This is a genomic window from Erythrobacter crassostreae (assembly GCF_019204045.1).
GTDB classification, from domain to species: Bacteria; Pseudomonadota; Alphaproteobacteria; order Sphingomonadales; family Sphingomonadaceae; genus Erythrobacter; species Erythrobacter crassostreae.
Genome location: NZ_JAGSPC010000001.1, coordinates 957635 through 1011929 on the forward strand (window position 1 = coordinate 957635; position 54295 = coordinate 1011929).

61 protein-coding genes and 1 tRNA gene (1 of these 62 only partly in view) are annotated in these 54295 nt (G+C 58.5%); 43 read left to right on the forward strand and 19 right to left on the reverse strand.

The window, feature by feature from the left end:
* The 3 genes from KCG46_RS04790 to KCG46_RS04800 all read left to right on the forward strand — a co-directional run.
* A protein-coding gene (locus KCG46_RS04790; RefSeq protein ID WP_218404160.1) for an acyl-CoA dehydrogenase family protein crosses the window boundary here: on the forward strand, positions 1-812 show its 3' portion. It extends 475 nt beyond the left edge of the window; 812 of the gene's 1287 nt are visible here — the last part of the coding sequence; its start codon lies off the left edge, out of view; it ends in the stop codon at positions 810-812.
* Between the two features lie 8 nt (positions 813-820).
* Complete coding sequence (locus KCG46_RS04795) at positions 821-1156, forward strand: hypothetical protein (protein ID WP_218404161.1); 336 nt, start codon at positions 821-823, stop codon at positions 1154-1156.
* Positions 1157-1255: 99 nt separating this feature from the next.
* On the forward strand, positions 1256-4570 hold the full coding sequence (locus tag KCG46_RS04800; protein ID WP_218404162.1) for an amidohydrolase family protein: 3315 nt from the start codon (positions 1256-1258) through the stop codon (positions 4568-4570).
* Here KCG46_RS04800 and KCG46_RS04805 read toward each other — a convergent pair.
* From KCG46_RS04805 to KCG46_RS04830, 6 genes are all read right to left on the reverse strand, one after another.
* Positions 4567-5307, reverse strand: a complete 741-nt coding sequence (locus KCG46_RS04805) for a sigma-70 family RNA polymerase sigma factor (protein WP_218404163.1) — start codon at positions 5305-5307, stop codon at positions 4567-4569. The two genes, KCG46_RS04800 and KCG46_RS04805, sit on opposite strands and share 4 nt — an antisense overlap.
* A complete protein-coding gene (locus tag KCG46_RS04810; protein ID WP_218404164.1) occupies positions 5307-7424 on the reverse strand; it encodes a flagellar biosynthesis protein FlhA in 2118 nt (705 codons plus the stop codon). Before KCG46_RS04810 ends, KCG46_RS04805 begins: the two co-directional genes overlap by 1 nt.
* A gap of 32 nt (positions 7425-7456) precedes the next feature.
* A complete protein-coding gene (locus KCG46_RS04815) occupies positions 7457-8470 on the reverse strand; it encodes a transglycosylase SLT domain-containing protein (RefSeq protein WP_218404165.1) in 1014 nt (337 codons plus the stop codon).
* 91 nt (positions 8471-8561) lie between these two features.
* Positions 8562-8879, reverse strand: coding sequence for a flagellar protein FlgN (locus KCG46_RS04820; protein WP_255551765.1), 318 nt, complete (start codon positions 8877-8879; stop codon positions 8562-8564).
* A complete protein-coding gene (locus KCG46_RS04825) occupies positions 8876-9175 on the reverse strand; it encodes a flagellar biosynthesis anti-sigma factor FlgM (RefSeq protein WP_218404166.1) in 300 nt (99 codons plus the stop codon). The genes KCG46_RS04820 and KCG46_RS04825 overlap by 4 nt, the downstream gene beginning before the upstream one ends.
* Before the next feature lie 68 nt (positions 9176-9243).
* The gene (locus KCG46_RS04830) at positions 9244-9825 is read right to left on the reverse strand and encodes a flagella basal body P-ring formation protein FlgA (RefSeq protein WP_255551766.1); all 582 of its coding nucleotides are present in this window, start codon (positions 9823-9825) and stop codon (positions 9244-9246) included.
* Positions 9826-9973: 148 nt separating this feature from the next.
* On the opposite strand from KCG46_RS04830, the gene KCG46_RS04835 reads away from it, so the two are divergent.
* Complete coding sequence (locus tag KCG46_RS04835) at positions 9974-11047, forward strand: GGDEF domain-containing protein (protein WP_218404167.1); 1074 nt, start codon at positions 9974-9976, stop codon at positions 11045-11047.
* Here the strand turns inward: KCG46_RS04835 and KCG46_RS04840 are convergent.
* From KCG46_RS04840 to KCG46_RS04850, 3 genes are read right to left on the reverse strand one after another with little or no spacing between them, the layout of a single operon-like run.
* A complete protein-coding gene (locus KCG46_RS04840; RefSeq protein ID WP_218404168.1) occupies positions 11044-11466 on the reverse strand; it encodes a hypothetical protein in 423 nt (140 codons plus the stop codon). The two genes, KCG46_RS04835 and KCG46_RS04840, sit on opposite strands and share 4 nt — an antisense overlap.
* Positions 11463-12125, reverse strand: coding sequence for a MotA/TolQ/ExbB proton channel family protein (locus KCG46_RS04845; protein ID WP_218404169.1), 663 nt, complete (start codon positions 12123-12125; stop codon positions 11463-11465). The genes KCG46_RS04840 and KCG46_RS04845 overlap by 4 nt, the downstream gene beginning before the upstream one ends.
* A gap of 33 nt (positions 12126-12158) precedes the next feature.
* A complete protein-coding gene (locus KCG46_RS04850) occupies positions 12159-12401 on the reverse strand; it encodes a hypothetical protein (RefSeq protein ID WP_218404170.1) in 243 nt (80 codons plus the stop codon).
* On the opposite strand from KCG46_RS04850, the gene flgB reads away from it, so the two are divergent.
* Genes flgB through KCG46_RS04925 form a run of 15 tightly spaced genes read left to right on the forward strand, consistent with a single transcriptional unit; the run spans position 12400 to position 25574 of the window.
* Entirely contained in the window at positions 12400-12756 is a 357-nt protein-coding gene (gene flgB / locus KCG46_RS04855) for a flagellar basal body rod protein FlgB (protein WP_218404171.1), read from the forward strand. The two genes, KCG46_RS04850 and flgB, sit on opposite strands and share 2 nt — an antisense overlap.
* Positions 12753-13169, forward strand: coding sequence for a flagellar basal body rod protein FlgC (flgC, locus tag KCG46_RS04860; protein WP_439648810.1), 417 nt, complete (start codon positions 12753-12755; stop codon positions 13167-13169). Before flgB ends, flgC begins: the two co-directional genes overlap by 4 nt.
* A 2-nt stretch (positions 13170-13171) precedes the next feature.
* The gene (locus KCG46_RS04865) at positions 13172-13567 is read left to right on the forward strand and encodes a flagellar hook capping FlgD N-terminal domain-containing protein (RefSeq protein ID WP_218404173.1); all 396 of its coding nucleotides are present in this window, start codon (positions 13172-13174) and stop codon (positions 13565-13567) included.
* Between the two features lie 33 nt (positions 13568-13600).
* Positions 13601-14413, forward strand: coding sequence for a flagellar hook-basal body protein (locus tag KCG46_RS04870; protein ID WP_218404174.1), 813 nt, complete (start codon positions 13601-13603; stop codon positions 14411-14413).
* A 10-nt stretch (positions 14414-14423) separates the two neighbouring features.
* Entirely contained in the window at positions 14424-15164 is a 741-nt protein-coding gene (locus tag KCG46_RS04875) for a flagellar basal body rod protein FlgF (protein ID WP_218404175.1), read from the forward strand.
* Between the two features lie 45 nt (positions 15165-15209).
* Positions 15210-16001: a flagellar basal-body rod protein FlgG gene (gene flgG, locus KCG46_RS04880; protein ID WP_218404176.1), complete on the forward strand. Its 792-nt coding sequence runs from the start codon at positions 15210-15212 to the stop codon at positions 15999-16001.
* 14 nt (positions 16002-16015) lie between these two features.
* Entirely contained in the window at positions 16016-16720 is a 705-nt protein-coding gene (locus tag KCG46_RS04885) for a flagellar basal body L-ring protein FlgH (protein ID WP_218404177.1), read from the forward strand.
* A 28-nt stretch (positions 16721-16748) separates the two neighbouring features.
* Complete coding sequence (locus KCG46_RS04890; protein WP_218404178.1) at positions 16749-17855, forward strand: flagellar basal body P-ring protein FlgI; 1107 nt, start codon at positions 16749-16751, stop codon at positions 17853-17855.
* On the forward strand, positions 17852-18154 hold the full coding sequence (locus KCG46_RS12725) for a rod-binding protein (protein ID WP_218404179.1): 303 nt from the start codon (positions 17852-17854) through the stop codon (positions 18152-18154). Before KCG46_RS04890 ends, KCG46_RS12725 begins: the two co-directional genes overlap by 4 nt.
* Positions 18154-19494 (forward strand): flagellar hook-associated protein FlgK, encoded by a 1341-nt coding sequence (flgK, locus tag KCG46_RS04900; protein WP_218404180.1) that lies wholly within the window; start codon positions 18154-18156, stop codon positions 19492-19494. Before KCG46_RS12725 ends, flgK begins: the two co-directional genes overlap by 1 nt.
* Positions 19495-19512: 18 nt before the next feature.
* Positions 19513-20430 carry a flagellin N-terminal helical domain-containing protein gene (locus KCG46_RS04905; RefSeq protein WP_218404181.1) on the forward strand — a complete coding sequence of 306 codons (918 nt, stop codon included), beginning with the start codon at positions 19513-19515 and terminating at the stop codon, positions 20428-20430.
* Between the two features lie 37 nt (positions 20431-20467).
* Positions 20468-21331 carry a flagellar motor stator protein MotA gene (gene motA / locus KCG46_RS04910; protein WP_218404182.1) on the forward strand — a complete coding sequence of 288 codons (864 nt, stop codon included), beginning with the start codon at positions 20468-20470 and terminating at the stop codon, positions 21329-21331.
* A gap of 1 nt (position 21332) precedes the next feature.
* Positions 21333-22268, forward strand: coding sequence for a flagellar motor protein MotB (locus tag KCG46_RS04915; protein WP_218405310.1), 936 nt, complete (start codon positions 21333-21335; stop codon positions 22266-22268).
* A gap of 52 nt (positions 22269-22320) precedes the next feature.
* Positions 22321-24756 (forward strand): HAD family hydrolase, encoded by a 2436-nt coding sequence (locus tag KCG46_RS04920; protein ID WP_218404183.1) that lies wholly within the window; start codon positions 22321-22323, stop codon positions 24754-24756.
* On the forward strand, positions 24753-25574 hold the full coding sequence (locus KCG46_RS04925) for a class I SAM-dependent methyltransferase (protein ID WP_218404184.1): 822 nt from the start codon (positions 24753-24755) through the stop codon (positions 25572-25574). The genes KCG46_RS04920 and KCG46_RS04925 overlap by 4 nt, the downstream gene beginning before the upstream one ends.
* A 101-nt stretch (positions 25575-25675) precedes the next feature.
* Here the strand turns inward: KCG46_RS04925 and KCG46_RS04930 are convergent, their stop codons facing one another.
* Positions 25676-26494 carry a flagellin N-terminal helical domain-containing protein gene (locus KCG46_RS04930; RefSeq protein ID WP_218404185.1) on the reverse strand — a complete coding sequence of 273 codons (819 nt, stop codon included), beginning with the start codon at positions 26492-26494 and terminating at the stop codon, positions 25676-25678.
* Between the two features lie 321 nt (positions 26495-26815).
* Between KCG46_RS04930 and KCG46_RS04935 the strand changes: the two genes are divergently transcribed.
* Genes KCG46_RS04935 through KCG46_RS05020 form a run of 18 tightly spaced genes read left to right on the forward strand, consistent with a single transcriptional unit; the run spans position 26816 to position 42129 of the window.
* Entirely contained in the window at positions 26816-28102 is a 1287-nt protein-coding gene (locus tag KCG46_RS04935) for a sigma-54 interaction domain-containing protein (RefSeq protein ID WP_218404186.1), read from the forward strand.
* On the forward strand, positions 28099-28464 hold the full coding sequence (fliE, locus tag KCG46_RS04940) for a flagellar hook-basal body complex protein FliE (protein ID WP_218404187.1): 366 nt from the start codon (positions 28099-28101) through the stop codon (positions 28462-28464). Before KCG46_RS04935 ends, fliE begins: the two co-directional genes overlap by 4 nt.
* A 3-nt stretch (positions 28465-28467) precedes the next feature.
* Positions 28468-30108: a flagellar basal-body MS-ring/collar protein FliF gene (gene fliF / locus KCG46_RS04945; protein ID WP_255551767.1), complete on the forward strand. Its 1641-nt coding sequence runs from the start codon at positions 28468-28470 to the stop codon at positions 30106-30108.
* Positions 30108-31154, forward strand: a complete 1047-nt coding sequence (locus KCG46_RS04950) for a flagellar motor switch protein FliG (protein ID WP_255551768.1) — start codon at positions 30108-30110, stop codon at positions 31152-31154. Before fliF ends, KCG46_RS04950 begins: the two co-directional genes overlap by 1 nt.
* Positions 31135-31791, forward strand: coding sequence for a FliH/SctL family protein (locus KCG46_RS04955; RefSeq protein ID WP_218404188.1), 657 nt, complete (start codon positions 31135-31137; stop codon positions 31789-31791). Before KCG46_RS04950 ends, KCG46_RS04955 begins: the two co-directional genes overlap by 20 nt.
* A complete protein-coding gene (locus KCG46_RS04960; RefSeq protein ID WP_439648811.1) occupies positions 31755-33128 on the forward strand; it encodes a FliI/YscN family ATPase in 1374 nt (457 codons plus the stop codon). The genes KCG46_RS04955 and KCG46_RS04960 overlap by 37 nt, the downstream gene beginning before the upstream one ends.
* Entirely contained in the window at positions 33121-33576 is a 456-nt protein-coding gene (locus KCG46_RS04965; protein ID WP_218404189.1) for a hypothetical protein, read from the forward strand. Before KCG46_RS04960 ends, KCG46_RS04965 begins: the two co-directional genes overlap by 8 nt.
* Positions 33573-35084 (forward strand): hypothetical protein, encoded by a 1512-nt coding sequence (locus KCG46_RS04970; RefSeq protein ID WP_218404190.1) that lies wholly within the window; start codon positions 33573-33575, stop codon positions 35082-35084. The genes KCG46_RS04965 and KCG46_RS04970 overlap by 4 nt, the downstream gene beginning before the upstream one ends.
* A gap of 33 nt (positions 35085-35117) precedes the next feature.
* Positions 35118-35699 carry a flagellar basal body-associated FliL family protein gene (locus KCG46_RS04975; RefSeq protein ID WP_218404191.1) on the forward strand — a complete coding sequence of 194 codons (582 nt, stop codon included), beginning with the start codon at positions 35118-35120 and terminating at the stop codon, positions 35697-35699.
* Complete coding sequence (locus KCG46_RS04980; RefSeq protein ID WP_218404192.1) at positions 35696-36643, forward strand: flagellar motor switch protein FliM; 948 nt, start codon at positions 35696-35698, stop codon at positions 36641-36643. Before KCG46_RS04975 ends, KCG46_RS04980 begins: the two co-directional genes overlap by 4 nt.
* Positions 36640-36960 carry a flagellar motor switch protein FliN gene (gene fliN / locus KCG46_RS04985; protein WP_218404193.1) on the forward strand — a complete coding sequence of 107 codons (321 nt, stop codon included), beginning with the start codon at positions 36640-36642 and terminating at the stop codon, positions 36958-36960. The genes KCG46_RS04980 and fliN overlap by 4 nt, the downstream gene beginning before the upstream one ends.
* Positions 36957-37235 (forward strand): flagellar biogenesis protein, encoded by a 279-nt coding sequence (locus tag KCG46_RS04990; protein ID WP_369410167.1) that lies wholly within the window; start codon positions 36957-36959, stop codon positions 37233-37235. Before fliN ends, KCG46_RS04990 begins: the two co-directional genes overlap by 4 nt.
* Complete coding sequence (gene fliP, locus KCG46_RS04995) at positions 37235-38023, forward strand: flagellar type III secretion system pore protein FliP (protein WP_218404194.1); 789 nt, start codon at positions 37235-37237, stop codon at positions 38021-38023. The genes KCG46_RS04990 and fliP overlap by 1 nt, the downstream gene beginning before the upstream one ends.
* A gap of 13 nt (positions 38024-38036) precedes the next feature.
* Positions 38037-38309 carry a flagellar biosynthetic protein FliQ gene (locus tag KCG46_RS05000; RefSeq protein WP_218404195.1) on the forward strand — a complete coding sequence of 91 codons (273 nt, stop codon included), beginning with the start codon at positions 38037-38039 and terminating at the stop codon, positions 38307-38309.
* 16 nt (positions 38310-38325) lie between these two features.
* Positions 38326-39123: a flagellar biosynthetic protein FliR gene (locus tag KCG46_RS05005; RefSeq protein WP_218404196.1), complete on the forward strand. Its 798-nt coding sequence runs from the start codon at positions 38326-38328 to the stop codon at positions 39121-39123.
* Positions 39120-40250: an EscU/YscU/HrcU family type III secretion system export apparatus switch protein gene (locus tag KCG46_RS05010; protein ID WP_218404197.1), complete on the forward strand. Its 1131-nt coding sequence runs from the start codon at positions 39120-39122 to the stop codon at positions 40248-40250. The genes KCG46_RS05005 and KCG46_RS05010 overlap by 4 nt, the downstream gene beginning before the upstream one ends.
* A 41-nt stretch (positions 40251-40291) precedes the next feature.
* Complete coding sequence (gene fliD / locus KCG46_RS05015) at positions 40292-41743, forward strand: flagellar filament capping protein FliD (protein WP_218404198.1); 1452 nt, start codon at positions 40292-40294, stop codon at positions 41741-41743.
* 17 nt (positions 41744-41760) lie between these two features.
* Positions 41761-42129, forward strand: a complete 369-nt coding sequence (locus tag KCG46_RS05020) for a hypothetical protein (protein WP_218404199.1) — start codon at positions 41761-41763, stop codon at positions 42127-42129.
* Between the two features lie 13 nt (positions 42130-42142).
* Here the strand turns inward: KCG46_RS05020 and KCG46_RS05025 are convergent, their stop codons facing one another.
* Positions 42143-43009, reverse strand: coding sequence for an alpha/beta fold hydrolase (locus KCG46_RS05025; RefSeq protein WP_218404200.1), 867 nt, complete (start codon positions 43007-43009; stop codon positions 42143-42145).
* Positions 43006-44199 carry a Na+/H+ antiporter NhaA gene (gene nhaA / locus KCG46_RS05030; RefSeq protein ID WP_218404201.1) on the reverse strand — a complete coding sequence of 398 codons (1194 nt, stop codon included), beginning with the start codon at positions 44197-44199 and terminating at the stop codon, positions 43006-43008. The genes KCG46_RS05025 and nhaA overlap by 4 nt, the downstream gene beginning before the upstream one ends.
* Before the next feature lie 257 nt (positions 44200-44456).
* Here nhaA and KCG46_RS05035 point away from each other — a divergent pair, with 257 nt between their 5' ends.
* On the forward strand, positions 44457-44957 hold the full coding sequence (locus KCG46_RS05035; RefSeq protein ID WP_218404202.1) for a flavin reductase family protein: 501 nt from the start codon (positions 44457-44459) through the stop codon (positions 44955-44957).
* Positions 44954-45556, forward strand: a complete 603-nt coding sequence (locus tag KCG46_RS05040) for a TetR/AcrR family transcriptional regulator (protein WP_218404203.1) — start codon at positions 44954-44956, stop codon at positions 45554-45556. The genes KCG46_RS05035 and KCG46_RS05040 overlap by 4 nt, the downstream gene beginning before the upstream one ends.
* A gap of 19 nt (positions 45557-45575) precedes the next feature.
* Here the strand turns inward: KCG46_RS05040 and fghA are convergent, their stop codons facing one another.
* The 5 genes from fghA to KCG46_RS05065 form a co-directional block, all read right to left on the reverse strand.
* Entirely contained in the window at positions 45576-46424 is an 849-nt protein-coding gene (gene fghA, locus KCG46_RS05045) for an S-formylglutathione hydrolase (RefSeq protein WP_218404204.1), read from the reverse strand.
* 1 nt (position 46425) lies between these two features.
* Entirely contained in the window at positions 46426-46797 is a 372-nt protein-coding gene (locus tag KCG46_RS05050; RefSeq protein WP_218404205.1) for a cupin domain-containing protein, read from the reverse strand.
* Positions 46797-47903: an S-(hydroxymethyl)glutathione dehydrogenase/class III alcohol dehydrogenase gene (locus KCG46_RS05055; protein ID WP_218404206.1), complete on the reverse strand. Its 1107-nt coding sequence runs from the start codon at positions 47901-47903 to the stop codon at positions 46797-46799. Before KCG46_RS05055 ends, KCG46_RS05050 begins: the two co-directional genes overlap by 1 nt.
* Positions 47904-48001: 98 nt before the next feature.
* Positions 48002-48088 (reverse strand) — tRNA-Leu (locus KCG46_RS05060).
* 109 nt (positions 48089-48197) lie between these two features.
* The gene (locus KCG46_RS05065) at positions 48198-49127 is read right to left on the reverse strand and encodes a zinc-ribbon domain-containing protein (protein ID WP_218404207.1); all 930 of its coding nucleotides are present in this window, start codon (positions 49125-49127) and stop codon (positions 48198-48200) included.
* Between the two features lie 166 nt (positions 49128-49293).
* Between KCG46_RS05065 and ftsE the strand changes: the two genes are divergently transcribed.
* Genes ftsE through KCG46_RS05085 form a run of 4 tightly spaced genes read left to right on the forward strand, consistent with a single transcriptional unit; the run spans position 49294 to position 52215 of the window.
* A complete protein-coding gene (gene ftsE / locus KCG46_RS05070; protein WP_218404208.1) occupies positions 49294-50031 on the forward strand; it encodes a cell division ATP-binding protein FtsE in 738 nt (245 codons plus the stop codon).
* On the forward strand, positions 50028-50984 hold the full coding sequence (locus KCG46_RS05075) for a cell division protein FtsX (protein ID WP_255551769.1): 957 nt from the start codon (positions 50028-50030) through the stop codon (positions 50982-50984). Before ftsE ends, KCG46_RS05075 begins: the two co-directional genes overlap by 4 nt.
* 11 nt (positions 50985-50995) lie before the next feature.
* On the forward strand, positions 50996-51526 hold the full coding sequence (locus tag KCG46_RS05080; RefSeq protein WP_218404209.1) for a YdcF family protein: 531 nt from the start codon (positions 50996-50998) through the stop codon (positions 51524-51526).
* Positions 51526-52215: a lysophospholipid acyltransferase family protein gene (locus KCG46_RS05085; RefSeq protein ID WP_218404210.1), complete on the forward strand. Its 690-nt coding sequence runs from the start codon at positions 51526-51528 to the stop codon at positions 52213-52215. Before KCG46_RS05080 ends, KCG46_RS05085 begins: the two co-directional genes overlap by 1 nt.
* Here KCG46_RS05085 and KCG46_RS05090 read toward each other — a convergent pair.
* Positions 52212-53114 (reverse strand): prephenate/arogenate dehydrogenase family protein, encoded by a 903-nt coding sequence (locus tag KCG46_RS05090; RefSeq protein WP_218404211.1) that lies wholly within the window; start codon positions 53112-53114, stop codon positions 52212-52214. The genes KCG46_RS05085 and KCG46_RS05090 overlap by 4 nt on opposite strands.
* On the reverse strand, positions 53111-54214 hold the full coding sequence (gene hisC / locus KCG46_RS05095; RefSeq protein WP_218404212.1) for a histidinol-phosphate transaminase: 1104 nt from the start codon (positions 54212-54214) through the stop codon (positions 53111-53113). Before hisC ends, KCG46_RS05090 begins: the two co-directional genes overlap by 4 nt.
* Positions 54215-54295: the final 81 nt, after the last annotated feature.

Consider the following 54295-nt stretch of genomic DNA (forward strand, 5'->3'; position numbering starts at 1 on the left):
ATGGTTCCGACGCGACCCATATGGAAACGACCGCGGTGCGCGAGACCCGCGACGGCGTGGACGGCTGGCGGATCGACGGAGAGAAAATGTGGATCACCGGCATGCATGTCGCCACCCACTGCGCGATGTTTGCCCGCACATCGGGCGAGGCAGGGCAGGCAAGCGGCATCACCTGCTTCCTTGTGCCGAACCCCACAGAAGGCCTCAAAATCGAGGAATGGATGTGGACGTTCAACATGCCCACCGACCATCCGCGTCTGTCTGTCACCGACGTCTGGGTGCCGGATGACGCGATCCTCGGTGTGGAAGGGCGCGGCCTCGCGCTTGCGCAAAGCTTCGTCCATCAGAACCGTATTCGGCAGGCAGCCTCAAGCTGCGGCGCAGCGATGTTCTGCATTGATGAAAGCGTGAAATACGCGCGGGAACGCAAACCGTTTGGTGAGCCGCTTTCCAAAAATCAGGGCATCCAGTTTCCGCTGGTGGAGCTGGCGACGCAGGCCGAGATGCTGCGGCTGCTAATTTTCAAAACGGCGTGGGAAATGGATAATATGCCGCATGAGGAGATTGAACGGACGATCTCTGACAAGGTATCCATGTGCAATTATTGGGCGAACAGGCTCGTCTGCGAAGCCGCCGACCGCGCGATGCAGGTGCATGGCGGCATTGGCTATTCGCGGCATAAACCGTTCGAACATATCTACCGCCACCACCGCCGATACCGCATTACCGAAGGCAGCGAAGAGATCCAGATGCGCAAAGTGGGCGCTTATCTGTTTGGCTATCTGGGTCCGAAGAAGGGGACTATGGGGTGAAGAGCATCATGACACTCGCGATCCTCAGTGGGCTGCTTTCTTCGTGTGTCGATGGCCGCACTGAGATCGCGCCGGATGTAAACGTGGTCGAGTTGTCTGGATCGAACGACGCGGTTGTTGATGGTGTTGGCGACTTCCTCGTTTATCCGAATGTCGTTGAATATGAGGTGGTTGATCATTGGTTGGTCGGTAAGCGCGAACAGGCAAATGACAATTCTGACGGCTCAGAACCGTTCACCTCAGGCCTCGGATACTTTAAGCTGAACTTGTCGGACGGCTCGCTTACGCAAGGTCTATCAATCGAGGAGTGTGAGGCCGATCCCGTCTGCGCAGAAATGCTGTGATCTGTCTAATGCAGAGCCAATTCGACTAACGACTTGTGTCTGCCCCTAGCAATATCCTTTCGTCTCGCTAGGCTCCTCCTCAACACGGGGAGATTTCAAATGCGCCAGTTTACCGCCACCCTTCTTGCAGGTTCTATGCTTGCAATGCCTTCAATCGCATCCGCGCAGGACGACGAGGACAAAGGCTGGGACATCACCGCGCCTAAAGGTGCCACCATCGAGCAGGTGCCGATTGAGACGGATGAAGGCACATGGATGGATGTCGATGTTGCGCCAGATGGCCGCAGCCTCGCTTTCACAATGCTCGGCGATATCTACACCATGCCGATTGGCGGCGGCACGCCGACGCGCATTGCGGACGGGCTTGCTTGGGAAGTGCAGCCGCGTTTTTCTCCTGATGGATCGCGTATTGCCTTCACCTCGGATCGCGGCGGCGGCGACAATATCTGGGTGATGAACCGCGACGGCTCTGACAAGAAGCAGGTGACGAAGGAAGATTTTCGTCTGCTCAATCAGCCGACATGGTCTCCCGATGGCGAATTTATCGCGGCGAAGAAGCATTTTACGACGCAGCGCTCGGCCGGTACCGGCGAGATTTGGATGTACCATGTCTCCGGCGGCGGCGGCGTGCAAGTGGTCAAACGCGCCAATGAATCGCTACAAAAAGAGCTGGGCGAGCCGATCTTCGCGCCCGATGGCAAAGCGATTTATTACACCCGCAACACAACTCCGGGTAACACGTTCATCTATGCGCAGGATTCCCAAACCGGCATCTTCGCGATTGAGAAACACGATCTGGACACGGGCGAAGTTTCGACTGCTGTCGATGGCTATGGCGGCGCGGTCCGTCCCGCCCCTTCACCCGATGGCAAAGAGATCGCTTTCGTCCGCCGGGACAAGGACCAGAGCAAGCTTTGGGTGAAAGAGATTGCGACCGGCAAAGAGCGCATGATTTACGACGCGCTCGATCTGGATTTGCAAGAGACCTGGGCGGTTTACGGCGTCTATCCCAATATGGATTGGCTGCCGGATAGCAGCGCAATCGTGTTCTGGGCGGGCGGTAAGCTGAACCGGATCAACCGCGATGGCTCAGGCTTCGCGACGATCCCGTTTAGCATTTCCGACACGCGCGGTATCGCCGATGCACCGCATCCCGAAATTGACGTCGCACCAGACCGGTTCACGACCAACATGGCGAAGTTCGGCACGCTTGCACCGGATAGCAGCCGTGTTGTGTTCGAAAGCCTCGGGAAACTCTACACCAAATCCGCTCGCGGTAGGGACGCGCCGCGTCCGCTCACGGGTGATAGCAGCGATGCAGTGGAGGCGTTTCCCTCGTTCAGCCGCGACGGATCCCAGATCACCTTCATCAAATGGACCGACAGCGGTCTGGGCCAGATCATGGTCGCCAGCGCGAATGGCCAAAATGCCCGCGCGATCACGGCGATGCCCGGACATTATGCCAATCCGGTGTTCTCGCCTGACGGCCGTACTATTGCCTATGAAAAGCGATCTGGCGGGTATCTGACTGCCCCCGAATATTCGGAGAATACGGGCATTTATGTGATGTCTGCGGGTGGCGGGGAAGCCACGCGGGTGAGCAGCAGCGGCAGAGCACCGCAATTCGCCGCAGCCAGCGACCGCATTTTCATGAACGCCTTTGCCGGTGGCAAACTGTCACTGGTTTCCGCCGATCTCGATGGAGAAAAACAGCGCACCCACGCACGCGGCGATCTGGCCAATGATTTCCGCATCGCACCCGATGGGAAGACCATCGCGTTTCGCCAGAATTACGGCGTGTTTGCATTGCCGGTTATCCCCGGCGGCAAACCCGTGGATGTCAGCGAGAAAGGCGGCGCGCTACCCGTAACCAAAGTCAGTTCGGGCGGTGCCGATTACATCGGCTGGGCCAATGGCGGGCAGACTTTGTTCTGGTCAATCGGCCCGCAATTGCAGCGCGCGACCGTGTCCGATTTCTTCCGCAATGCGCCAAAGGGTGATGAGGAAGAACAGGGCTATACGCCGCCTGAAACGGGCATTTCGATGGCGGTTACCGTCAACGCAGACAAGGCGACACAAACCGTCGCCATTACGGGCGCGAAAGTGCTCACCATGGCCGCCGGTCTGGATGCGCAGGATGCAGGTGTCATCGGAAACGGCGTGATCGTCATCGAAGGTGACCGGATCAAAGCCATCGGCCCCGCGGGCGAGGTTGATGTGCCGAGCGGCGCTGTGATCGTCGATGCTGGCGGAAAAGTGATCATGCCCGGCTTTGTCGATGCGCACCATCACGGTCCGCATGGCACCGGCGATATGATCCCGCAGCAAAACTGGCGGCTGGTGCAGGACTTGGCACTGGGAACCACCACACTCCATGATCCGTCGAGCGATGCGAGCCAGATTTTTGCGGCGGCAGAGCGTCAGCAGGCAGGTAAGCTGCTGGCACCGCGTATCTTCTCAACTGGAGAGATCATTTACGGCGCGAAAGCACCCAGTGTTTACGCACGGATTGACAGTTATGAAGACGCGCTCGCCCATGTCCGCCGGATCAAGGCGCAGGGCGGTATCTCGGTTAAAAACTACAACCAGCCGCGGCGCGAGCAGCGCCAGATGGTCGCCCGCGCCGCAGCAGAGGAAAACATGCTGGTCGTGGCTGAGGGTGGTTCGCTGTTCGGCATGGATATGAACTTGATTGCGGATGGCAATTCCACCCTTGAACACAACGTTCCCGGCGATGTGTTGTATGAGGATGTGCTGCAATTTTTCGGTCAATCTAACACCAATTACACGCCGACATTGAATGTCACCTATGGCGGACTGGCGGGTGATCCGTATTGGCGTCAGGCGACCGATGTGTTTGACCATCCTTTGATGATCCACACCCCGCCAAAGATCCTTCTGGCTGGTTCGGGCAGGCGCACGAAAGCGCCGGATTGGGCATTCGTCGATGACAATGCCGCACGCGAGGCCCGCAAGGTCGCGCAGCGCGGTGTGAAGGTTTCGATCGGCGCGCATGGTCAGCAGGCGGGCATCGGTGCGCATTGGGAAATCTGGACCTTTGCGCGCGGCGGGATGTCACCAGTTGAGGCTTTGAAAGCAGCCACCATTGCCCCTGCAGAGTCGCTGGGCATGGACAAAGACGTCGGCAGTCTGGAGGTTGGCAAGCTTGCCGATCTGCTGGTGCTTACTGCCGATCCAACCGCCAATATCCGCGATTCCGACAAGATCGAAAGCGTGATGATCGGTGGGCGGATGTACGATTCCAAGACGATGAACGAAGTCGCCACGGGAACGGCGAAACGCCGCGTCTATTGGTGGGAAGGCGGTCAGGGAGGCAGTGCCGGTGGTTCCGGAGCGGCGACTCACGCTGGTGGTGGTCACAACCACGGCGACGGAGATGGCGGGTCCAACTAAGCCTCGATTTCCTGCTCCATCAGCGCGCGCAAATCCTTCAAAGCTTTTGCGCGCAGCTGATGGACGCGGGGAACCGACACTTCGAGCACCTCAGCGATCTCTGTCAGGTTCATTTCCTCGACAAAGAACAGTTGCAGGACCAGCTTTGCCCGGTCGGGTAGCTGGACCATTGCGGTAACTAAGCGTTCTCGATCTTCCACTTCGCATAGTTTTTCAAAAGGGTCGGGATCATCGCTGGCAAAGGCGGTGCTGGTCTCATCATATTCATCGCTGATAGAAGAGACCGTGACGGCGGATGCTTCGATTTCGAGCAGCTCCCCGTCGCTGATCTGCATTGCACTGGAAATTTCCGATCGGCTTGGGTCGCGCAGCAATTCACCGCGCAATTGTTCGACCGTTCGGTCATAGGTTGAGCGTTTTTTGCGGGCGGTCCGGCTGCCGTGCATCAGCTTGCGAATGCAATCGAGCATCGCTCCTCGCACACGGATCTTGGCATAGGCGGCAAATCCGTCTTCGCCCGGTCCGCTGTGCCGCTGTGCGCATTCGGTCAAAGCAAGGATGCCGACCTGAATCAGGTCTTCGATCTCAAGCCCTTCACGGCCCGAGCCATAAATGTGCCACGCCGCGCGGTGAACCAAGGGCAGGAACCGCCGCACGCGGTCTTCCACCTGGGCGCGCGATGCGTTGCCATATGTGCCTTGAGCAGGCGGGCGCAGTCCGGTTTGGTCGTGTTTCATCAGCCGGTCTCCTGTGCGAATTCAGTTTGCCCGTTGTTGTTTGCGACTGCCGGAGCAGGATCGGTTTCGGTTTCACCGATCACGCCGATCACCTCGACGCCTTGTGTGGCAGGCAATTCATGGATGGATAAAACTTGGCAGCTGCGCGCACGCTGCCGCAGCAATGTCGCGAGCGATCGGCGCGCTGGCGGCTGCACGATCAGAGCAATCGGCCCGCCGGCCTCGTCAATCATTTCATTGATCCGGCGCACGATCATAGCACCGCAATCGGGCTCGATCAGTGGGTGGCCGGTCGCAGGATCGGGCATTCCTCCCAGTATCGCCGCTTCGAGCCCGGCATCCAGTGTCGCGACTTTGAGTGATGAACCGGGCTCGCAAATGCGCGCCACAAGCCTTGCTCCGAGATCGCTTCGGACAGCATCGATCAGCGCTTCGAAATCCTGATTGGTCTGCAATGCCAGCGCCAAACTGGTAAAGATCGGCTGCGGATGGGACAGGCCGATGCCGTCAGCAATCAGAGCGCGCATCATGCGGGTCATCGCCGCCAGAGAAAGCGGCTCAGGATGGACTGCATCGACCAGAGCGGGCGCGCGTTCCTTCAAATCGTCGAGCAATTCGCGCACCTCGACCGGGCCGAGCAATTCATGCGCCTGCGCCAGCAATACCTGATTGGTGTGGGTGGCGATCACGGTGCTTGGATCGACTGTCAGGAACCCTTCGGCAACTGCATGGTCGTGCAGCGAAGGATCGACCCACAGGGCCGGACAATCGAAGCTGGGGTCGCGCGTTGCCTCGCCCGTCAGGCCGTGTCCGCTGCGCACATCGCCGGTGTCTATCGCGAGCAGTTTGGCCGGTTTGACGCTGCCCATGGCAACACAGACACCGCCGACGGTGACCGAGTAATCCTGAGAGCCGATGTCCAAAGAATCGCGGATGCGGAATTGCGGCAAGACAAACCCAAGATCGCGGCTTAGCTGTTTGCGGATGCCGGTAATGCGAGTGAGCAATGGCGCATCTTTGGCCTTGTCCACCAGATGCACCAGACCGTAACCCAGCTCGATCGTAACCAGCGTTTGGTCGCTGACATCGGACAGTTCGATCCGGTCAGGCGGCACTTCTTCGGCGGCCGGTTCCTCCTCTGCCGGCTCTAAAGCACGCTGGCGGGTTCTCCACCAGATCGCCCCGGCGATGGCAGCGGCGGGGAAGAAAATCATCTGCGGCATCGCAGGCACCATGCCGATTGCGAGCAGGATCAATGCAACCGCGATCCAACCGCGTGGATCGGAAAACTGTCCGCTAATCTGTCCTGCCAGATCGCGGGTGTCCGAAACGCGGGTTACGATGGCGGCAGCGGCAATCGACAGCAGCAGCGCGGGCACCTGTGCGACCAAAGCATCACCGACCGCGAGGGTGATATACAACTCTGCCGCCTCGCCTGCAGATAAGCCATGTGTCGCCATGCCCAGCGCGAAGCCGGCGATGATATTCACGCCCAGGATCAAAAGCGCGGCAATTGCATCGCCTTTCACGAATTTGGACGCACCATCCATCGAACCGTAGAAATCGGCCTCGACGGTGACTTGTGATCGGCGCGCGCGTGCCTCATCGGCGGTGATCAATCCGGCTGCGATATCGGCGTCGATTGCCATCTGTTTGCCTGGCAAAGCATCCAGCACAAATCGGGCGGAAACCTCCGACACGCGCCCGGCGCCTTTCGTGATCACGATCATGTTGATGATGAGTAGGATCGTGAACACGAACAGTCCGACAGCGAAGTTGCCACCGACCAGAAACTGGCCAAAGCTTTCAATAATCTCGCCTGCTGCCGCGCCGCCTTCGTGTCCGTTGACCAGAACGATCCGAGTGGATGCAACGTTCAGGGCAAGGCGAAGCAAGGTCGCGAACAACAGGACCGAGGGGAAAGACGAGAAATCGAGCGGTTCGCGCGCATTCAAGGCGACCATAAGTACCGCGACCGTGATCGCGATGTTCAGGACAAAGAATATGTCCAGCATCGTTGTCGGGATGGGCAGCACCATCAGTACGAACAGCGCAAAGATACCCACGGGCAGCGCCATGGCTGCCGGCGCCTTTTTCAGGCGATCGAGCCATGACATGGCGCCGCTCCCTGTTGGGTTTGCAGAAGCGCTCACAGACCGAACGCCTTCAATTGGTTGTAAGCACGTTCAATACGCTGTGCTGCCTCTGGTGTGGGGCTGGCCAATCCGCCCATTTGCCCGAATGTCGCATTCAGCATCGCCGACATTGGCGGTCTGGTTTGCGCTGTCCTTTGCTCGGTCGGGGCAGGCAAACCGCCAGTGATGGCAGTCGGGTTGGCAGGGGCAAACACAGCTTCATTCGCGATCGGATAGAGCGGGCGCTGCGCTGATAGAGCTGCAACGGCATAGTCTGGCCGCAACGCTGCGCCGGACGGAAGCGAAGGCGCCATCGCGAGCGCGCGATCGAGCTTTGATGACAGGAAATCCATCACCCCGGCGAGGCTGCGCGGAGAGCCGCTGGGCTCATAAAAAACTGGGCGATTTGCCGAGGCGGGGCGAGGGAATATCGCGGCAGCGCTTTGATTGGGATTTTGGGCCAATGCCGTCAAAAACCGGCTTGCACCCCCTGCGCCAAGAAAGTGCGCGAGGTACAGTTCATTGCTCTCCGGCTCGCGGCCGACGATAGGCATGAGCTTCGCACGGTTATCCTCGGCAAGACCGGCGGCCATGAATGACGCAATTTGCGGGTCGTTGCGCATTTCCAGGATCGCGCTGCGTTGCCCGCGATCTGGAACATAAGCCGCGCCGCTTGCGGATGTGCTGATTTGATCTGCGATGTTTCCAAGGCCGAACCGGGCTCCGTGCCGTTTCATCGTGCCGAGCCATGTGCTCTCGATAAATTGGTAGAGCCCTGTCGCGGATGATGTGCTGGCCTTCGCAGTGGGATCCATCGACGACTCAACTTGAGCCTGCGCGAGCAGAAAATCGAAATCGACACTGGTCTTGCGTGCAGCCGTGGCAATCGCATGTTCGACAGGAGAGGCCGATTGCTTCGTGGCAATTGACCGAGCGGCAGGGTTTGGAGACGGGGCCTCACGATGGGCGCGGGCAGCGCTTTCAAAATCGCGCCGTAAGCTGGCGACTTGTGTAGCGGGTTGGCTCATCGGTAGTTTGCTTTCACTGGCGCGCGCTGATCATCCGGCGCAATCTATCCAGAGCAAAGCAACAGCCGTGCCAGTTAAGGTTAACTGCCCGTCAGGCGTGGGCAAAGCTGGCTTGACGATGATGACCGGCGGCACCGCTCAATGCGTCGATCCGCGCAGCGATATTGGCCGCTAGCAGGTTGCGGACGCGGCGGTTTACTTCGTTGAGCTGCCGCGCCGTTTCGGCGAGGCCCCGCGTTTCGCTGTCGAGCGTATCCGGCGTTATCGGCGATAGGATGTCGCACAGGCTTTCTTTGTCACGTGTCGAACAAATCAGCTCATCGGCATCAAGAGAGGCAAGCGCTTGCCGCTCGCGTTCCAAAACGGCAATCATCTGCCGCAGATTGCCGGTCAAATCGTTCGCCATCATGCGATCTCCAGGCTGATCCGCGCAGCGATCATCGCATCTGCGATCTCGGTCGGGACTAGCGGATAGCTGCCTTGCTTCAACGCCGTGCGGATTTCCGCAATGCGTTCGTTGTTAACAGGGGGCTCGCTCGCTTCTACAGCGGTGCCAACCTCCAGTTTGATACCAGCCTCTGCGCTGTTTGGCGCAGCAGGGCGCGCTTGCGAGGCGCGTGCATCGATCTGCGGGCGGTCGCTGCCGGACAGTGCGCGGGGTGCTCCTACGCCTTGCAATTTGCTCAGTTCGATTGACGACATCATCAGTCTCCAAATGGAATTCTAATCACAAGAACGGCGCTGTGGGCCGGTGTTTAAGAGGTGGCGGCAAATTAATTTGCAGGGATGATGGCGAGGCCGGGGCGTTCGATCCGTGCCTGTACCGGTGCTGCCTTGCGTGCGGTGCGCACGCCAATCCATTCTCCGACCGCTCCGCTCTCCATCGCTTCGCCGGTTTGCTGGACAGTAAAGCCGCGCCCACGCACCAATACGGTCATGGGGTCACCGCGCTTCACGATCCGGGTTTTTGCCGCCGCAGCGGGTTGTGACCGGGTGGCGATGAACACCTGCCAGCCGTCCTGATCGGGGCACGCGACCTTGACCGTGTTTTGGCCTCTACCATGCCAGTTGGCAAACAGCGGCGCGCTGCACTGGGTCAGCCGTAGCCGCCGGTCCGCAGGCGAGCGGGCGCCGCCTATCTCGCCGATTTCTGCACCGGTAAACGTCGATACAGCGCGGTCTATTTCTGCCGGGTTGGTAAATCTTGGCGGGTTGTTGCCGTCGGCGCCGAAGGCAGGTGCCCAAAGCGGCAACAGCATTATGCCGGCAAGCGGCGCAAAGCCGAGTGTGTTGATCGAGAAACGCATATCTAACTCCTGTTCTGAAACGAATGCCCGTTCGCACAGGCGGTTCATTCGATGGGACGTTAACAGCAAGCCTCGTGCCAAGTGCGGCCCGCGCCGGACTACGGGACAATCCTGAAACGCGATCAGGACAGGCTTAAGCCGGGGAGGGTAGCGGGGACCGCAAACTATAGAGATCGCAAAGAGGATGCATCTTGAGATGAACATGCAATCGAAACTCGAAAAGGTGGAAGGGGCGGCGGAAAACGCACATCCAGCCACCCGCCAACGTCAGGCACGGCTTGATTTGCTGGAGCGAATTTCAAGTTTCGCAGTCCGATATGATTTCGAGATTACCGGTGTAAATCTGGCGGTGATTTGCAGCGCTCTCTCTGGATCGAATGGTGAACTGGCGAAAGCTTTCGCAACTCGTGAAATGTCCGGGCAACCAATCGATCAACGCTGGCTTGATACCGTCATGCGCCTTGATCCAGAAACGGACGCGCGCATCGCCGAGCTTGAAAAGCTGCTCGATCAAATGGAGTATTCGCTGATGCGTTTCGCGCAGACAGCGAAATCGGCTCAGGACGAGACAAGCGGGCATCGTGAAGCATTGGATGTTCAAATCGAAGCGATTGAGCAAGCAGACAGCGGTGAAGGCAGCCAAGCCGAAGTAGACCGCATCATCTCGCTTTCACGCTCAATGCTGGAACGGATCGCGCAGGCCGAAACGGCGATGGCGCGCAGTCAGGCGGAATCAGATCGTCTAAGGCAGAACCTGGCACAGGCGCGCATGGAGGCGGACATTGATCACCTGACAAGGCTGCCCAACCGCCGCGCGTTTGAGCGCCGCTTCAAATCGGCTGCGGACGAAGCCCGAAGCAAGGGAGAGCCGCTCTGCGTCGCATTCTGCGATGTCGACAAATTCAAGTCAGTGAATGACAAACACGGCCATGAGGCTGGTGACAGGATCCTCTGCGCGATCGCTCAAACATTGAGTGAGAGCGCCAATGAGGACTGTTTTGTTTCGCGCCATGGCGGTGAGGAATTTGTGATGCTGTTGTTCGGCTGCGACAAAGAGGCAGCATGGCGCAAGCTTGACGGTATCCGCCGCACCCAAGCCGACAAAACACTGATGAACCGCGATACCGGCAAATCATTCGGCAAGATCACATTCTCCGGCGGAGTGGCTGAAGTGACAGAGGATGTCGATCCGCGCAGCGCGCTGATCCGCGCGGACAGCGCGTTGTATCAGGCAAAAGAACAGGGCCGTAACCGGATCGTAGCGATTTAATTCGCGTCATCTCCGGCGGTTTCATCCGCAGGCGCGTCATAGCCAATACTAGCATACAGATCGGCGGAATTGCTTTGAGTGATGACCAGTCGCACCGGCCAGTCGAGATCTCTCGCCTGCTTTGATAGAGCCTGCGCATTTGCCCACGCGGCATCGCTGTCCCCCTCGCGATAACGCGCATGGATGGTCAGCGTCGCGCGAGGATCGCGCACCTGACCGCGCAGCCACTCATCGAGCCCTGGACCATCTGTGTCAGGGCGGAACAGCGCCTGCGACGGCGCAAATTCCGCCCGCTGCGCCGGCGGATCATCAGCTTTGTTGGCGGATGCTCCAGGCACCGCCAGTAGCGTTAGCAAAAACAGGATCAGCGCAAGATCGGCGAGAATGATCTGCCATGTGCCATCGCTTCTTAGGCTCATGCCACTTTCCCAATGCGCGCAGGGGGCGGATGATCTGGTCTGATCTGATCGTCGAACCATTCGAACAAAGTGTCGCGTTCGGCTTGCTCCCGCTCGCTGCGACGCTCGATCGCCTTGCCAAGCGGTATGCAAGCCAGATGTGCCGTCAGAACACCATAAAGCGAGGAAAGGACTGCGGTCGCGATGGCACCCATTGTTGCATCGGTCACATTCGCGCCTTCAGGTGGAGCGATCTGGGTGATGGCAAACAAGGTGCCTACCAGCCCGAAAACGGGGGCGAGCTCTCCGGCATATTCAAATGTGCGCACGGCCTGAGCGCGGCGCACCTCGCGCGCCGTCCGCGCCGCGCGCCGCGCCTGGTGCAGGGCATCGCGTGATCCGCTGCGCAGATAAGCATCCACGATGGCCGCAATCGCGGGGTCAGGCGGAAGGTCGACTTCGGCGACAAGCGGACCGCTACGATCAATATGCTGGAGACAGCGGGCGAGTGTGGAGCGGTTGGCGGTTTCATCAAATTTCGGCCGCCAAAGTCCGACCAGCGCCTTCGCCGCTGCGAGCAGGTCCGACCAGCCGCACCGCGCCAGCGTCGCCAAAGCGGTGCCAGTCAGCACAATCGTGAGTGCGCCCCAATCCAGCAATTGTACGATCTCGAAAGACACGCCTTTGACCTTTCCTGGCAATGAGTCCCGTGATCAAGAACGGCACGGCGCGGCGCGGATTAACCCATTGCCGGGCGGCAATTGCGTTTTTGCAACCGGGCAGTGTGTTGCCGGAAGGCGGCACGGCCTTGCCGCATTGCCCTGCTGAACCGCCATTTCGCCTTGGAAAGCCTCCTGCGGAGGCCGGTTTTCGGCATTTGGCACGGCTCCTGCAATCTGTCTGGGCAAATCCGTTTGGCAATTGCTGTCACCGGTCTGTGAAGGAGGTTCGATCATGAGCGAGCAGATATTCGGCATCCACGGCGCCGCGCTTGAACTGCGTTCAAAGCGCATGGGCGTGCTTGCCTCGAACATCGCGAACGCCGCGACACCCGGATACAAAGCGCGCGACATCGATTTTGCTGCTGCGCTTAACGCGCGTCTATCAGACGGCGAAGACGGTCCTGCCGGGTCAGGCGGCAGAGACCATATGGTCTACAAGGTGCCGACTATGGCCACGCTTGACGGCAATACGGTTGAGCTTGGCCGCGAACAGGTCGCCTTTGCTGAAAATGCGATGGCGTATTCTGCCACGCTCAGTTTTGTGCAGGGCAAGGTCAACACCCTCACCCGCGCGCTGAAGGGTGAATGACGATGTCCGATAGCAACCCGATGACACTATTTTCGATGACGGAACGGGCCATGTCGGCCCAGATGGTCCGGATGAATGCCGCCACGTCGAACCTTGCTAATGCAGGATCGGTCGCGAGCAGCGAGGCGGAGGCTTATCGCCCTATCCGCGTACGTTTTGCCAGCGAGCTTGATCAGGCGACAGGTCTGTCCGGCGTGCGCAGCGACGGGATCGTCCGCAGCGAAACCGCTCCGGTCAAACGATACGAACCGAGCAATCCTCTTGCCGATGCCGAAGGGCATGTGTGGGAGGCCCCCGTCGATGAAAGCGCCGAGATGATCGAGATCATGGAAAGCGCGCGTCAGTACCAGAATCTGGTTCAGGCGCTGACGACAGCCAAACAGCTGATGCTGGAAACTCTCAGGAGCAATTGATCATGAATATCACCCCTTCGGCCCCCGCAACCGCCGATATTCAATCGACGCTGGACCGGATCAACACCTCGTCTGCGCCATCATCCAGCAATGGATTGGGATCGCTGGATCAATCCGATTTTCTGCGTCTTTTGACCACTCAATTGACGCTTCAGGACCCGCTAGAACCAGCCAATAACGAAGAGATGCTTGCCCAAATGGCGCAGTTTTCCTCGCTTGCTGCTTCAACTGATTCGAGCGAAACTTTGAACGAGATTTCCGGCAAGCTTGATAATCTAATCGCCGCCCAAAACGCCGCTGCCGAAGCAAGCCGTGCTGCAATCGAAGCTGCTGCCGAAGCTGCTCGTGCAGCAGCGACCGGCTCCGTTTCCGACGGCTCTCTTCCGACTGCAATTTAATCCCTACTAGACCCTAACAAGGAACCCCCGACCATGTCCTTTTTCACCTCTCTTGGCGGCATGAAGAATGCCGAAACCGATTTGCGGGTCATCTCGCACAACATCGCCAATGCCGAGACGGCAGGCTTTAAGAAAAGCAACGCACAGTTCAGCGATCTTGTCGCCAATGGCTCTGCAAACGATCCGCGCCGCACGCCGGGCATTGGCGCTGCAGTGTCATCGATCAATCAGGATTTCTCGCTCGGCCCAATCGAACAAACGGGTCGCAGTCTAGACGTCTCGATCAATGGCGGCGGTTTTTTTGCGACCGCCAATCCGATCTCCGGCGATCTGGCTTTTACTCGCAACGGCAATTTTAAGATTGATGCAGGCGGGGCGCTGCAAGACGCCAATGGCGATCTGGTTCAGGCCTTTCCTGTTGACGCGACCGGCGCTGTTACATCGACAACACCGGCCAACGCCGTAATCCCGACAACCAACGGCGCTGGCGCGACGCTTTCGAGCGTCTCGATTGATCGCAATGGTTTGATCACCGCTGCGTATAGCGACGGAACGACAGAACCGGTTTCTGCTGTTGCCTTGGCGACATTCCCGGCGACCAACGGCCTGCGCTCAATTGGCCAGACGAAATGGGAAGCTACCGGCGATTCCGGAACGGCTGTGTATGGTGCACCGGGTATAGGCAATGTTGGCGATCTGCTTTCGGGTACGCTCGAACGTTCGAATGTCGATCTGGCTGAAGAAATGGTCTCTCTGCTTACCGCGCAGCGCAATTTTCAGGCCAATGCCCGCGCCATCGATACCGCCACTGCCATCTCCCAGACAGTTCTGAACCTGCAGCGGTAGGGGCTGATCCGTGGACCGTCTTATCTACACAGCGCTAGCGGCGATGAACGCCGCAATGGACCGGCAAAGGACCGTTGCGAACAATCTCGCCAACGCCACAACACCCGGATTTCGCGGAGAAATATTCTCTGTGAAAGCGGCCACAGTGCGCGATGGTTCGCCAGAGGCGCGCTCCATGGCGCGCGGCAGTGTGCGCGGCGCAGATATGACTCAAGGCCGCGTTACGCCCACCGGTCAGCCGATGGATATCGCCGTCAACGGGAAGGCTCTGATCGCGTATCAGGCCCCCGATGGCGGAGAAATTTATTCGCGCCGCGGAGACTTGCGCGTCGCACCGTCTGGCTTGATCGAAAACGGCGAAAGACTGCCCGTGATGGGCGAAAACGGTCCGATCACCGTTCCTGCAGGTTTCACCATCAGCATTGCGCAAGACGGCACAGTCTTGGGCGCCGATCCGGCCGCGCCAGAGAATCCTGCAGAGCCACTGGGCCGGATCAAGCTGGCATCGCCCGATGGCAGTGCGCTCGCAAAAGGGATCGACAGTTTTCTGAAAGTGGTGGGTGGCGGCGTGCTGCCCGCTGATCCAACTGCCCAGGTAACCACCGGCGCGCTGGAGCAATCCAACGTCGAAACCGCCGATACTTTGGTTGCCATGATCGAGGCCCAGCGTGCGTTCGAGCAGCGCGCGAAAATCATCAGCACCGCAGGCGAGCTTGATGAAGCAGGCAGCCGCTTGATGTCGATGAGCTGACGCTGATCACAAATACGCAATTTTCTGAATTCGAAGGGATTTCTAATGCCAAATTCAGCTCTACACGTCGCCCGAACGGGGCTTGAAGCGCAAGATGCGCGGATGCGTGTTATCGCGAACAATCTCGCGAATATCGGCACCACTGGTTTTAAGCGCGACCGCGCGGATTTCGCGACGCTTGCGTATCAGGATCAACGCGTCGCCGGACAGCAATCGACTGGACAAACTGCATACGCGGTGGGTCTGAACCTTGGCACCGGCGTGCAGGTGATGGGCACTAGCCGGATTGACAGTCAGGGGACGCTCAACACAACCGGCAACACTCTGGATGTTGCTCTGGATGGCCCCGGTTTCTTTCAGGTTGAACTGCCGGGAGGCGGCGAGCTTGCCTATACCAGAGCAGGCAATTTCACGCTCTCGCCGGAGGGCCAGTTGATCACATCGCAAGGCTATACCGTGACGCCGGCGATCCAGATCCCGCAAGGGGTAGAATCGATCACAATTGCACCAGATGGCACTGTCAGCGCGACGCAGCCGGGCACCGCTGCTCCGGTTCAACTTGGGCAGCTGACCGTTGCAAATTTCGTCAATCCGGCGGGCCTGCGTGCAATTGGCGACAACTTCCTCGTTGAAACAGGTGCGAGCGGGCAGGCGGAAATTGGACCCGCAGGCCAGAATGGTCGCGGCAATGTGCGTCAGGGAATGCTGGAAGCCTCCAACGTCAATGTTGTCGAGGAGCTGGTCGAAATGATCGAGGCTCAGCGCGCCTACGAGATCAATTCAAAGATGGTCAGCGCGGTTGATGAAATGCTCCGCAACGCGAATCAGACGCTTTGATGGGAGCTATGAACATGCGCACTCGCACACTCACAATATCAATGGCCGCGTTGGCGACTTCTGCCTGTATGGGCATGGGCGGAGGGGGGCCGAAAGCAGGTTTCACTGCGCCCCCGCCTCCGTCATCACCGTTAGCCGCTGCCACTGCTCAAAGCACTCAGACGGTGCCCTCGCTGGACGAAAATCGTGGTTCAATTTTTCAAGTCGGACAAGGTTATGCCGGATTGCACGTTGGCACCCGCGCCCGCGCGCTGGGCGATATGGTCACCATTGTTCTGGTTGAAAATACCTCGACATCCAAGAGCACAACCGGCCAGACGAACCGCGATGGCGGGTTTTCTATAACTCCGCCTACCGCCGGTCCGCTCAGTTTTCTCAACCCCAACGCTCTTAATCCTTCGGCGCAAGGTTCGTTCTCAGGCGGAGGCAATGCTGCACAGCAAAGCCAGCTTACCGGAACGGTCGCGGTTACGATTGCTGCGATTTATCCCAATGGCACCGCAGAGGTAGTCGGAGAAAAGCAGATGTCGCTGAGTCAGGGTAAGGAGTGGGTCCAGTTCGCCGGACGAATTCGCCTGATCGACATTAGCGCCGATAACCGTCTGCCATCCTCTCAGGTGGCCAATGCGCGGATCATCTATTCCGGTAAAGGGGCAGTGCAGCAAGCGAGCCGTCCCGGCTGGCTGTCGCGTTTCTTCAACTTCATCTCGCCGTTTTGAGCGGCCCTGAAACGCAAGGAACCGTGACATGACAAAGTTTTCCAAACTGATCGGCCTGATTATCGCTTTGTTTGCGGTGATGACGCCTGTCGGCGTCTCCGCCGAACGTATTCGTGACCTGGGCGAGTTTGAGGGCCTAAGGACCAACCAGCTCACCGGTTATGGCGTGGTGGTTGGTCTGCAGGGCACGGGCGATGACAATCTTCAATATGTGACCGAAGCGATGAAGGGCGTGTCTGGCCGGTTGGGCCTGCAATTGCCGCCCGGTGTCAGCCCCAATCTGCGCAATGCGGCAGCGGTGATCATTACCGCTGAACTGCCAGCCTTTGCTAAACCAGGCCAGCGGATCGACATTACCGTGTCCACGCTGGGTCAGGCGAAAAGCCTTCGCGGCGGCGCACTCGTTTTGGCCCCTCTTTACGGTGCTGACGGCCTGATTTATGCGATGGCGCAGGGTAATATTGCGGTTGGTGGCCTCGGCGTATCAGGCCGCGACGGATCCCAATTGACCGTCAATGTCACAACCGTTGGCCGCATCGCAGATGGCGCCTCTGTCGAACGGGCGGTCGCCACCGGTTTCGACCGCGAAGGTACGTTGAGCTTCAACTTGCACCGCGCCGATTTCCTAACCGCATCACGTGTGCGCGACGCCATCAACACGCTGTACCCAGGTATGGCGCGCATTTCAGATGGTGTGAGCATCGAGCTTACTCTGCCATTCGGCAATGACATCCGCGCCGCCAAGCTGGCCGAGATCGAGATGCTGGCGGTCACGCCCGCGCCGGTTGCAGCCAGAGTTATCGTCAACAGCCGCACGGGCACAGTCGTGATCAACCAATCGGTGCGCCTGTCGCCCGCAGCGATCAGCCACGGCAAGCTTGTTATCCGGATCGACGAATCCCCGCGCGTTGTTCAGCCGGAGCCATTCACCGATGGCGAAACCGCACTTGAAGAGGCCAGCGAAATCACTGTTACCGAGCGGTCTGACCGGGTCGCATTGATGCCAGGCGCGGCCTCTCTCAGCGAGATTGTCGATGCGCTTAACCTCCTCGGCGTTGGCGCTTCCGATTTGGTGGTGATCCTCGAGAGCCTGAAACAGGCGGGCGCTTTGCAAGCCGAAATGGTCGTGCTGTGATTACCGCGCCATCCTCTGCTTCGCCCGGTGCGACGCCTGAAACACTCTCCCCAGAGCGGAGCGAGCTGCGCGAAGCTGCGCAGGGTTTTGAAGCGATCATTATCCGCCGGATGCTCGAATCCGCGCGCGCTTCAAGCTTTGCCGAAGACACGCCGTTAACCGGTGGCGGTCTTCAGCAGTTCGAAAAAATGCGTGATGAACACTTTGCAGATGTTGCGGCAGAAACGGGCTCCTTCGGGTTTGCACAGAGTATCGAGGAACAGCTTGCTCAATACGTTGATGGGCATGGAGGTATGTAATGCCTACCGCTCTTATCTCTATCGGCCGCAGCGGCGCTGCGGCGGCCCGCGCCAGCCTTGAGCTGACAGCGCAGAATATCGCCAACGCGTCCAATCCGGATTACGCGCGGCGTACGCTCGACCAAAGCGAAGTGGTGGGCAGCGCGACAATCGGGCTGAACTCCGCCAATTCTTATGGCGGGGTCCGGATCGGAACGGTTGCGAGGGCCGAGAGTGAGCTGGTCCAGATCCAATTTCGCAGCGCGACCGCCGATTTGGCGCGAACCGACGCCGAAATGAACGGTTTGCGCGGCGCAGAAACCGCGATTGAACAATCACGACTGTTTGAAAGCCTTGTCGATTTCGAAGCCGAGCTTGTCCGGTTGGAAAGTGACCCGCTTGACCCGGTCCTGCGGACATCGACGTTGGAGACAGCGCGGCAACTGACCAATACGTTCCAACTGGCGAACGGTTCACTCGCAAAGAACCGCGATCTGTTGCAATCGGAAATCACTGCGAGCATGCAGAATGCTCAAGGGATTGCTGATGAGCTTGCCCGCACCAATGCTGAATTGGTGAAGGTTCGCGACGGGACCGCTGCCAAAGCGGCCCTGCTGGATGCGCGCGATGCCAGCTTGCGCGATCTTTCCCAGCAGTTCGGGATTGAAGTCCAGTTCGATGATTTCGGCACCGCGAATGTGAGCCTTGCCGGCACGCCGCAGGTTACCTTGGTAAGCGGCGCGAACGCAGCGACGCTTGGCTTTGCGGCAGATCCGGAAGGACGCGTGGAATTCAACGTTGACGGACAGGCTTTTACCCCTTCGAGTGGTGCGCTGTCCGGCAGGCAATCCGCGCTGGATGAAATGGCCGCCATGCAGGTCGATCTGGATGCCATTGCGAGCCAGATCATCACATCTGCCAATGCTGCTCAGGCCGGCGGTTCGACCAGCTCTGGCGGCGCAGCGCCCGCATTCTTCACTGGCAATTCGGCAAGCAATATCGAAGTCGCTTTGGCATCCGGATCAGACATTGCCACCGCCCCTGCGGGTGCGCCTGTTGGTAGCCGAGACGTTTCCAACCTGCGCGGCCTGATTGGCGCGCTCAGCGCAGACAACGGCCCGGCCGCTGCAACAGATACATTGTTATTGGGCGTTTCGAGCCGGATTTCCGGCCTCGACACAAGGCGCGATGGCTTGTCGATCATCGCCCAGAGCGCCGAAACCGCGCTGCTGACGGCGACTGGTGTCGATCTGGACGCGGAAGCCGCTGCATTGGTTCGACTGCAACAAGCATTCGAAGCCAATAGCCGGATCATTCAGGTCGCAGCCGACCTTTTCGACACCATTCTGGCCCTCAGATAGCGCGAAAGGAAACGGCACATGACCACACTCGGCAATCCCACTGCGGCCTATTTCAATCGTTCACTTGACCAGATGGCCAATCTGCGCGGCTCGATCGAGCGTTTGCAAACGCAGGTTGCGACCGGTCAACGGATTGAGCGTGCTTCGGATGATCCAACCGGAGCGGCGCGTTTGCGCGCGCTTGACCGGCTCGACCGGCTTGGCGCTGTCGAACAGGACAATGCGGCCAAGCTCGCACAGGACTTAACCTTTGCCGCCGATCAGATGGGCGGGGTTGCGAACCTGATTATCAGAACGCGCGAGCTCGCACTTTCTGCGGCGAGCGATACATTGCCGGATGAAGCGAAGGCGGCCATCGCTGAAGAGCTGGAACAGTTGGGCGAGGAATTGTTCGACCGCGCCAATGGCACCACCCTGACCGGAGAGCCTTTGTTCGCGGGCACCGCCGCTGGTCCGGCATTCACCCGCGATGCTGCGGGAAATGTGACCTATGCAGGCAACAATGAAATTGGCGCGGTCACCGTTGCTCGCGGGACAGAGATAGAACGCGGGGTTGCTGGCAATGATGTCTTTGAATTCCCTGTTAGCGGCACACCAACCAGCACATTTGCGCTGATCAATGGCCTTGCCGACGCTTTGCGCGGTGCATCTGCGGACCCGACCGCTGCGGCCCAGGCTGCTTTGGAAGGGTTGGACATCGCGCTGGAATCGACGACCCGAAATCAGGCGGTGCTGGGCACGCGGCTCGCCTGGGTTGAGGTAATCCAACAAAATCAGGCCGACGAAAAGATTTCCATTGCGGAGCAACGATCAGACGTTGGCGATACCGATATCGCCAGCGCAATCGCGCAATTGCAGCAAACTCTAACCGCGCTTGAAGCCAGTCAGGCTAGCTTTGCGCGTGTCAGCTCGCTGTCCCTTTTTCGCGCGCTCTAACGCGCGGCCTAGCCCAACTTAACAGGAGTCCACGGACATGCTTGCCGTAGTCGGTATCATTGTTTTGATCGTTATGGTGTTTGGCGGGTTTACGCTTGCAGGGGGCTCTATGGGTCCGATCCTTGCAGCGTTGCCGCTAGAGATGATGATGATCGGCGGGGCTGCTATTGGCGCTGTCCTGATCGGTAACTCGATGCACGAGGTCAAGCTGCTCGGCGGCGGGTTTGCTAAGGTCTTTAGGGGGCCCAAATACTCCGACGATGATCATATCGATGCGATTGCGCTCTGCAGTCAGTTGATGAAACTGCTCAGATCCGAAGGTGCGGTTGCGTTGGAAAGCCACGTCACCGACCCCGAAAATTCGACCATATTCAGCGAATATCCCAAGCTGCAGAATGATCCGGCGGTGCGCGATATGATCTGCGATCCGCTAACTCTGATGGTGGTTTCAAGCGGTACGTTGGATACCCATGCGGTCGAAGATGTGATCGACAATGCGATCAAGACCCAGCTGCATGAGATGGAAGAGCCTGCCCATGCGATCCAATCCATGGCAGATGCTTTCCCGGCGCTGGGCATCGTTGCTGCGGTTCTGGGTGTTATCAAGACGATGGGATCGATCAACGAACCACCTGAAATCCTTGGTAAAATGATTGGCGGCGCGCTTGTTGGAACGTTCCTCGGCGTGCTGCTCGCCTATGGTTTTGCAGGGCCAATGGCGAGCCGCCTGAAACAGGTGAACACTCACGACCAGCAGATTTATCACTCGATTAAGCAGGTGATTATTGCCAGCCTGCATGGTTATCCGCAGCCATTGGTATTGGAAGCAGCGCGGTCAGGTTTGCCTCCGGCGCATCGCCCGAAATTGACCGAACTGCTCGACCTGATGCGTGGCCGATAGGATGGCAGAGGAAACCGAAGCGCCGCCCGCGCCCATTATCGTCAAAAAGATCACAATCGCAGCGGCTGACGGCCATCATGGCGGCGCCTGGAAGGTTGCCTATGCCGATTTTGTGACTGCGATGATGGCGTTCTTTCTTTTGCTTTGGTTGCTCGGCGCAACAGAGGAAAACCAGCGTAAGGGCCTGGCCGACTATTTCTCCCCGACGCTCGTCAAAATGCGGCAGGAAGGCGCCGGCGCGGACGGCATGCTTGGCGGTAGCTCGATCACAGACCCAGACAATTATCCCAACGCTCAGGGGCAGACCGGCACTCAGTCGATCACCATCCCGCGCGGCGCAACCGGCGGTCCGGTTGAAGGCGGCGGGCGCGGAGAATCAGATGCCGAACGTGTCAAAGAGCTACGCGAGAAAATCGCCGGGGAACTGGCGAAAAAGCAGCAGTTGCGCAAGTTGGCGAAACAGGTGCGCGTTATGCGTGCGCCGGAAGGCATCAGGATCGATCTTGTCGATGATGCTGATTTTTCGATGTTCGCGCTTGGAACAACGATCCTGACCAGCGAAGCACGGGAAATTCTTGATATCATTGCTGGGACTATCGAGGGAGAGAATGTGCCCTTGATCCTGCGCGGTCATACAGATTCGCTTCCATGGCGATCAGACGTGGTGGCGAACAACTGGTCTTTATCGACTGGGCGCGCCGAGGCGACGCGACAGGCGCTCATATTGAACGGTATGAACCCAGAGCGCTTTGCCCGCATCGAAGGGGTGGCCGATCGTGAGCCGTTGATTGCGGAAGACCCCACAGACCCGCGCAATCGGCGCATATCACTGCTTCTGCTGAAGCAAGGAGGCGAGGCCGCCCGTGCCCGCCCGCGTGTCGCAGTAAGTAGCTCTGCGGAGGCAGACGCATCAGAACCGTCAACCATGTCTAACTAGCTCTCTCGCCAGACGGCGGCGCGGTGCCGCTGCCACGCAACGGAGCGAGAAAATGACAGAAACAATCCTGCCGCATGAATTGCCGCATGCGCTTAACCGCGCACCCGCTGGCGTAAAGCTGCTTTCGCTCGATTGTTTTGACACGCTGTTATGGCGCGATCGCCATGCGCCGACCGATGTCTTTTCCGAATTGCAGGGCGTTTTGCCTGGTCAACGCATCGTTGGTGAGGCGAATGCACGGAAAATCCGCCGGACGCTTCGGCGCAGCAATGAAGTCGGGCTTGGCGAAATATACGAGCAAGTGATGCCGAACGCTTCGACGGATGCGCGAAGGCAAGCGATCGCGGAAGAACTCGCTGCTGAGGCGCGGAGCTGTTTTGCCTTTGAACCGACGGTTGAATTGATGCGCGCCGCCAAGGCGGAAGGCTTGGCGGTCATCATCGTTTCCGACACATATCTGGATGTCACGCAGCTGGAACAGTTGATCCGGGCTGCCGCTGGAGATGAAGTCGCAGACCTGATTGACCGCGTTTTTGCCTCTTCACAGGCCGGAATATCCAAAGGCGAAGGCCTGCTCGCTAAAGCATTGAAAACGATGAAATGCCGCCCGCATGAGGCGCTGCATCTGGGGGACAACAAGGCGGCAGATTTTGAAGCGTCACGTGCGCTCGGCGTGCCCGCGCTGCACCTGAAACAATTTGGCACAGCTGCGCTGCAACGTCTGCGATTTGAGCGCGCTTTTGGACAGCTTATCGGTGAAACTAGCGACGGTGTTCGCGGTCTCCAAACGCACCGCGCGCTGATTTCAAGAGATGAGACGTCAGACCGCGATCCGGTCAAAGGCCTTGGTTATTCGGTGTTGGGTCCGGTTTTCGCCGCGTTTGACCAGTGGTTGCATGCGCAAGCAAAAGCGCTCGCCAATTCGAATGGCGGAAAGGTCCATTGGCTTTTCATGCTGCGCGACGGTCACCTGCCTTGGCTTGTGCATGAAGCGGGCAATCCGGTTGGAGAGACAGCGAGGGTCGAGATCAGCCGGTTCGCCGCGACCGCCGCATCGCTGACCACGCGTGATGCCTATGAACACCATCTGGCGATGGAGCACGGGCTAAATCCCTCTACGCTCGCGCGGCAGATGCTGCTCAATGAAGACGAGATTGCGCGAATTATCGGATCGCCTGAAAGCGATGAAGAGAAAACCGAAGCAAGCGCCAAGCTGCTTACGGAACTGCGCAAAGGACAACGCCAGAAGACGACGATCCGGCGCGCTCGCGCATTTGCCGATCGGTTGACATCGCATGTGCGCCAAGCAGCCAATCCGCAGCCAGGCGATACGCTGATGCTGGTTGATCTTGGATACAATGGATCTGCGCAAAATTGCGTTGACGCGCTGCTGCGAGAGACTTTTGATGTGCATGTCGCAGGCCGGTATCTGCTGCTGCGCGAAATGCAGACGACCGGTCTGGACAAGAGCGGTTTGATCGATGCGCGCAATTTCGATCCTGAGTTTCTCGAAGCTTTGTGCGGCAATGTTGCTGTGATCGAACAGTTGGCGACATGCGAACTCGGATCGGTGGTAGATTACACACAAACCGGCGATCCGATCCGCAAAGATAGCGCTGTCAAAGGCAAGCAAAGCGAAGTGCGCGATGCAGTGCAGCGCGGGGTTGTGTCCTTTGCAAAGGCATCCGCCAATCCGCCGGTGATCCGCCAGCAAGATAGTCATGCAGAGCGGGCATGGCGTGACGGCGCGGCGGCAGCCCTTGGCCGGTTTATGTTCCTGCCACTGCCGCATGAATTGGATGTCGTCAGCCGGTTTGAGCACGACGTGAACATGGGCAGCGAGCGCATGGTGGCCTTATTCGACGCTGACCATGCGCGCGAAGGAATGCGACGCCGCGGGCTCTTTTACATGAAGGGTTCGGCGCGGATGTTCCTACCAGCCGAACTGGCGCATGAAGACATGAGCACCCGACTGGCATTGATCGCCCAAAAACGGTTCGGGCTTGGCCTTAACTATACCGATTATGCGCCGACCGTGCAGAAATTACCGGTGTTCTACGTCAATGAAAACGACACAGCGGTGTCATCGGTCGAAGCCCGCGCCACGCATGACGGGTACTTTTCCGCCAGGGTTCCATTGGGTGAACGTGGCTACGGCGCGGCCTTACAATTGGGCGCGGCATATGAATGGATCGAGCTTGCCTCGATCACTTGCGCTCCCGTCAGCGCCCTTACCGGAAGCACCGCGAACGATGCAAAGCCGGTGCCGGTCACTTCGCAATTTGATGGGCTTGAAGAGCGCGCCCCCGGATTGTTCGAATGCACTTCGGAACATGCAGTCGCGCTCGTCCCGCCGGATGGAGTGCCCGCATCCGATGAACCGCTGATGTTAGAATTTGTATTCCGTCCTCTGAGGAAACGCGGGGAGAGCGCCATCCCTTTTGCTGCACGTGCAGCGTCCATTTCGGCAAAGGAGAAAGCCGCATGACCAATCTATTGATCCATTCGATGTCTGAATTTTCCGGGATTATCATGCCCTGTCTGGTGGAAGCCAAAGTCGCCAATATCACCGAGATTGGCAGTGAATTTGGCGGCATGTCCAGAGTGCTGGCCGATCATTGTGAGGGGCAGGGAGGAACCCTGACCTGCTTCGATCCCGAACCGGATCCCAGTTTTTCAGAATGGGCAGAAGAACACGCCGCTGTTTGCCATGTGAAACAGCCCAGTCTGGATGCGCTGGAGACCGCAGGCCCTGCTGATGCGTGGTTTGTTGATGGCGATCATAACTATTTTACGGTTTTCAATGAGCTCGTGCATGTTGACCGGATATGCCGCGAAGCAGATCGGCCTCTGCTGGCGTTCTTGCACGATGTCTCATGGCCGTGCGCGCGGCGCGATTTTTACTACGCGCCATCTCGGGTTCCGGACGATTGGCGTCACCCGCATAGTTACGACCATGGTGTCGTCCTCGACGATGACGGTGCTCTGAAGGATCGCGGCTTTCGCGGCGGCGGCAGCTTTGCTGTCGCCTTGGAAGCAGGTGGTCCGCATAACGGCGTGCTGACCGCTGTCGAGGATTTCATCGCCCAGACCGACACCGAAGAACGCCCGCTCTACTATGTCCATGTGCCAGCGGTTTTCGGGCTCGGCATTGTGTTTGATGCCAGCGCGCCTTGGGCAGAAACGCTTGGCAAGTTCCTGTTACCGTACCACGAAAACTCCCTAATCGCGCGGCTCGAAGAAAACCGGCTGCGCAACTATCTCGAAGTGATCGATTGGCAGGATCGCAAGTCTTCTACGGCTTAGTTTGAAACCATTCCTTTCCCAATTACCCAAGCAAAAAGCCCGGAACCATTGCGGTTCCGGGCTTTCGCTTTGCCCCCATCGGGAGCGCTGGAGAATGTGGTTTATCGCAGGAGCGACAACACGTTTTGTTGCGACTGGTTGGCCTGAGCCAGCATTGCAGTTGATGCTTGGTTGAGGATTTGAGCCTTTGCCAGAGCGGTCGTTTCGGCCGAGAAGTCAGTGTCTTCAATCCGCGAACGAGCATCGGACAGGTTGGCTGATGTCGTCGTCAGGTTGTTGATTGCCGATTCAAGCCGGTTTTGTCCCGCACCAAGCGATGAACGCGCGGTGTTCACACTACTCAATGCTGAGTCGACGTTTGTAATTGCAGTTGCCGCGTTGGTGGCCGAGCTTACATCAAGCGCAGCAGCGGTGATTGCAGTGCCGTCAATTCCGGTGCTGGTCAGCGTAACGTTGCGGCCCGCATCGATTGCGATGTCGACTGTTACGTCGGTGCCGCTGGTGGTGCTGAAGAGCGAGACGCCGTTGAATTCTGTGTTGGCGAGAATGTCGTCAATCTGGCCCGCGAGCTCGGTAACTTCTGTGTCGAGGAAACCGCGATCTTCTGCATCCAACGTACCGTTGCTGGACTGGATCGCAAGCTCACGAACGCGCTGAAGCATGTTCGACACTTCACCCAGTGCACCTTCGGCGGTCTGTGCCAAAGCGATACCGTCATTGGCGTTGCGGATACCTTGGTTGAGGCCGCGAATTTCCGATGTGAAACCCGTTGCGATGGAAAGGCCCGCTGCGTCATCGGCTGCGCTGTTGATCCGGCGGCCGGTTGAAAGGCGCTCCATAGCAGTGTCGAGCATGCGGTTTGCTTGCATGCCTGAATTGGCGGCGCGCAGAGCAGAGGTGTTGGTGTTAATTACGGACATTGGTCAAACTCCCGATAGTCTTCATACAGCGAGAGGGGCTCGCCGCTGGTGACCATTAGAGCGACCGTCTGCCGCGATGTTTAAGGACCTGTGTCGTTTTTCATTTTTTGACAGGGTCGCTGCCAGCCTCGCGTATAATCAACAGCGTAAAAGCAGCGAATAGGTGGTCCTACGAGGGCTTAAATTACCTCTATTTTGTCCGGCAAGGCGGCAAATCCTTTCCGACGCACGAAAACAGTCGTGAAAATAACGAGGCCAATTGGTTCTGCTATGCTGAATTCATCTTTCGACGCCCAAACATCAGTCCCCTTTGACGAGGATATGGCTCTTGCCAATCCAGCAGAGGCGGACAGTCTGGAAGCCCGCCACCGTGCCTTGCTCGGCACAACTCTGCCGCTTTTGGCAAAGGATTGGCAGCGCAGCCGGCTGGATATCGGAGAGGGCGGGAAATTTGCCTGCCCGGCAGGTGGGCGAAAGACTGACCGGATAGAGATCGACTTGACGAGAGCTGATAAGCCGTCGCTAAGCTGGCGCGCTGATCATCGCGTAGCTTTGGAATACAAAGACAGCACACTGGACGCGGCGCGCGCTGCCTTTATCGCGGTGGCCGCGCAAGGTGGTTGGCCGATTGCAGCAGATGATCACAGCCTTGCACTGCTTACCCTGGCTCAGCGGATCGCACGCAGCGAAATCCCAGTCCTTCTCGAGGGGCCAACCGGCACGGGTAAAGAAGTGCTCGCACGGTTCGTTCACCGGCTATCTTCCCGCAACAGCGGTCCGTTTGTAGCCGTCAATTGCGCTGCCATGCCCGAAGCAATGCTGGAAGGATTGCTGTTCGGTCACCGCAAAGGGGCATTTACTGGCGCAGCTGAGGCCCGTGACGGGCTTTTCCGCGCAGCCCATGGCGGCACGCTGCTGCTTGATGAGATTGGCGAGCTTCCGCTTGCCTTGCAGTCCAAGCTGCTGCGCGCTCTGCAAGAAGGCGAGGTGTTGCCCCTTGGCGCGACCAAACCGGTAAAGGTCAATGTTCGCGTTGTAGCATGCACAAACCGCACGCTTAGCGCAGAAGTCGAAGCGGGTCGTTTTCGCGAAGACCTGCTTTACCGTTTGAACGTTTTCCCCCTTGAGCTCGCCGCATTGCACGACCGGCGCGGCGATATTGCGCCGCTCGCCTTCGGAATGCTTCTGCGTCACGCATGCCGCGATGATATGCCGGGCTGGATTTCCGGTCAGGCTCTCGCCCTTTTGCAGACGCATATCTGGCCCGGAAATGTCCGCGAGTTGGAAAATGTGATCCGCCGCGCGATCCTGCTTGCAAGTGATGCCGATCAGATCGGTTCGGAACATATTGTCTTTGATCAACCGGTTCGTTCGGCAGCCGAGCCCGGTCATGAAAGCCTTCCCGCGCCATCGATGCCGCGCGCGGGTGGGAAATTGTCCGACGTTGCGTTTCAATCAGAGGCGCAGGCGATCCTGACAGCGTTGGAAAGCCATGGCGGACACCGCGCAAAAACCGCGCTCAGTCTCGGCATTTCCGAACGCACATTGCGTTATCGTCTCGCATCAATGCGCGAGTCCGGCCTGATGGCTGCTGGCGGTGACGCATGAACGGTGTCCGTCCGACCTCAGGTGTGCAGGATGTGCTGGCTCTGCGTCAGGAAGTGCTGACCCGCAGCAAAGCTCTGCAAGATGTGCGAGCAGCCACAGCCCCTGCCGCGCCAGCCGATGGCGGCGTTAAAGCGCCCGCTGGCGCCGATTTTGCCGATACGCTTGGCGATGCCTTGCAGCAGGTGAGTGCGGTTCAAAAGCGGTCTGGCGATATGCAGGCCGCTTATGAGCGCGGCGAAGTAACCGACATTGCGAAGGTAATGCTGGCACGGCAGGAGGCAGGCGTCGCGTTCGAAGCCACGCTTCAGGTGCGCAATAAGCTGCTGTCTGCCTATCAAAGCATCATGCGGATGGGGAGCTGATAGATGGCTGAGACAACGATGCCGGTCCCCACTGGCGGTGCTGCGATCCCTGTAACGGATGGCTCTACGCTGCCTGCGCACCAATCTGGCGATTGGCGCGCTCAATTGAGCGCTTTTACAAATCAGCCCGCCATTCGCCGCGCTTTGCCGGCACTGGCTGGCCTTGGCGTGATGGCAATCATCGCCGCGCTCTATTTGGGCATTTCCCAAGGGCCACAGCGGATTCTTTACTCCAGCCTTAGCGACGGTGAACGCGCAAAGGTGGTTGATACATTGGAGCAAAGCGGGATCGGCTATTCGATCGACACCGGCACAGGTGTTGTAACCGTCGGTGAGGATGATCTTTACCGTGCGCGCATGGCCGTTGCGAGCGACGCAGGTCTTGCGGCTCCCGAAGGGGCAAGCGAAATGCTGGATGCGATCCCGCTCGGTTCCAGCCGGACATTGGAAGGCGAACGCCTGCGGCTCGCGCGCGAGCGTGAATTGATGCTCACCATTCGAGAGATAGACGGAATCGAAGCGGTGCGGGTTCACCTCGCCACGCCCGAACGGTCTGTTTTCGTGCGGGAAAGCAACGCGCCCACTGCCTCGGTGATGGTTCGCCTCGTCAGTGGCCGATCGCTGGGTCAGGATCAGGTCGAAGCTATCGTCAATCTCGTTTCCGGATCGGTGCCCGGGATGACCGCGGAATCGGTTCGTGTCGTCGATCAGAACGGACGACTTCTGTCTTCTGCACGCGATCCTTCGATGGACGGGTTGGTTCTGCAACGCGAGTTTGAAAGCAAACTGCAGCAACAGATAAGCAGCCTGCTCATGCCGCTTTTGGGTGACAGCAATTTTTCCAGTCAGGTCCAAGTCGAACTCGACCAAAGTGAAGTCACAGCCGCCCGCGAAAGCTATGATCAAGACGGCGTTGTTCGCAGCGAAAGCGAACGCAGCGCTACGCGCTCTGCTGGTGCGCAAGCTGGCGGTGTTCCCGGCGTTACCGCCAATACGCCGCCGCCAGATGCAGAATTGGTTGATGAAGCGCCGCAAGCCACAGATGTTGCAGAAGCCGGTGAAAATGCACAGGTCCCCGGTGACAGTGAAACAGCGATACGCCGCGATTATGAGCTTGGCCGTGAAGTCGCGGTGACAAGCACACGGCCCGGCGGTCTGGTCAAACTGTCCGTCGCGGTGGCCGTAAGTGACGAAGCGCTTACGGCGGCGGCTCCTTTGACAGCCGAACAGCTTCAAGCGCTGGTCAGCGCGGCCGTCGGCGCGGACGAAGCACGCGGTGATCAGGTCGAAATCGCAATCAGCGCATTTGAGACGACCGAAATCATCCCGCCAGCGTTTTATGAGCAGCCGTGGTTCGCGGCGGCGCTGCGATACGGCACCGCCTTGCTGGCCGTGCTGCTGGTTCTTCTGATGGTTGTGCGGCCTTTGATGAAGAGGTTGCGGAGCGACAGCGAGAGTGAAGCTGTTGATGATGATGAAGCCGATGTGTTGATCAAGGCGGGTTCAATTCAAAGCTCGGGGACCTCCGCAGACCTACCGCGTCAGGTTGAACTCGCTCGTCAGCTTGCAACGGCGCAGCCCGACCGTGCGGTCGAAGCGCTGCAGCGAATGCTTGAGCCACCGGCGGACAAGGCGGCGACATAATGAGCGCGATGAAACCACTGGAAGCCTCCGATGGGGCAGCCGAAAGCGCGCTTCCGGCGATGAGCCGGACACAGAGGGCCGCCGTATTCCTTACTTTGTTGGCAGAGGAAGAAGCGACATCTCTGTTGTCGCGGCTTGGCCCGGGAGAGCTGGAACGACTTGGAGTGGCCATGTGTGCGCTAGGCGAAATCAACCAGACGGGCATTGCCGAGGCAATCGGTGATTTCGTGACCGAGGCAGATCGCGAGATTCTTCCCGCTCGCGATCGTTCTCAAGAGGTCCGTTCTTTGCTGACACAGGCGCTGGGCGAAACCAAAGCGGAAAGCATGATGCAGCGAATTGAGCCGGAAAGCCGCCCGCGTTCGATTGAAATGGCGCGCTGGCTTGCACCCAATGTGCTTGTGAAACTGGTCGATGGCGAACATCCGCAAGTGATTGCCGCTCTGCTTTTGATGCTTGAGGCGGACTCCGCGGCAGAAGTGCTCTCCGGCATTCCCGAGATGGCGCAATCTGCGGTTGTAGAGCGGATCGCGCGCATCGGCCCGATCTCAACACAGGCGGTCGATATGATCGACAATCTGCTGTCGCAGCGGATTGGTGCCAACTTCGGGGCAAGCGCTTTGATGCTCGGCGGTCCGCGCGAAGCGGCTGATCTGATCAATCGCGCGGCAGGTGAGGTTCGCACCAATGTCTTGCCAGTCATCGCACAGATTGATCCGAGCCTCGCAGAGGCGATCGAAGAACAGATGTTCACCTTCGAAATGCTGCTGGACCTTGATGCTCAAGCAATGGGCAGATTGCTGCGCGATGTTGACAATGAAGCGCTTGTTGATGCCCTTAAGGGGCTGAAAGACGATGAGCGCACGCCATTCTTTGCGGCTATGTCGAGCCGTGCTGCTGACGGTATTCGCGATGAAATCGAGCTGCGCGGAAAGCTCGCGAAAAGTGACGTTGAAGCAGCGCAAAGGAATATCGTCGAAACAGCCCGCAACCTTGCGGATCAGGGTGAAATTTCGATTGGAGCCGATGATGGCGAGTTCGTCTGATTGGATCGCCGCACTGGCTGGCGCTCCGCAAGAAGATGCAGCTGAGATGCCCGGTTGGATTGCAGCGCTTGGCGAAAGTCGGGGCTTTCAAGAAGGAATGGCATTCCGCGCGCCCTCGGCAACATCCGCGCCGCAGCATGCAGTCGGTGAGAACACCAACGCCGAACCAGTGACCGAAGAGATTGACGCTTTAGAGCAGGCATTCGCCGACGGCGAAGCAGCTGGGCGTGCGGCTGCGCAGGCAGAGATCGAAGCGACTGCATCACGGCAACGCGATGTGCGGCTGGCGTTCCGTGCTCTTGATCAGGCCGCTATGGACGCATTTGCAGAAAGCCTGTCTGAAACGGTGATTTCGCTTTGCGAGCAGGTGCTGGATGCGAGCGCGATCAACAAACATGGCCTATCGGGGCGAGTGCAGGAGGCTGCTAAAGCGCTGGGCGCAGCCCCGGAGCATTGCGCGCTGCATCTCAACCCTGCTGATATTGAAATGCTTGGCACTGCCGCGCCGCAAGGCTGGGTGCTCAATCCCGCTGAAGACGTGCCGCGCGGATCGCTCCGCCTTGAGAGCGGGGACGGCCTTGTTCATGACGGACCGGACCAATGGCGACGCGCGATTGCAGAGGCGCTGCGCGGATGATCGCCGAATTGCAGCTTGAACTGGCGCGGATGCGCAGCCTGAATATCAATGCCGGACCTGTACTGACAGGTAAGGTCGCCGCGTGCGATGGCGGCCTTGTCGAGGTGGCGGGCCTTCCGCTGCCGATCGGTTCGCTTGGCGCAATAGAGAACGATGATGGTGAGGTTTCGCTCGCCGAAGTGATCGGTTTCCGCAGCGGGCATTCGTTGATGATGTTGCTGGGTGATACGGTGCTTTTGCGGCCGAATGCGCCGGTCAGGGCACTGGGCAATCCCGGTGCTGTGCCATTGGGTGAGGTCTTATTGGGCCGCGCGGTAGACGGGCTTGGCAAACCCATTGATGGCGGCCCGCCGCTCGCCTTTGACCAGACATGGCCGCTCGCCGGGCACCGCGAAGGGGCGCTGGAACGTGCGCCCGTAGCCGTGCCTATTGATTGCGGGGTGCGCGCCATCAATGCCTTGGCGACGATGGGCGTAGGGCAGCGTTTGGGCGTTATCGCAGGCTCAGGCGTCGGAAAATCCGTGCTGATCGACACGATTGCCGGACATGCAGAGGCGGATGTAATTGTGGTCGCGCTGATTGGCGAACGCGCACGCGAAGTTTCGGATTTCGTCAATCGCCACATGCAAGGCGCACGTCGAGGCCGGATGGTGGTTGTCGCAGTGCCAGCCGACCATGCACCCAATCTGCGACTGCGCGCGGCGCAATATGCCAGCGCGATTGCTGAATATTTCCGGGCTCAGGGGAAACGGGCTCTGTTGATCCTGGATAGCCTTACGCGCGTGGCCCATGCGGCTCGCGAATTGGCACTTCTGCTTGGCGAGCCGGGCGCCGCGCGCGGGTATCCGCCCTCGGCCCTAGCTGCAGTCACAAAGCTGGTCGAGCGGGCGGGCAATTCGGCGCGCACAGGCGGATCGGTGACAGGCCTCTATACCGTTCTTGCCGATGGCGATGATGCTCAGGACCCGGTGGTCGATACAGCGCGAGCTATCCTCGACGGGCATATCCTGTTGTCACGCGATCTTGCGCAGCGTGGCCATTATCCGGCCATAGACATTCCCGCTTCGCTAAGCCGCGTGATGGACGATCTGGTTAATGAGCCTGTGATTGAGGCCGCCCGGCAATTGCGTTCGCTTATTTCTGCGCGGGACGAAAACCGCGATTTGGTGTTGATGGGTGCGTATCGTGCGGGCGCAGACCGGGTTTTGGATGCCGCTTTGGAGCATAGCGCCGCAATCGATGCGTTTTTGAAACAGGCCCGCGGTGAAGCCGTAAACCTACCGGATAGTTTGGCGCAAATGCAGGATGTCGCAGGCCTAACGGTTCAAAATGCGTGAAAAGCGCCAGCTTGCGCTTCTGCGCCGTCAGCAAATGCTTGCCACCATTGCGCGGCGTGAAGCGATGCGTTCGCTTGCCGATGCGGTGGGCGAAGAGAGCAGGAGCGCAGGGCTCGCAAATCGTAGCCGTGAACTCGCCGCCACTTATCAATCACGCATCGGTGCCACGAATGGCGAAACGGTTCGCCTTTCGGGACAGTTTGCCGGATCGCTCGCGGCGCTGGCACATTACGCGGACCAATCACGCGGTCAGGCAGTGGAGCAGATCGAAAGCGGGCAGGAGGTGTTGGCGGCTGCCGATAATCGCATGCGCCGTTTGAGCGAAAAGGCGCAGCGCGCGCAGCAGGACCTGGAGGCCCGTAAGGAAGGTCGCAATGCCGAGTTTGGCGTGCGGCTGGCACGCAAGTTGCAGAACGACGGGGACGGCCAATTGAGGAGCCCCCGATGAATTTGAATGCGCTTGATTTCCACTCGCTGCTTCCCGTTCCGAAAGCTGGACTGAAACTGCCCGATGGAATCGAAACTAGTCTTGAACCGGTGCCGGGGGATGTGGGTCCTGCCCTTTTGGAAAGCCCGGATGTTCCGCTGAAACCGTCCTTTGCGGGCATCCTTGATGCCAAGGCAGAAGCGCGGCTGGACGTGAAACCGGAATTGGCGAAGGCCGGGTCAATTGATGCGGCCGCAACGCCGAGTGCTGAAGCGGTTGGCCGCCCGGCGAGTCCATTGCCGCCCGGCAGTTTGATGCCGCAATCCGGAAACAGCTTGCCGGTCAGCACGACTGCGGCAATCGCGCCCGCACAATCGGACCTCGGCAACGTCCAAGTGACGTCGGAGCCTTTGCGAGATGTCAAAGAGACGCCTTTGAAGGGCGGCGAGCCTCCGCTCAACCAGACAGCATTGTCGCAAGACGGCAACAGAATTGCGGCCCCGGCGGCTAAGACTGCTGCTTTGGAGCAAACGCCAGAGGCACGAGTTGACGATGTCAAATTTTCACAGCGAGTTGCGGTGACGGACCGCACGCCGGCATCCCTAACTGATGTTGCGGCTGGCAAGCAGGTTCAGCCGGCGAGCAGCGTTGCGGCTGTTCAGGCGGCTATACCTGCTGCAATTCGGCAAATCCTTTCAGGCCGATCACAGGATGTCCGACAGCGGCTAGAAGGGCAGGCGTGGATAGATCGGTCCACTCCTGCTCAACCCACTGCCAGCCAAAATGTCTCTCCGGCGATGCTGGAGGATGAGGTAACGGCGAAAGCGGACCCCAAAGGTGCTGTGGATGCCACCAAACGGCAGACTACCGGTTCGGAACAGTCCCTGACCGACCGCACCATTTTGAAGCTCGACCAATCGTCTCAGCAAGTGGCCCCTTCACCGACCTCTAACGGCACGCCTATGCCGGTGTTGGCTCCTGCCACTGCGTTTCAAGCGCCTTTTCAATCGCTAACTTCTCCGCCAATCGCAACAACCGCTCCCGCTGAAACTCGCGTTGCCGCTAGTATCGAGAACGCCGTTAGCCAATTGACCGAGGCGCGCGAAAGCGGCCGCAATATCCGCCCTGAGCTTGCGTTGAAGCACGCGGAGTTTGGCGCGGTTAATATGCGGCTGGAGAATGTTGCGGGTGATTTGCGCGCAACGCTTAGCAGCCGCGACCCGGGCTTTGTTCCCGCTGTTCAGGCGGCAATGCCGGAACGTGCTGTAGCCTTCAATACGGATCAGGGTTCAACTGCATCGCAGCGCGGCAATGAAGGGATTGGAACGGGGCAATCGGGTAGCGGTAACACGGCGGGCCACGGCGGCAGCCTTCACGGCGGTGCAAACCAAAACTCCGATCCCCGCTACGGGTCTTCCACAGGGTCAGGTCAAGCATCGTCTCAACCATATTCAGCGCATCAAGCATCCGAAGAGCGAAACTTCGCAGCAAGCGAGCATGACAGGACCGATAGCGGCCTGTTCGCCTGACTGCGGGACACCGCACCAAGGAGCTGAAGCGCAATGGCAAAAGATAAAAGCGATAAAAAGGAAGAGCCTGAAAAAGCCAAGGGCGGGATGATGAAGATCATCATCATTGCCGTGGCTATGCTCGGGGTCGGTGCTGGCGGTGCCTATGGAGCATTTGCCGCAGGGCTGCTCGGTGGCGAAGTGGAAGCGGGGCCGGACCTGCCGCAAATGGTGCGTAAGGGTGAAAGCGATCCCTATGCTCTTCCTGACAGTGACAAGGATGGCGGCGAGATTGTCTATGGCGATGGCGGCAGCGAATATCGCACCGTTTATTACGGGTTCGAAGACAGTTTTACGTCCAACCTTTCGGATTCGCCCGGCCTCATTCAGGTTGAATTGGCGGTGTCGACACGGCGCGATGGACGTGTTCTCCAATGGGTAAAGAACCACGAGCTCGCCATCCGTTCCGCTATTCTGGCGCAACTCGCCGCTACACCGGAGGCGGATGTCTATTCTGTTGATGGCAAGCAAAGCCTTTCCGACCGCCTAACCAAAGCGATCAACGAAGTTCTTGAAGAGAATGAGGGCTTTGGCGGGATCGAAGCGGTGCATTTCAAGGGGTTCTTGGTCCAATGAGTATGGAGCTTCCCACCGAAACGGTTTTGGCCGGCGCGCGTCCATTGGCGCAGCATTGTGAACAACTCGCAGCGCGCGGTCCGCGCCCCGAAGAGCGCGCAGAAGCGCTAACGCTTTGGCGGCGTGAATTCACGCGCGCATTGTCGCAGGACCTTGAAGGGCTTCTTGCCGGGGATCGCCCGGGAGTGACCATCGACGAACCCGAAATGATTAGCGGGTCAGAGGTGTTTTCCCGCATCGGACCCGTGGCCGCCAACAGCCTGCTGCGTTGCGGAATTGATGAGCGCACTGTTCTGTTCTCAATCGACTGGCCAACAGCCATCGCACTGACAGATCGATCGTTTGGCGGCGAAGGCGTTCCTGGCAAAGAACCGCCCGAACAACTGCCGCGTTCTGCGGCGCTCTTGGTCGATCAGTTATCGGCCAGCATTGCTCAGGCGATTACGCGTGCTGGCATAGGCGAGGCGGGCGATCTTGAAGCCACGACCCTCACAGGTGATGTTATCGTGCGCAGTGAAAGCGCGAGCCGCCTCAAGCCGTTCGGGCCTGACTGCAATTGCCAGCTTTTCTCGCTGCGCATTCTGGCGGGTAAGGACAAACATTGGGATGCTTTAATTGCCGTTCCAGACGAAACGCTGGATGCGCTTTTGCCCGGAGCCAAAACGGTCAAGTCAGATCGCCCCGCTGCCTCACCTGAGCAAGCGGCACGTACAGCGCCATTTTCCGGTATTCCGCTGGGTCTTGGAGCGGTCCTGGCAGAATTCGAACTGTCGCTGAACCGGCTCGATGACCTTGCACCCGGCGATCAGATTCCGCTGTCTGTGGCGCGCGACATACCGCTGCGGCTGGGCGATGAAATCATCGCGCATGGCAGTCTGGGGTCGCTCGAAGACCGGATGGCTGTCCGCATAACCCGTTTCCCGGACCAAGGGGCATTGTCATGACTACCATTCCATCTGCACTTCACCGGTTCGGTGATGTCACTGTGCGCCTTTCTGTTGAGCTGGGCCGCGCTGAAATGCCTTTGAAAGAGGTCCTGTCGCTAAACGAAGGCAGCGTTGTTTCGCTTGACCGTCTAACCGATGAATTGCTGGATGTGACCGCCAATGGGCGGGTCATTGCACGCGGTGAAGTGATTGCGCAGGATGGCCGATTTGCCTTGCGGATCGTGAGCCTGGCCGGTGAGGACACGCCTGCTTCAATACCTGTCCCTCCGGCCGAACCGCGCGGCGAGGCACCGGCTCAGGCGCCGCAGCCATGATGGTCGAATATTTCTTGCGGCTGGCATTGCTGCTGCCCCTGCTCGGCTTGCTGATTTGGGGAAGCCTGCGGCTGACCCGCTATCTCCAAACGCGTTTGAACACGGCGCAAGGCAGCGGCCAATCGGTGCAGCTTGTCCAGACAAGCCTGATCGCGCCGGGCCTTAAACTGGCGGTGATCCGGTTCCACGATCGAGAGATTCTGGTGGGCTGTTCACGTCAGGGCTTGGTGCGTCTGGGCGAAGCGGAAGCCAACCGGTCCGACGGGCCAGATTGATGGCTTTTCTTACTTCAATCCGCGCGATTTTGCTCATCGCGGTGCTGGCCTGTGCCTTTGCACCTGATGCAGCTTTTGCGGCTCTGCCTGCGGCTGACCCCGCGGGCATCGGCAGCGCGATGGAGCGCGCGCTGGGTAGTGATGGCGCGGGCGAAGACAGTCCTTTAAGCGTCTCACTACAATTGCTGGTGGTGATGAGCTTGCTCACCATCTTGCCAGCTTTGGTGCTGATGATGACAAGCTTCCTGCGCATTTTGGTGGTTTTGTCGATACTGCGGCAGGCCATTGGTTTGCAGGGATCGCCGCCGACCCAGGTGCTCGTCGGATTGTCGCTGTTTCTCTCGCTGTTTGTCATGGCGCCCACGCTGGATGCGGTGAACAGCCTTGCGATTGAACCCTATGCAGCTGGCACCATGAGCGCAGATGCAGCGATCGCCAGCGCCGGTGAAGCGTTTCACAGTTTCATGCTGCGCCAAACGCGCGAGGCGAACCTGATCATGTTCACCGATATCGCCGGGGTTGGCGCGTTTTCCGACCCTTCAGAGGTGCCCTTTTCAATTCTGCTTCCCGCATTTGTGACCAGCGAATTGGAGACGGCATTCCAGATCGGTTTTATGCTGTTCCTGCCGTTTCTGGTCATTGATCTGGTGGTTGCCAGCGTATTGATGAGCCTGGGTATGATGATGCTTTCACCAACCATTGTATCGCTGCCCTTCAAATTGCTCTTGTTCGTGCTGGTTGATGGCTGGGCGCTCCTAATGGGCAGTCTCGCGATGAGCTTTGGGTAGAGGCGGGCTGACCATGCAGGAAGATGCACAGCTTCTGGCTCTGGCTGATCAGACCCTTTGGGTGACCGCCCTGATTGCGGGGCCCGTTTTGATCGCGGCGCTGGTGATTGGTCTTATCGTCGGCATTATTCAGGCGGCGACGTCTGTGAACGAGCAGACGCTCACCTTTGTGCCTAAGCTGGGCATTGTTGCGCTCGTCTTTGTAGTGCTGGGCGGAACGATGATGGCTCTGCTGGGCGATTTTCTGCGCGAGATATTCGCGCAGATCGCGCTGGTTTCGGCGTGATCGCCGCGGTCAGCACATGAACGTCCTCGATTTCGGTTTCGGGCCCATCGAAGAGCAGTTGTGGCAAATTCTGTTCCTGTCGATCCGCTGCGGCGCGGCCTTGATCGCAGCGCCGATGATCGGCGGAATGTCTGTCCCGTTTCAATTGCGCGCTCTGCTGGCATTGGCGTTTGCCGTGTTCATCTCGATCTGGATACCGCTGCCAGCGCTCCCCGATATGATGAGTTTCGCTGCCATATTGGCAGTCTTACAAGAGGTGATTATCGGCACGGCGCTGGGGTTTCTGCTGCAGATTGCCTTTGCCATTCCGTTGATCGCGGCGGAGCAGATTGCAGGCACGATGGGTCTTGCCATTGCCACATCGATTGACCCGAATAGCGGCGCTCAATCGGGCGCGCTGGGCACGTATTTCGGATTGATCCTAAGCCTGCTCTTTTACACCATTGGTGGCCATTTGCTGTGGTTTGAACTGCTCATTGAAAGCTACCGGATTTTGCCTGCCGGATCATTCGCGCTGGGCGACATGCAGGCCCGCGATATTGTGCTGTTCATGGGATACGGATTTGCGACAGCGGCGGCGATTGCGCTGCCGGTGGTGCTCGTTCTGTTGCTGGTGCAAATCGTCACTGGCGTGATCTCGCGATCCGCGCCTGCGCTCAATCTGTTCGCGCTTGGCCTGCCTGCCGGCGTGCTGGCTGGGATTGCCGCGCTGATTGTGGTGATGCCGATTGTGGTCGAGCAATTCATTGCTTTGCTGCAAATGACGCTGGAACAATCTGCAGGCTTGATTGACAATACGAGTACTGCGGGATGAGCGAAGAAAGCACCGGCGAAAAGACTTTCGAGCCAACGGAAAAACGCAAATCCGATGCCGCCAAAAAGGGCGACGTTCTGCGATCAAAAGAGGTCGGTACGGCCGCAGCGATGGCAATTGGAACATTGATGCTCGTGATGATCGGGCCGTGGCTGTTCGAAAGCGTGAGAAGCGTGGCCAAAGCAAGCTTTCGTTTCGATCACGGCGATCTTCAAAACTTTGCCCCGCAATCGATGTTCTCTTCTGCTGCCGAAGCACTCCTGCCCCCGATTTTTGCAATCGGATTGGCAGTGATTGTCATGACGGCCGGGTCTCAGCTCTTGCTGGGAGAAGGGCGGTGGGTGCCTTCGCAAATGAAGCCCAAGGGTTCGCGGATTAACCCGCTCTCCGGGCTAAAGCGAATGTTCGGGATGCAAGGGCTGATTGAATTGGGAAAAGGCATCCTCAAGCTGTTGCTGCTGGGCGCAATCGCATGGTGGTGGGCTGCATCAAACATCCCGATCATCATGGGCCTTGGACGCGGCCCCTTGAATGGGCAGCTGTCTTTCGCTTGGGATGCGGGTCTGACGCTTGTCGGTTTGATGGTGATTGGTCTCGGCATTATCGGATTGGTCGATTACCCGCTGCAAAGGTTCCAGCGCTCCAAACGGCTTAAGATGAGCCACAAGGATATGCGCGATGAAAACAAGCAATCCGAAGGCTCGCCCGAAGTGAAGATGGCCCGCCGTCAACGTCAGCGTGATCTGGCGAGAGGCGGTGTCGGGGCGGCGATGAAAGACGCACAATTTGTGGTTGTGAACCCGATGCATTTCGCCGTCGCGCTTACTTACGATCCGGCCATCGCGCCCGCGCCGGTGGTCCTTGCCAAAGGGCGTGGCGAAACGGCGCTGGCCATGAGGGAAATTGCCGCTGAAGACGGGCTTCCGGTTCTGCGCTATCCTGCGCTCGCCCGCTCGGTCTACTTTACGACACGCACCAATCAAATGGTTCGTGAAGAGCTGTACATTGCGATCGCCACACTGGTCGCTTTTGTCCTGTCGTTGAAACGGGGAGAGGCTCCGGAAATGCCAGCGATTGATGTTCCCCTGGATTTACGGTTCGATGCTGAAGGCCGCCAGCAGCATTAATCCGGGCAATGCGAGGGTTTGCGGCTTAAGCATGCGCGATTATGGCCGTTCTAAGCGGCATGGAAAATGTCGGCGCATCTATTATTTCATCGCTTGGAGCAGGCAGCGGGGTGAATTTCATCCAGCTTGCCGAGGACATCTCCGATGCAACCTATTCATTTCAGCGCGATGATCTGGCCGCGCGCAATTCCGCGCTTGAGGCGCGAATTTCTGCCGCCTCTTTGTTGCGGAACTCGCTGTCGCAGCTTGCCTCTGCATTGGGCGACCGGGTCCGCAATGGCGATCTCGCACCGCAGGCCAGCATAAGCGATCCGTCTGTTGCAGCAGTCACCACCGCTGCTGGCACAAGCCCGAGCGGTAGCTACACTTTGGAAGTCAGCCAGCTCGCGCAGAGCCAGACGCTGGTATCGCAAAGCTATACCAGCGCCGATGATCTGGTTGGCGAAGGCAGCCTGACGATCCGGTTTGGTGCAGTCGACGGACCCAGCTTTACCGAAGATACGACGCAGAGCGCGCTGAACATCACGGTTGAAGACACGGACACTCTGACAACGCTGGCTTCCAAGATTTCAATCGAAAGCGGCGGGGATCTGCAGGCATATGTCGCCCAAGGTTCCGGCGGTTCACAGCTCGTAATCAAAGGCCGCGATGGTGCCGACAACGGATTTGTTCTCGAACCGGCGAGTTCTGCTTTGATACCCACGCAGACGCCCGGTGACCTAAGCTATCTTGCATGGTCGCCAGCAACCGATAACGGCGAATTGCGGCAAGCCTCGCAAGACGCGATTTTCGAGCTGGACACCGTTGAGATGCGCAGCGCCAATAACACCGTAACCGGACTGCCCGAAGGGATGACGCTTGAACTGACGGGAACCAATACTGGCGCGCCAGCCGACATTGCATTTTCCAACGATAGCGGCGCAATCACCACCGTAATGGCCGATTTTGTCGCTGCGTTGAACGATCTGACCGCTCAGCTGAATGAGTTCGCTGCCGCGCAAGGCGGCGCGCTGGGCAATGATCCAGGAGCGCGCGAATTCAAACGTGATCTGGCGCGTCTGAGCAGCGAGATCATTATGCCAAACGCAGCCGAGGGAGAACCCAACACGCTTGCTGATCTTGGCCTTTCGCTAAACCGCGATGGCACATTCCGGTTGGATACCGAACGGCTCAATGAAACTCTGGCCCAAAGCCCAGAGGGCGCAGCGGCGATGTTCACCAACGGCCCGTTCGGCGTCTTTGCGACGATGGACAACCTCGCGCGCGCAAACATACTTACAAGCGATCCGGGATCTCTGGGCGGGTCTGTGTCGCGTTATGAAGACCAGATCGAGCGCAACGAGGCCCGGCTTGAACGCATTGCAGAGCAGCAGGATAATCTTCGTGAAAGGCTGACACGCAACCTTGTGACGGCGGAACGCCAGATTTCTGCTTCGCAATCGACCTTGGGTTTCCTGCAGCAGCAGATCGATATCTGGAACGGTTCGAACTAGGCCGCCGGTGACAGATTATGAAGATGCTTTCATCCAACCCCAATGCCGCTTACCGGCGGGTCGATCTTGATGCCCGAATAGAGGCATCCGCGAATGGTGATCTCACGCGGATTTGTCTGGAAGAAGCGGTGGCCGCGTTAAGTCAGGCGCTGCTTTCCTTGGAGCGCTCTCCCGGCTCACCGCCAAGCGAGGCGATCAGTAGGGCGCACAGTATCGCTTTGTGGCTGGCCCGATCGGTCGCGTCTGAGAACCCTATGCGCGCTGCGCTGCTCCAGTTCTACGGCGGATTGGCGGTAACGATCGGCAGCAACATGCTTCGACCCGATCCTATTCAGATCAGGCAGGCGCGCGACGACTTTCGCGACCTTTTGGCAGCGGCCGGATAAAGCTTATCGCTGCTTAGGCTGCCATTGCCTCGGCTATAATCCTTGCCGCGTCGGCGGAATCTTCGAATGGATGGAAATGGGTCATGTCCGGCCTCGGCATGTCCGTACCCTGCGGCATCGTTGAAGCCAGATCGGGCCATGTGGGTGAGCCTTTGAAATCCATTCTCTCGGTCTGTTTTGCGCGAACAATGGTTGCCGGAATATCCACGCTCTTGGCGGTTTCATGAATGGCTGAATTGCTGCGACTGGAGGCGTAAACGCTCGCTTCCACTTCTGGCGGGCAAGCCAGTTCAAAGCCCTGACCATTTGCTTTTGGCAGGAGGCCGTGGCGGCAATAATCCTCAAACACGCGCCGTTCGAAAATCTCGTAAGGATCGCGCGCTTCGAACCGGGCAATCATCGCCTCGACGCCATCAAAATTGCGCTTTCTCCGAATGGACGGGTGCGGATTGTCCGGTGTGAACCACGGCGTGCCGTCGGCATAGAATTCCGGCGCGAGGATAACTGGGTCGAACAACACAAGGTTGCTGAACGCGTCCGGCCTGTCTGCTGCCGATTGGAGCAGCGTGTGCGCCCCCATCGAATGCCCGATACCGGTCGCACCCTTGATCTCTTGGCTGTCCAGGAAAGCGCAGACATCGCCGGAAAGCTGCTGCCAATTCTCGATTGGACCGCCTGTGGAGCGCCCGTGTCCGCGCATGTCCAGAGCATAGATGTGCCGGTCTGGAAAATGCGCGATCACTGAATCCCAGACGCGGGCGTGGAAACCCGTTGCATGGGCAAAGATCATCGGAGGTTTCTGGCTATCAGCCCCGCCATTCCATTCGAAATAGACGAGGCTGATATCGTTGACTGCAATAGTCTTTTGAGTTGGCGTCATGCCTTCGCGGTATCTTGCGGTGCATGCTCCGGCAAGGTGGCTTTCAGCAGGAAGAACCCTGCGAGCGCTGCCACAAGCGAGCCGGACAGCACACCAAGTTTAACCGCATCGACCAGCGCCGGATCGGTAAAGGCAAGGTTGCCGATAAACAGGCTCATGGTGAAGCCGATCGCTGCGAGCAGCGAGAGCGCGTGAATCTGGCGCCAAGTGACATTCTCGGGGAGCGTCGCGAAGCCCATTTTTACCCCTGCATAAGCAAAGCCGAAGATACCGATCTGCTTTCCGATCAAGAGACCCAGCGCGATGCCAAGCGGCAGCGGCGCGAGCAGGTCGGCGGGTGAAATCCCCACCAGTGAGACGCCGGCATTTGCAAATCCGAAAATCGGAATGATCAGGAACGCAACCCAGCTGTGAAGACCGTGCTCCATTTTCTCCAGCAGACGCTCGCCATTGCGGGATACCATCGGCACACAGAACGCTGCGGCTACGCCGGCCAGCGTTGCATGAACGCCTGATTTGAGGACGAATACCCACATCAAGACGGTCAGCAGTATGTAGGGAATGCGCGATCCGAATTTTGCCCGTCCGCATGCCGCGAGCACGGCAAACGTGATGCCTGCGCCCATAAGCATGTCGAGGTTCAGTTCGCCCGAATAGAATATCGCGATAATCGTAATCGCTCCGATGTCATCAATGACCGCAACCGCGAGAAGCAGCGCTTTCAGTGCGACTGGCACGCGCGGCCCAAGCAGGGAAAGGATGCCCAGTGCAAATGCAATGTCGGTCGCGGCTGGAATTGCCCAACCATTGATGCTCTCAGGCGAGTTCCAATTCAAAGCGACAAAGATCAGTGCGGGGATCGCCATCCCGCCAACTGCGGCCACCAGCGGCAACGAAGCCTTGTTCCAGCTCGACAATTGTCCCTCGAGCACTTCGCGCTTCACTTCGAGGCCGATGAGGAAGAAGAAAATCGCCATCAGACCGTCATTGATCCACAAAAGCAGCGGCTTATTTATCTCGAACGCGCCGTACGACAAGTTTAGCTTGCTCTCCAGCGTACCGAAATAACCGGCGGCGAGAGGGCTGTTGGCAATCACCAAAGCCAGCGCCGCAGCAACGATAAGAACTATGCCGCCCGCGCTTTCCTGTTTGAGAAAATCTTTGAGCGCTCCGCCCACCCGATCAATCATGTCCCGTCAATCCTATGCAATAAACCGTGTCTGTTGCAGGGTAGAACGTGCAAACTCTGCATCGGTGCCCGAAAATCGGCATAAATTGGATGAAATCGTTCGTATTCCGATTGTGGCGGGTCAAAGGCGGGCTCGTTGCGGCTATAAACCTCGACATTGATTGACAATTGCGGTGGTGTAGGGGAACGCGCAGAGACATCTGAGCATTTGCTTTCAACGATCCCATTTTTCCGGAGCTTCCCTTGTCCCACCCACCGATGGCAGACGCGGCCCAGCAGGCCGAGTTTCGCGAGCTCATGAGCTTGTTCGCCACAGGCGTGTGCGTGATCGCGTTCAATCGCGAAGAAGGTGATGCGGACGGTGCGGTATCCGCGATGACGATCAACTCGCTCGTATCGGTTTCGCTCGATCCGCTCTTGCTCTGTTGGAGCCTGCAAAACTCGGCGAGCCAGTATGATGAATATCATGGCGCGGAACGCTTTACTTTCAGCATTCTTGCCGACGGGCAGCAGGCCTTGGCACGGCGCTATGCCGCGCGCGGCGACAGTGCATTGAGCGCAGATGATTTTGAAAAGACAGCAAATGGCCTGCCGATAATCAAAGGCGCATTGGCCACATTTGAATGCCAGCGTTGGAACCGCTATCCTGCCGGGGATCATACGATGATTTTGGGGGAGGTTCAGGCCATGTCGCGAAACGGGGGTAACACGCCCGCGCTCGGCTTTTTCGAAGGGCGCTTTTGCGCGGTCAGCTCGTGAGCCGCGAAGCGCCGGAGGCAACCCGCGAGAAATTGCTGGCGGTCGCGGCAGAGGAATTTGCTGCGCGCGGCTTCTACGGCGCGAGCATTGCGCAGATTGCTGGTCGGCTTAACTTGTCGAAGCAGGCTTTGTTGTATCACTTCAAACGCAAGGAAGACCTCTATGCCGAGGTGTTCAAACGGATTTCCGAACGTCTGTTAAAAGCGGTGCAATCAAGCGCTTCACCGGTCGCCCCCGCTGAACAGCAATTTGAAGAAATGATGCTTGGCATTTATGCTGCTGCGCTTGATAATCCGCTCGATACGACGGTGCTGATGCGCGAATTGCTCGACAATCAGAGAAGCGATGCGCCATCAGAGGAATGGCATCTGAAGAACTTTCTCGATGCTATTGTTGCAAAGCTAGACAAGATTGAAGGCAAGGCCGCGCTGCCATTTTCTCAAAAGCTGGCAGCGATTTATTCGATCATCTCGTCAATCGAGTACTTTGCAGCGTCAGGGCCGGTGCTCGAACGCTTTTATGGAGCTGACGAACTGGCAAGAGTTCACGCTGACTATCGCGAGGAATTGCGCGGCCAAATCGCGCGGCTCGTCGCTTAAGCGAAATACGCCCTGCGAACTATATTTCTGACTTCAGATGCTTGGCGTGCCACGCAACGTGATCGGCCATAAAGGTCGAGATGAAGAAATAGGAATGGTCATAGCCGTCCTGCATACGAATTTCGGCTGGCATACCCGCATCCTTGCAAGCAGTGATAAGCTGATGCGTTTGAAGTTGCTCTTCGAGGAAATTGTCCGCTGTACCCTGATCGACTAGCATGTGCGGATGCCGCGCGCCGTCTTCTATAAGCGCCACTGCATCATATTCGCGCCACGCGGCGCGATCTTCGCCCAGATAACGGGCCAGGGCTTTTGCACCCCACGGAACTTTGCCCGGCGCGACAATCGGGCTGAATGCGCTAATCGAGGTAAACCGGTCAGAGCCGCGTAAACCGATGGTCAAAGCGCCGTGGCCGCCCATCGAATGTCCCGTGATCGATTGTCGCTGCATATCGGCAGGAAAACTGGCGGTTATGAGGTCGGGCAGCTCGCGCTCAATATAGCTCCGCATGCGGTAATGCTTTGACCATGGCTGCTGCACTGCATCGACATAGAAGCCCGCGCCTTTGCCAAAGTCGTATTCGTCCGAAGTGTCTGGCACACCATCACCGCGCGGGGATGTATCTGGCGCAATGAAAATGATGCCATGCTCGGCGCAGGCGGCGCGGTATTCGCCCTTTTCCATCACGTTGGCGTGGGTGCAGGTGAGGCCGGACAAATACCAGAGGACCGGCATCTTCTCGCCGGGTTCGTGGTCAGGTACAAATACGGCAAAAGTCATGTCGGTACCGGTCTCTATCGACGGATGCGAGTAGACACCCTGAATGCCGCCATGGCTGCGTGTTTCGGAGACAGTTCTGAGCGTCATATCAAACCGCGACAGGCTTGAAAGCGGTGGCTTCATCGCCGGTATTGGGCGTGCCATCGGCGTCCATCACGAGCAGTTTCGCCTCTCCATTGCGTGCGCAGGGGCGATGTTCGACGCCGCGAGGGACAACGATCATATCGCCTTGATTTAGGTGCTCGGTGCGATCGCGAAACTCCATCTCAAGTTCGCCTTCGATGACCAGAAACAGCTCGTCCGTATCGGTGTGGTGATGCCAGTGAAACTCGCCTTCCACTTTGGCCAGACGCACTTCGTTGCCATTATAGCGAGCGGCGAGCCGCGGTGCCCATTGGTCGGAAAACAGTGCGAATTTCGCGGCTAAGTCGACCTTTGCGGGGGCCACACTATTGGTCATCAAAATACCACGACACTGCGGATGCTCTCGCCGGAATGCATCAGGTCGAACCCCTTGTTGATTTCCTCCAGCGTGAGTTTGTGCGTGATCATCGGATCGATCTCGATCTTGCCGTTCATATACCAGTCGACAATCTTGGGCACATCCGTCCGCCCCTTGGCTCCGCCAAAGGCTGTGCCGCGCCAGTTGCGTCCGGTGACCAGTTGGAACGGGCGCGTCGCAATTTCCTTACCGGCTTCGGCGACGCCGATGATGATCGAAGTGCCCCAGCCTTTGTGACAACACTCAAGCGCGTCGCGCATCACATCGGTGTTACCGGTGCAGTCGAAGGAGTAGTCCGCGCCGCCATCGAGCAGTTCGACCAAATGTTCGACCACATTCGAGGTCTCTTTCGGATTTACGAAGTCGGTCATCCCGAACTTCTCGCCCCAATCGCGCTTCGCCGGGTTGAGGTCCACACCAACAATCCGGTCTGCACCGGCCATCTTCGCGCCTTGGATCACATTGAGGCCGATACCGCCAAGCCCGAAGACGACGACATTGTCACCCGGCTCAACCTTCGCTGTGTTGGTGACCGCGCCAACGCCGGTAGTAACCCCGCACCCGACGTAACAGGCGCTTTCAAACGGAGCATCGGTCCGGATCTTGGCGACGGCAATTTCCGGTAGAACGGTGAAGTTCGAGAAGGTCGAACAGCCCATGTAGTGATAGATGGTTTCGCCCTTGTAAGAGAAGCGAGAGGTCCCGTCCGGCATTAACCCCTGACCCTGTGTGGCACGGATTGCGCTGCACAGATTGGTTTTTCCGCTGAGGCACATCTTACATTGGCGGCATTCCGGCGTGTACAGCGGAATGACGTGATCGCCAGGCACCACAGATGTTACGCCCGCGCCCACTTCGCGCACGACACCGGCACCTTCATGGCCGAGCACACTCGGGAACAGGCCTTCGCTGTCGAGGCCGTCGAGGGTGTAGGCATCGGTGTGGCAGATACCCGTCGCCATGATCTCGACCAACACTTCGCCGGCCTTGGGCCCTTCCAGATCGAGCTCTACAATTTCGAGCGGTTTCTTGGCTTCAAAAGCAACGGCGGCGCGGGTTTTCATCAGGCGGGTTCCTCTCGCGATTCTAAACTATGCTGCGGGCCATAGCACGCGATGCATATTTCGGGAGAGTGTAAGAATGCTTCGCCGGATGGGAAAATTGGTGCGGTCGAGAAGACTCGAACTTCCACGGGCGTTAGCCCACAACGACCTCAACGTTGCGCGTCTACCAGTTCCGCCACGACCGCACACAGTCAGCAGGGGCGAGCTTTGTCGCCCCGCTTGGTAGGAGCGCGCCACTAGCAAGGGGCATGGTCCGGTGCAAGCGCTTTGAGCGCTCTGCGCAAATAATGATGATCAGGAGGGCGACCAGCCGATTTCGGCTTCTGTCGCAGAGGCAGGAATATCGGCAATCGCCTCGGTGACATTCAGGCTTTCACCCGGTGCAAGCTCGCGCTTTGAAGGGACAATCTGCCAATTGCCAACATTGCGGTCTCGTTCGTCACGGAACACGACCAGAAGGATCGGGACCTCCACGGATTCGCGCCCAGAGTTGCTGATCGTGCCGCGCACACGGAATATCTCTTCGCCAGTCTCCAGCGTTTCGGTACGCTGCTGGTCAGCGGGGAAATCCAGAACAAGGCTTGGCTCGCCAATACCGAAGGTCGGGCGCTGCACAGGGAACCAGTCCGGCAGCCCGTAATAATTCACCGCAACGACGGTGCCTGTTGCCATCACGGCAAAAGCCGCGGCGGCAATCGTCCACATTTTAAGCGGATTACGACGGGCGCGGAACGGCGGGACATAGTCGAACTGTGATGGCTCATCATCATACTCGCCATCGTCAAAGGCCTCATCCGGCACGCCCTGATCCGCCAGCGGGTCTGCATCGCAATCGAAGGCACTCGAAACTGGAGGCTCCGACAGCTTTGGTTCTGGAGCAGAAGGCGTTTCAGTCGCAGTCGCTGCCGCCGTCGCAGCCACGGTTGCTCCGGTAGCGGCTGCTTCGCCGCGATCTTCGGTCCGCCAATGATTGATTGATGGCCCTGCATTACCGTCTTTTGAACTGTCCGATGCGCTTGCCGCGTCAGTCGAAGGTGCGGCAGGCGCTGGAGCCAGTTTGGCTTTTTCGTCTTCTACCGGGATCGGCCGCGTCAAATCGAGTGGCTCTGGATCCTGAAACCAGCTGTGCTTGCATTTGGCGCAGCGCACAGTGCGACCTTCAGCGCCGATTGCGGTGTCGGGCACGACATAGCGGGTCGAGCAAGCGGGGCATGAAATGATCATTGTGACAATTGCATTAAGGATGGCGGGTAAGGGCACAAGAGTGTGCGGGCTGGAACGGCAAAAATGCGCCCCTTTTTCCACACTGCAGAGCTTGAAAAGCGCTTTGGGCGTTGAAATCGGTCGATGCATGCTTTCCCGCAGCGAGAGCCACTGATAAGCCGACCCCATGAACGACCGCCCGAGTGAGATCGTGAAATTCGACAATGTCGGGCTGCGCTATGGCACCGATCCCGAAGTGTTGAGCGATCTCAGCTTCACGCTCTATCCTGGCAGTTTCTATTTCCTCACCGGAGCCAGCGGCGCTGGCAAAACGAGCCTTTTGAAGCTGCTCTATCTGGCGCAGCGGCCCTCGCGTGGGGCGATCCGAATGTTCGGCAAGGACATGATTACCTTGCCGCGCGAACGATTGCCGGATTTCCGCCGCCGACTTGGCGTGGTGTTTCAGAATTTCAGGTTGGTCCAGCATCTCTCTGCATTCGACAATGTGGCGCTCCCGCTTCGGCTGGCCGGCACGAGTGAGACCAAGGTGATCAAAGCGGTCTCCGACATGCTCGAATGGGTTGGCTTGTCCCACCGTGCGCAGGCGATACCCGCGACAATGTCGGGCGGTGAGCAACAACGTGTCGCCATCGCGCGCGCCGTGATCGCTCGCCCGCAAATGCTGATCGCTGATGAACCGACCGGCAACGTCGATCCCGATATGGCGCTGAAACTGCTGCGGCTGTTTGAAGCGCTTAACAATCGAGTGGGGACGACAGTGGTGGTCGCGACCCACGATGTGCATTTGCTGAAGAAAGTGCCAGATTCGCTGATTATGCGGCTGAACAAGGGCCGGCTGTCAGACCCGACCGGCGCTTTGAAATTCCCGCCAAGGCCCGAGAACAAGCAGAAGGGCGGGCTATGAGCACGCCTCCGCTACCTGACGCACCAACTCCGGAGGCCTCCAAGCCTGCCGAGCGAGCTGACTATCCGAAGATGCGCGGCGGATTGGCCGCACGTTTGCTTCCGCAAACGAAGTTTGGCGGGCCGATCCCGTGGGTGATCGCCATCCTGATTGCTCTGGTTGTGATCGCCGCAGCAGGTGGTTTGTCGCTGCGCAATCTGGCCGAAAATGCGCGGGCTGACCTTTCCGGTGCAGTGACCGTACAGATTATCGAGGCGGACGCAGAACAGCGCGATGCAAAGGCGGTTAGCGCAGCCGGTATTCTTGCGGATCAACCATTGGTAACATCGGTGCGGATCGTGCCGGAGGAAGAGCTGAATGCGTTGCTTGAACCTTGGCTTGGCGCCGCGGCAGGCAGCGATGATGTTCCTGTCCCGGCTCTGATCGATGTCGAGTTAAGCCGCAATGCTTCGGCAAGCGAGGTTGCAGGCTTACAATCTGCTTTGGACGCAGCCGTTGCAGGCGCGCGGGTTGATGCTCAATCCGATTGGCTCAAGCCTGTCTATGATGCGCTGGCGGCGCTGCAATATCTGGCTCTTGCCTTGATTACCCTTGTCGCATTCGCAACCGGTGCGGCGGTTTGGTTGGCTGCGCGCAGTGCGTTTTCCAATCACAGCGAAACGGTTGAAGTGATTCACCTGCTTGGCGGCACAGACGCGCAGGTTACGCGTATCTTCCAGCGATCGGTTGTGCGCGATGCGGCGTTTGGGTCGATTGTTGGCTTGATCTTCGGCCTTGCTGCGGTCTGGTTGCTCGGCCAGCAATTCGCCGCTTTGGATAGCGGTATGGTCGGCGGCGGCGGGCTGGGATGGACCGATTGGCTCATAATTGCTGCAATCCCTGTCGCTGGCGTGTTGCTTGCGCTGCTTACAGCGCGTGTGACCATTAAGGTTGCTCTCAGGTCGATGCTGTAATGTTCGGCTCGATGTTGAAACGTTTCATCTCCGCTGTTGTACTTGCTTGGGCTGTCGGCTTTCTATGGTTTGTCGTCGCACTACCTCAGCCCGTGGATGGCCTTGAAACCGACGCAGTTGTTGTCCCGACCGGCGGGGAAGGGCGTATTGCCCAAGGTCTTGCGGTGATGGATGCGGGCCTTGCCAAAACTATGCTGGTAAGCGGTGTCGATCGCGAAGTGAAACCGGCTGAATTCGTGGCGCAGTTCGATGTTGATGAAGAGATGCTCGAATGCTGCATCACGTTGGGATTTGCTGCGGTGGATACGCGCGGCAATGCATCAGAAATTGCGCAATGGGTCGATGACAACGAGGTTACGTCGATCCGGTTGGTCACAACCGATTGGCACATGCGCCGTGCAGCCGGAGAATTGTCGCGTAAACTGCCGGATGGCGTAAAGGTTATCCGCGATGCGGTTCCGTCCGAGCCCAGCTTTGGATCGCTGTTTCTGGAATATCACAAGCTGCTTGCAAGCTGGACGTCAGGCCTGATCGGTCTCTAATGGCCCACATTGTGGCGATTCTACGCAGTCTCTTGTTCTACCCCGTCTTTTACGGATTTTCGGCCCTGCTTGTGGTCGCATCGGTGCTCGCCATACCATTTGGGCGCAATCGCTTGCGCGATGTCGTGGCGACGTGGGGTGCGCTGCATTATTGGTGCGTGACCAACATTTTGGGCATTGCGGTCGTGCAAGAAGGCGTGATCCCGGATGAGCCAGTGCTTATTCTGGTCAAACATGAGAGTTATTTCGAAGCGATTGATATACCGCGCCTGTTCGCGTTTCCGGCGGTTTTCGCCAAGAAAGAACTGTTCGCGATCCCCGGCTGGGGGTTTTCGGCGAAGTTCTATGGCCTAATTCCGGTCGCCCGCGACGGCGGAGCAAAGTCTCTTCGAACGATGATTTCAACGGCCCGCGAGCGGATCGAGGCCAAACGTCCATTGGTGCTGTTTCCAGAAGGTACACGCGTTGCGCATGGCGCCAGTCCGCCGCTGCAATCGGGTTTTGCGGGTATTTATAAGCTGCTAAAACTGCCAGTTGTGCCGGTCGCAGTGAACAGCGGGCCGCTTTATAACCGGATCATCAAACAGCCCGGAACGATCACTTACCGTGTAGGGGAAATGATACCTGCCGGACTGAAACGTGATGAGGTCGAAGCGCGCGCTCACGCGGCGCTCAATGCGCTGAATTAATGATCCTCGCGCCCGAAATCGGGCCGATCATCATCCTGACCTTCTTCGATGACCTGACGGCGGATTGCGCGGGTCCGGCTAAAAAGCTCGTGCAGGGCATCGCCGTCGCCTGACCGGATCGCGCGTTGCAGCGCCGTGAGATCTTCTGAAAATCGCCCAAGCATTTCGAGCACGGCGGATTTGTTCGATAGGAACACGTCACGCCACATCACCGGATCGGACGCAGCGATCCGTGTGAAATCGCGGAAGCCACCGGCGGAATACTTGATGACTTCGCTGCGTGTCACCTCCTCCAAATCGCTGGCGGTGCCGACGATGGTGAAGGCAATGAGGTGCGGGATATGGCTGGTCACGGCGAGCACGAGGTCATGATGCTCTGCGTCCATAACCTCGACATTCGCGCCGAGCTTCGTCCAGAAATCGCTGACCGATTGCACCGCTTCGGTAGAGGCGGTTTCCGACGGTGTCAGAATGCACCAGCGATTGGTGAAGAGCGAGGCAAAACCCGCATCTGGTCCGCTTTGCTCCGTTCCGGCAACAGGATGCGCCGGTATAATCGTGTGATCGGGCAAAGCCTTGGCCAGCGCCTCACCGACACTTTGCTTAGAGGAACCAACATCGCTGATAATTGCGGCTTTCGGCAGAGCCTCCCTCATACCGGCCGCCGCTTCTTCCATGGCCCCAACAGGCACACAGAGGATGACGAGATCGGCATTTGCGACAGCTTCGCTGGCGGTATCGCAAACGGTGCCGACAAGGCTGCGCTTTGCAGCAGTGGCGCGTGTTTTCGGGTTACGGTCAAAACCAGTGGTTGTGATATCCGGCGCGTGCTCTTCGATGGCCAAACCGATGGAGCCGCCCAGCAAGCCGAGGCCAATAATCGCGACATTGCGGATCATGTCGTCTCTCCGCAAAGCGTGCGTAAGGTCGCAATGACGCGGTCCATATCTTTTGTCTTGCCGATGGTGATCCGCAGGCAGTGTTTAAGACCCGGCTCTGGCAAATGGCGCACCGCGTAACCTGCCTGCGCAATCGCGTTCAGAGCGGTTTCGGCGGTCAGATCGCCATTGAATTCGACGAGCACAAAATTCGCCTCACTTGGGATGGGCGCGAGGCCGTGATTGCCCAATGCGTGAATTGCCTCCGCGAAACGCGTACGTTCAGCGCTGTTGTGCTGCCGGCTGCGCTCGACAAAGTCTTGATCGCCTAAGCTCGCCAATGCTGCTTTCTGGCCGCTCACTGTTACGTTGAATGGGCCTCTGATCCGATTGAGGATATCAATCAAATCTGGCGCGCCAGTAGCCCAGCCGATCCGTTCAGCGGCAAGGCCATAAATCTTGGAAAAGGTCCGCGTGACCAGCACATTGCCGTGCGCCGCGGCGAGGCCAAAGCCGACCTGTTGCAGAACAGGATCGACATATTCCCCGTAAGCTTCGTCGATCACCAACAGTACATTAGCAGGCAAACCAGCGTGCAGGCGCTCCACTTCCGATGGTTCAATCCAGGTGCCTGTCGGATTGTTTGGATTGGCGAGAAACACGACCCGCGTCTTGTCGGTCACCTTCGCCAGCAAAGCGTCGACATCTGCGGTGAAATCGCAGTCATCGGCCTCGACCGGCGTCGCGCCGCAGCGCCGCGCAGCAATGTCATATACCGCAAAGGAGTGACGGCTAAACAGCACTTCGTCACCCTGTCCGGCGAAACCCTGCGCAGCGAGGTTTAGCAATTCGTCCGAGCCCGTGCCGCATACAATCCGATCTGCATCAAGGCTGTGCAGCTTAGCCAGCTTTGCGCGCAAAGCGTGCGCCCCGGGATCGGGATAGGTCGCCGCCTCTGCTCGCGTTTCGGCGATGGCCTCCATCGCCGCCGGGCTGGAGCCGAGCGGGTTTTCGTTGGCGGACAATTTGACCAATGCTCGGCCATCGCTCGCGGTGGATTTGCCGGGCGTGTAGGCGTGAATGCCAAGGATCCAAGGTTTCGGTTCAGGACGCATTGTCATAGCGGGCGGCGATAACCGCTTCGCGCATCTAATAACAGAGCTATAACAGCGCAATTGACTTGAACGAGCCAGTCGCCCAAT

Excerpts from the sequence above, each read along its gene's own strand:
- KCG46_RS04905 (WP_218404181.1), top strand. The coding sequence starts at position 19,513 with ATGACCACACTCGGCAATCCCACTGCGGCCTATTTCAATCGTTCACTT.
- KCG46_RS04840 (WP_218404168.1), bottom strand. The coding sequence starts at position 11,466 with ATGAGCCTAAGAAGCGATGGCACATGGCAGATCATTCTCGCCGATCTT.
- KCG46_RS04800 (WP_218404162.1), top strand. The coding sequence starts at position 1,256 with ATGCGCCAGTTTACCGCCACCCTTCTTGCAGGTTCTATGCTTGCAATG.
- fghA (WP_218404204.1), bottom strand. The coding sequence starts at position 46,424 with ATGACGCTCAGAACTGTCTCCGAAACACGCAGCCATGGCGGCATTCAG.
- KCG46_RS04980 (WP_218404192.1), top strand. The coding sequence starts at position 35,696 with ATGAGTATGGAGCTTCCCACCGAAACGGTTTTGGCCGGCGCGCGTCCA.
- KCG46_RS04865 (WP_218404173.1), top strand. The coding sequence starts at position 13,172 with ATGAATATCACCCCTTCGGCCCCCGCAACCGCCGATATTCAATCGACG.
- KCG46_RS04950 (WP_255551768.1), top strand. The coding sequence starts at position 30,108 with ATGAGCGCGATGAAACCACTGGAAGCCTCCGATGGGGCAGCCGAAAGC.
- flgG (WP_218404176.1), top strand. The coding sequence starts at position 15,210 with ATGCCAAATTCAGCTCTACACGTCGCCCGAACGGGGCTTGAAGCGCAA.
- KCG46_RS04935 (WP_218404186.1), top strand. The coding sequence starts at position 26,816 with ATGGCTCTTGCCAATCCAGCAGAGGCGGACAGTCTGGAAGCCCGCCAC.
- KCG46_RS04920 (WP_218404183.1), top strand. The coding sequence starts at position 22,321 with ATGACAGAAACAATCCTGCCGCATGAATTGCCGCATGCGCTTAACCGC.
- KCG46_RS05035 (WP_218404202.1), top strand. The coding sequence starts at position 44,457 with ATGGCAGACGCGGCCCAGCAGGCCGAGTTTCGCGAGCTCATGAGCTTG.
- KCG46_RS04960 (WP_439648811.1), top strand. The coding sequence starts at position 31,755 with ATGGCGACGCGCGATTGCAGAGGCGCTGCGCGGATGATCGCCGAATTG.
- hisC (WP_218404212.1), bottom strand. The coding sequence starts at position 54,214 with ATGACAATGCGTCCTGAACCGAAACCTTGGATCCTTGGCATTCACGCC.
- fliF (WP_255551767.1), top strand. The coding sequence starts at position 28,468 with ATGGCTGAGACAACGATGCCGGTCCCCACTGGCGGTGCTGCGATCCCT.
- KCG46_RS05020 (WP_218404199.1), top strand. The coding sequence starts at position 41,761 with ATGAAGATGCTTTCATCCAACCCCAATGCCGCTTACCGGCGGGTCGAT.
- KCG46_RS05050 (WP_218404205.1), bottom strand. The coding sequence starts at position 46,797 with ATGACCAATAGTGTGGCCCCCGCAAAGGTCGACTTAGCCGCGAAATTC.
- KCG46_RS05005 (WP_218404196.1), top strand. The coding sequence starts at position 38,326 with ATGAACGTCCTCGATTTCGGTTTCGGGCCCATCGAAGAGCAGTTGTGG.
- KCG46_RS05010 (WP_218404197.1), top strand. The coding sequence starts at position 39,120 with ATGAGCGAAGAAAGCACCGGCGAAAAGACTTTCGAGCCAACGGAAAAA.
- KCG46_RS04915 (WP_218405310.1), top strand. The coding sequence starts at position 21,333 with ATGGCAGAGGAAACCGAAGCGCCGCCCGCGCCCATTATCGTCAAAAAG.
- KCG46_RS04835 (WP_218404167.1), top strand. The coding sequence starts at position 9,974 with ATGAACATGCAATCGAAACTCGAAAAGGTGGAAGGGGCGGCGGAAAAC.
- KCG46_RS05000 (WP_218404195.1), top strand. The coding sequence starts at position 38,037 with ATGCAGGAAGATGCACAGCTTCTGGCTCTGGCTGATCAGACCCTTTGG.
- KCG46_RS05090 (WP_218404211.1), bottom strand. The coding sequence starts at position 53,114 with ATGATCCGCAATGTCGCGATTATTGGCCTCGGCTTGCTGGGCGGCTCC.
- KCG46_RS04815 (WP_218404165.1), bottom strand. The coding sequence starts at position 8,470 with ATGAGCCAACCCGCTACACAAGTCGCCAGCTTACGGCGCGATTTTGAA.
- KCG46_RS04885 (WP_218404177.1), top strand. The coding sequence starts at position 16,016 with ATGCGCACTCGCACACTCACAATATCAATGGCCGCGTTGGCGACTTCT.
- flgC (WP_439648810.1), top strand. The coding sequence starts at position 12,753 with ATGACGATGTCCGATAGCAACCCGATGACACTATTTTCGATGACGGAA.
- KCG46_RS04890 (WP_218404178.1), top strand. The coding sequence starts at position 16,749 with ATGACAAAGTTTTCCAAACTGATCGGCCTGATTATCGCTTTGTTTGCG.
- KCG46_RS05065 (WP_218404207.1), bottom strand. The coding sequence starts at position 49,127 with ATGATCATTTCATGCCCCGCTTGCTCGACCCGCTATGTCGTGCCCGAC.
- KCG46_RS05075 (WP_255551769.1), top strand. The coding sequence starts at position 50,028 with ATGAGCACGCCTCCGCTACCTGACGCACCAACTCCGGAGGCCTCCAAG.
- flgK (WP_218404180.1), top strand. The coding sequence starts at position 18,154 with ATGCCTACCGCTCTTATCTCTATCGGCCGCAGCGGCGCTGCGGCGGCC.
- KCG46_RS05085 (WP_218404210.1), top strand. The coding sequence starts at position 51,526 with ATGGCCCACATTGTGGCGATTCTACGCAGTCTCTTGTTCTACCCCGTC.
- KCG46_RS04955 (WP_218404188.1), top strand. The coding sequence starts at position 31,135 with ATGATGGCGAGTTCGTCTGATTGGATCGCCGCACTGGCTGGCGCTCCG.
- KCG46_RS04970 (WP_218404190.1), top strand. The coding sequence starts at position 33,573 with ATGAATTTGAATGCGCTTGATTTCCACTCGCTGCTTCCCGTTCCGAAA.
- KCG46_RS04805 (WP_218404163.1), bottom strand. The coding sequence starts at position 5,307 with ATGAAACACGACCAAACCGGACTGCGCCCGCCTGCTCAAGGCACATAT.
- KCG46_RS04965 (WP_218404189.1), top strand. The coding sequence starts at position 33,121 with ATGCGTGAAAAGCGCCAGCTTGCGCTTCTGCGCCGTCAGCAAATGCTT.
- KCG46_RS04825 (WP_218404166.1), bottom strand. The coding sequence starts at position 9,175 with ATGATGTCGTCAATCGAACTGAGCAAATTGCAAGGCGTAGGAGCACCC.
- KCG46_RS04850 (WP_218404170.1), bottom strand. The coding sequence starts at position 12,401 with ATGATCGAACCTCCTTCACAGACCGGTGACAGCAATTGCCAAACGGAT.
- flgB (WP_218404171.1), top strand. The coding sequence starts at position 12,400 with ATGAGCGAGCAGATATTCGGCATCCACGGCGCCGCGCTTGAACTGCGT.
- fliP (WP_218404194.1), top strand. The coding sequence starts at position 37,235 with ATGGCTTTTCTTACTTCAATCCGCGCGATTTTGCTCATCGCGGTGCTG.
- KCG46_RS04930 (WP_218404185.1), bottom strand. The coding sequence starts at position 26,494 with ATGTCCGTAATTAACACCAACACCTCTGCTCTGCGCGCCGCCAATTCA.
- fliN (WP_218404193.1), top strand. The coding sequence starts at position 36,640 with ATGACTACCATTCCATCTGCACTTCACCGGTTCGGTGATGTCACTGTG.
- ftsE (WP_218404208.1), top strand. The coding sequence starts at position 49,294 with ATGAACGACCGCCCGAGTGAGATCGTGAAATTCGACAATGTCGGGCTG.
- nhaA (WP_218404201.1), bottom strand. The coding sequence starts at position 44,199 with ATGATTGATCGGGTGGGCGGAGCGCTCAAAGATTTTCTCAAACAGGAA.
- motA (WP_218404182.1), top strand. The coding sequence starts at position 20,468 with ATGCTTGCCGTAGTCGGTATCATTGTTTTGATCGTTATGGTGTTTGGC.
- KCG46_RS04975 (WP_218404191.1), top strand. The coding sequence starts at position 35,118 with ATGGCAAAAGATAAAAGCGATAAAAAGGAAGAGCCTGAAAAAGCCAAG.
- KCG46_RS05055 (WP_218404206.1), bottom strand. The coding sequence starts at position 47,903 with ATGAAAACCCGCGCCGCCGTTGCTTTTGAAGCCAAGAAACCGCTCGAA.
- KCG46_RS04925 (WP_218404184.1), top strand. The coding sequence starts at position 24,753 with ATGACCAATCTATTGATCCATTCGATGTCTGAATTTTCCGGGATTATC.
- KCG46_RS04810 (WP_218404164.1), bottom strand. The coding sequence starts at position 7,424 with ATGTCATGGCTCGATCGCCTGAAAAAGGCGCCGGCAGCCATGGCGCTG.
- fliD (WP_218404198.1), top strand. The coding sequence starts at position 40,292 with ATGGCCGTTCTAAGCGGCATGGAAAATGTCGGCGCATCTATTATTTCA.
- KCG46_RS05025 (WP_218404200.1), bottom strand. The coding sequence starts at position 43,009 with ATGACGCCAACTCAAAAGACTATTGCAGTCAACGATATCAGCCTCGTC.
- KCG46_RS04990 (WP_369410167.1), top strand. The coding sequence starts at position 36,957 with ATGATGGTCGAATATTTCTTGCGGCTGGCATTGCTGCTGCCCCTGCTC.
- fliE (WP_218404187.1), top strand. The coding sequence starts at position 28,099 with ATGAACGGTGTCCGTCCGACCTCAGGTGTGCAGGATGTGCTGGCTCTG.
- KCG46_RS04830 (WP_255551766.1), bottom strand. The coding sequence starts at position 9,825 with ATGAACCGCCTGTGCGAACGGGCATTCGTTTCAGAACAGGAGTTAGAT.
- KCG46_RS04870 (WP_218404174.1), top strand. The coding sequence starts at position 13,601 with ATGTCCTTTTTCACCTCTCTTGGCGGCATGAAGAATGCCGAAACCGAT.
- KCG46_RS05080 (WP_218404209.1), top strand. The coding sequence starts at position 50,996 with ATGTTGAAACGTTTCATCTCCGCTGTTGTACTTGCTTGGGCTGTCGGC.
- KCG46_RS04820 (WP_255551765.1), bottom strand. The coding sequence starts at position 8,879 with ATGATGGCGAACGATTTGACCGGCAATCTGCGGCAGATGATTGCCGTT.
- KCG46_RS04795 (WP_218404161.1), top strand. The coding sequence starts at position 821 with ATGACACTCGCGATCCTCAGTGGGCTGCTTTCTTCGTGTGTCGATGGC.